The 52,225-nt window shown below is 73.4% G+C and carries 48 protein-coding genes and 1 pseudogene (1 of these 49 cut by a window edge); 27 read left to right on the top strand and 22 right to left on the bottom strand.

What is annotated here, in order from left to right; genetic code table 11:
* Positions 1-489: 489 nt before the first annotated feature.
* Complete coding sequence (thrS, locus tag CRP51_RS17165) at positions 490-1,755, top strand: threonine--tRNA ligase (RefSeq protein ID WP_097232115.1); 1,266 nt, start codon at positions 490-492, stop codon at positions 1,753-1,755.
* A 4-nt stretch (positions 1,756-1,759) separates the two neighbouring features.
* On the opposite strand, the gene CRP51_RS17160 is transcribed toward thrS, so the two are convergent.
* Both CRP51_RS17160 and CRP51_RS17155 read right to left on the bottom strand, forming a co-directional pair.
* Entirely contained in the window at positions 1,760-2,650 is an 891-nt protein-coding gene (locus CRP51_RS17160; protein WP_097232092.1) for a phosphotransferase, read from the bottom strand.
* Between the two features lie 33 nt (positions 2,651-2,683).
* A complete protein-coding gene (locus tag CRP51_RS17155; protein ID WP_097232091.1) occupies positions 2,684-2,983 on the bottom strand; it encodes a DUF2530 domain-containing protein in 300 nt (99 codons plus the stop codon).
* A gap of 200 nt (positions 2,984-3,183) precedes the next feature.
* On the opposite strand from CRP51_RS17155, the gene CRP51_RS17150 reads away from it, so the two are divergent.
* The 4 genes from CRP51_RS17150 (at position 3,184) to thpR (ending at position 7,066) form a co-directional block, all read left to right on the top strand.
* Positions 3,184-3,624, top strand: coding sequence for a MarR family winged helix-turn-helix transcriptional regulator (locus CRP51_RS17150; protein ID WP_097232114.1), 441 nt, complete (start codon positions 3,184-3,186; stop codon positions 3,622-3,624).
* A 109-nt stretch (positions 3,625-3,733) separates the two neighbouring features.
* The gene (locus CRP51_RS17145; protein WP_097232090.1) at positions 3,734-5,092 is read left to right on the top strand and encodes an MFS transporter; all 1,359 of its coding nucleotides are present in this window, start codon (positions 3,734-3,736) and stop codon (positions 5,090-5,092) included.
* Positions 5,093-5,214: 122 nt separating this feature from the next.
* Positions 5,215-6,171, top strand: coding sequence for a phosphotransferase family protein (locus tag CRP51_RS17140; RefSeq protein WP_212615933.1), 957 nt, complete (start codon positions 5,215-5,217; stop codon positions 6,169-6,171).
* A 319-nt stretch (positions 6,172-6,490) separates the two neighbouring features.
* Complete coding sequence (gene thpR / locus CRP51_RS17135; RefSeq protein ID WP_097232089.1) at positions 6,491-7,066, top strand: RNA 2',3'-cyclic phosphodiesterase; 576 nt, start codon at positions 6,491-6,493, stop codon at positions 7,064-7,066.
* Between the two features lie 237 nt (positions 7,067-7,303).
* On the opposite strand, the gene CRP51_RS17130 is transcribed toward thpR, so the two are convergent.
* Positions 7,304-8,302 (bottom strand): aldo/keto reductase, encoded by a 999-nt coding sequence (locus tag CRP51_RS17130; RefSeq protein WP_097232088.1) that lies wholly within the window; start codon positions 8,300-8,302, stop codon positions 7,304-7,306.
* 85 nt (positions 8,303-8,387) lie between these two features.
* Positions 8,388-8,747, bottom strand: a complete 360-nt coding sequence (locus tag CRP51_RS17125) for a MerR family transcriptional regulator (RefSeq protein ID WP_097232087.1) — start codon at positions 8,745-8,747, stop codon at positions 8,388-8,390.
* 60 nt (positions 8,748-8,807) lie between these two features.
* Here CRP51_RS17125 and CRP51_RS17120 point away from each other — a divergent pair, with 60 nt between their 5' ends.
* Positions 8,808-9,677, top strand: coding sequence for an imine reductase family protein (locus CRP51_RS17120; protein ID WP_097232086.1), 870 nt, complete (start codon positions 8,808-8,810; stop codon positions 9,675-9,677).
* A gap of 172 nt (positions 9,678-9,849) precedes the next feature.
* On the opposite strand, the gene CRP51_RS17115 is transcribed toward CRP51_RS17120, so the two are convergent.
* Both CRP51_RS17115 and CRP51_RS29180 read right to left on the bottom strand, forming a co-directional pair.
* Complete coding sequence (locus tag CRP51_RS17115; protein WP_097232085.1) at positions 9,850-10,359, bottom strand: hypothetical protein; 510 nt, start codon at positions 10,357-10,359, stop codon at positions 9,850-9,852.
* 262 nt (positions 10,360-10,621) lie between these two features.
* Positions 10,622-11,485: a hypothetical protein gene (locus CRP51_RS29180; protein ID WP_212615932.1), complete on the bottom strand. Its 864-nt coding sequence runs from the start codon at positions 11,483-11,485 to the stop codon at positions 10,622-10,624.
* Positions 11,486-11,624: 139 nt separating this feature from the next.
* On the opposite strand from CRP51_RS29180, the gene CRP51_RS17105 reads away from it, so the two are divergent.
* On the top strand, positions 11,625-12,686 hold the full coding sequence (locus tag CRP51_RS17105; protein ID WP_245880635.1) for a YncE family protein: 1,062 nt from the start codon (positions 11,625-11,627) through the stop codon (positions 12,684-12,686).
* 1 nt (position 12,687) lies between these two features.
* Here CRP51_RS17105 and CRP51_RS17100 read toward each other — a convergent pair whose 3' ends face one another.
* The gene (locus tag CRP51_RS17100) at positions 12,688-13,533 is read right to left on the bottom strand and encodes a TetR/AcrR family transcriptional regulator (protein WP_097232084.1); all 846 of its coding nucleotides are present in this window, start codon (positions 13,531-13,533) and stop codon (positions 12,688-12,690) included.
* Between the two features lie 153 nt (positions 13,534-13,686).
* On the opposite strand from CRP51_RS17100, the gene CRP51_RS17095 reads away from it, so the two are divergent.
* The 3 genes and pseudogenes from CRP51_RS17095 to CRP51_RS17085 all read left to right on the top strand — a co-directional run.
* A complete protein-coding gene (locus CRP51_RS17095; RefSeq protein WP_097232083.1) occupies positions 13,687-14,730 on the top strand; it encodes an ATP-binding cassette domain-containing protein in 1,044 nt (347 codons plus the stop codon).
* Positions 14,727-15,581: an ABC transporter permease gene (locus CRP51_RS17090; protein ID WP_097232082.1), complete on the top strand. Its 855-nt coding sequence runs from the start codon at positions 14,727-14,729 to the stop codon at positions 15,579-15,581. Before CRP51_RS17095 ends, CRP51_RS17090 begins: the two co-directional genes overlap by 4 nt.
* A gap of 78 nt (positions 15,582-15,659) precedes the next feature.
* Positions 15,660-15,977 (top strand): annotated as a pseudogene (locus tag CRP51_RS17085) (Uma2 family endonuclease); the annotation flags it as partial.
* 75 nt (positions 15,978-16,052) lie between these two features.
* On the opposite strand, the gene serC reads toward CRP51_RS17085, so the two are convergent.
* From serC to CRP51_RS17050, 7 genes are all read right to left on the bottom strand, one after another.
* Entirely contained in the window at positions 16,053-17,171 is a 1,119-nt protein-coding gene (serC, locus tag CRP51_RS17080; RefSeq protein ID WP_097232080.1) for a phosphoserine transaminase, read from the bottom strand.
* Positions 17,172-17,612: 441 nt separating this feature from the next.
* Complete coding sequence (locus tag CRP51_RS17075) at positions 17,613-18,878, bottom strand: cytochrome P450 family protein (protein WP_097232079.1); 1,266 nt, start codon at positions 18,876-18,878, stop codon at positions 17,613-17,615.
* Positions 18,875-20,152, bottom strand: coding sequence for a cytochrome P450 (locus tag CRP51_RS17070; RefSeq protein ID WP_245880634.1), 1,278 nt, complete (start codon positions 20,150-20,152; stop codon positions 18,875-18,877). The genes CRP51_RS17075 and CRP51_RS17070 overlap by 4 nt, the downstream gene beginning before the upstream one ends.
* The gene (locus tag CRP51_RS17065; RefSeq protein WP_097232078.1) at positions 20,149-20,760 is read right to left on the bottom strand and encodes a GTP-binding protein; all 612 of its coding nucleotides are present in this window, start codon (positions 20,758-20,760) and stop codon (positions 20,149-20,151) included. Before CRP51_RS17065 ends, CRP51_RS17070 begins: the two co-directional genes overlap by 4 nt.
* The gene (locus CRP51_RS17060; protein WP_097232077.1) at positions 20,741-21,097 is read right to left on the bottom strand and encodes a DUF742 domain-containing protein; all 357 of its coding nucleotides are present in this window, start codon (positions 21,095-21,097) and stop codon (positions 20,741-20,743) included. The genes CRP51_RS17065 and CRP51_RS17060 overlap by 20 nt, the downstream gene beginning before the upstream one ends.
* Positions 21,094-21,552 carry a roadblock/LC7 domain-containing protein gene (locus tag CRP51_RS17055; protein ID WP_097232076.1) on the bottom strand — a complete coding sequence of 153 codons (459 nt, stop codon included), beginning with the start codon at positions 21,550-21,552 and terminating at the stop codon, positions 21,094-21,096. The genes CRP51_RS17060 and CRP51_RS17055 overlap by 4 nt, the downstream gene beginning before the upstream one ends.
* Positions 21,549-23,078, bottom strand: a complete 1,530-nt coding sequence (locus tag CRP51_RS17050; RefSeq protein WP_097232075.1) for an ATP-binding protein — start codon at positions 23,076-23,078, stop codon at positions 21,549-21,551. Before CRP51_RS17050 ends, CRP51_RS17055 begins: the two co-directional genes overlap by 4 nt.
* Positions 23,079-23,232: 154 nt before the next feature.
* Between CRP51_RS17050 and CRP51_RS17045 the strand changes: the two genes are divergently transcribed.
* The 4 genes from CRP51_RS17045 to CRP51_RS17030 all read left to right on the top strand — a co-directional run bounded on the left by CRP51_RS17045 (position 23,233) and on the right by CRP51_RS17030 (position 30,004).
* On the top strand, positions 23,233-26,100 hold the full coding sequence (locus CRP51_RS17045) for an FAD-binding and (Fe-S)-binding domain-containing protein (protein WP_097232074.1): 2,868 nt from the start codon (positions 23,233-23,235) through the stop codon (positions 26,098-26,100).
* 453 nt (positions 26,101-26,553) lie between these two features.
* Entirely contained in the window at positions 26,554-27,813 is a 1,260-nt protein-coding gene (locus tag CRP51_RS17040; protein WP_097232073.1) for a glucarate dehydratase family protein, read from the top strand.
* An 81-nt stretch (positions 27,814-27,894) separates the two neighbouring features.
* On the top strand, positions 27,895-29,415 hold the full coding sequence (locus CRP51_RS17035) for a sodium:solute symporter family protein (protein WP_097232072.1): 1,521 nt from the start codon (positions 27,895-27,897) through the stop codon (positions 29,413-29,415).
* Between the two features lie 67 nt (positions 29,416-29,482).
* Complete coding sequence (locus tag CRP51_RS17030) at positions 29,483-30,004, top strand: GrpB family protein (RefSeq protein ID WP_097232071.1); 522 nt, start codon at positions 29,483-29,485, stop codon at positions 30,002-30,004.
* A 37-nt stretch (positions 30,005-30,041) separates the two neighbouring features.
* Here the strand turns inward: CRP51_RS17030 and CRP51_RS17025 are convergent, their stop codons facing one another.
* A complete protein-coding gene (locus CRP51_RS17025) occupies positions 30,042-30,962 on the bottom strand; it encodes a PhzF family phenazine biosynthesis protein (RefSeq protein ID WP_097232070.1) in 921 nt (306 codons plus the stop codon).
* Positions 30,963-31,091: 129 nt separating this feature from the next.
* On the opposite strand from CRP51_RS17025, the gene CRP51_RS17020 reads away from it, so the two are divergent.
* From CRP51_RS17020 to CRP51_RS17010, 3 genes are all read left to right on the top strand, one after another.
* A complete protein-coding gene (locus tag CRP51_RS17020; protein ID WP_245880633.1) occupies positions 31,092-31,484 on the top strand; it encodes a YciI family protein in 393 nt (130 codons plus the stop codon).
* Between the two features lie 305 nt (positions 31,485-31,789).
* Positions 31,790-32,413 (top strand): pyridoxamine 5'-phosphate oxidase, encoded by a 624-nt coding sequence (gene pdxH / locus CRP51_RS17015; RefSeq protein ID WP_097232109.1) that lies wholly within the window; start codon positions 31,790-31,792, stop codon positions 32,411-32,413.
* 471 nt (positions 32,414-32,884) lie between these two features.
* Positions 32,885-34,291: a PAS domain-containing protein gene (locus CRP51_RS17010; RefSeq protein WP_245880632.1), complete on the top strand. Its 1,407-nt coding sequence runs from the start codon at positions 32,885-32,887 to the stop codon at positions 34,289-34,291.
* A 23-nt stretch (positions 34,292-34,314) separates the two neighbouring features.
* Here CRP51_RS17010 and CRP51_RS17005 read toward each other — a convergent pair whose 3' ends face one another.
* Positions 34,315-35,070 (bottom strand): SIS domain-containing protein, encoded by a 756-nt coding sequence (locus CRP51_RS17005; RefSeq protein ID WP_097232069.1) that lies wholly within the window; start codon positions 35,068-35,070, stop codon positions 34,315-34,317.
* Positions 35,071-35,248: 178 nt separating this feature from the next.
* On the opposite strand from CRP51_RS17005, the gene CRP51_RS17000 reads away from it, so the two are divergent.
* The 3 genes from CRP51_RS17000 (at position 35,249) to CRP51_RS16990 (ending at position 37,903) form a co-directional block, all read left to right on the top strand.
* Positions 35,249-35,941: an iron-dependent transcriptional repressor DtxR gene (locus CRP51_RS17000; RefSeq protein WP_097232068.1), complete on the top strand. Its 693-nt coding sequence runs from the start codon at positions 35,249-35,251 to the stop codon at positions 35,939-35,941.
* A 223-nt stretch (positions 35,942-36,164) separates the two neighbouring features.
* Positions 36,165-37,010 carry an alpha/beta fold hydrolase gene (locus tag CRP51_RS16995; RefSeq protein ID WP_245880631.1) on the top strand — a complete coding sequence of 282 codons (846 nt, stop codon included), beginning with the start codon at positions 36,165-36,167 and terminating at the stop codon, positions 37,008-37,010.
* Positions 37,011-37,072: 62 nt separating this feature from the next.
* The gene (locus CRP51_RS16990; RefSeq protein WP_097232066.1) at positions 37,073-37,903 is read left to right on the top strand and encodes a hypothetical protein; all 831 of its coding nucleotides are present in this window, start codon (positions 37,073-37,075) and stop codon (positions 37,901-37,903) included.
* A gap of 119 nt (positions 37,904-38,022) precedes the next feature.
* On the opposite strand, the gene CRP51_RS16985 is transcribed toward CRP51_RS16990, so the two are convergent.
* Entirely contained in the window at positions 38,023-39,678 is a 1,656-nt protein-coding gene (locus CRP51_RS16985; protein WP_097232065.1) for a transporter, read from the bottom strand.
* A complete protein-coding gene (locus CRP51_RS16980) occupies positions 39,675-40,505 on the bottom strand; it encodes an ABC transporter ATP-binding protein (RefSeq protein ID WP_097232064.1) in 831 nt (276 codons plus the stop codon). The genes CRP51_RS16985 and CRP51_RS16980 overlap by 4 nt, the downstream gene beginning before the upstream one ends.
* 492 nt (positions 40,506-40,997) lie before the next feature.
* Here CRP51_RS16980 and CRP51_RS16975 point away from each other — a divergent pair, with 492 nt between their 5' ends.
* The 4 genes from CRP51_RS16975 (at position 40,998) to purU (ending at position 45,694) form a co-directional block, all read left to right on the top strand.
* Positions 40,998-42,419 carry an NsdA family TPR-like regulatory protein gene (locus tag CRP51_RS16975; RefSeq protein WP_097232063.1) on the top strand — a complete coding sequence of 474 codons (1,422 nt, stop codon included), beginning with the start codon at positions 40,998-41,000 and terminating at the stop codon, positions 42,417-42,419.
* A gap of 96 nt (positions 42,420-42,515) precedes the next feature.
* Positions 42,516-44,240: a hypothetical protein gene (locus CRP51_RS28895; RefSeq protein ID WP_097232062.1), complete on the top strand. Its 1,725-nt coding sequence runs from the start codon at positions 42,516-42,518 to the stop codon at positions 44,238-44,240.
* 74 nt (positions 44,241-44,314) lie between these two features.
* Entirely contained in the window at positions 44,315-44,761 is a 447-nt protein-coding gene (locus tag CRP51_RS16965; protein WP_245880630.1) for an SCO4402 family protein, read from the top strand.
* Between the two features lie 33 nt (positions 44,762-44,794).
* Positions 44,795-45,694 (top strand): formyltetrahydrofolate deformylase, encoded by a 900-nt coding sequence (gene purU, locus CRP51_RS16960; RefSeq protein ID WP_097232060.1) that lies wholly within the window; start codon positions 44,795-44,797, stop codon positions 45,692-45,694.
* Positions 45,695-45,735: 41 nt separating this feature from the next.
* Here purU and CRP51_RS16955 read toward each other — a convergent pair whose 3' ends face one another.
* Both CRP51_RS16955 and CRP51_RS16950 read right to left on the bottom strand, forming a co-directional pair.
* On the bottom strand, positions 45,736-46,962 hold the full coding sequence (locus CRP51_RS16955; protein ID WP_245880629.1) for an MDMPI N domain containing protein: 1,227 nt from the start codon (positions 46,960-46,962) through the stop codon (positions 45,736-45,738).
* Between the two features lie 131 nt (positions 46,963-47,093).
* Complete coding sequence (locus tag CRP51_RS16950; RefSeq protein ID WP_097232059.1) at positions 47,094-47,663, bottom strand: sigma-70 family RNA polymerase sigma factor; 570 nt, start codon at positions 47,661-47,663, stop codon at positions 47,094-47,096.
* A gap of 278 nt (positions 47,664-47,941) precedes the next feature.
* Between CRP51_RS16950 and CRP51_RS16945 the strand changes: the two genes are divergently transcribed.
* Positions 47,942-48,319 carry an STAS domain-containing protein gene (locus CRP51_RS16945; RefSeq protein WP_097232058.1) on the top strand — a complete coding sequence of 126 codons (378 nt, stop codon included), beginning with the start codon at positions 47,942-47,944 and terminating at the stop codon, positions 48,317-48,319.
* Between the two features lie 325 nt (positions 48,320-48,644).
* On the top strand, positions 48,645-49,136 hold the full coding sequence (locus tag CRP51_RS16940) for an ATP-binding protein (protein ID WP_212615931.1): 492 nt from the start codon (positions 48,645-48,647) through the stop codon (positions 49,134-49,136).
* A gap of 628 nt (positions 49,137-49,764) precedes the next feature.
* On the opposite strand, the gene CRP51_RS16935 is transcribed toward CRP51_RS16940, so the two are convergent.
* Both CRP51_RS16935 and CRP51_RS16930 read right to left on the bottom strand, forming a co-directional pair.
* Positions 49,765-50,934 (bottom strand): flavin-containing monooxygenase, encoded by a 1,170-nt coding sequence (locus tag CRP51_RS16935; protein WP_097232106.1) that lies wholly within the window; start codon positions 50,932-50,934, stop codon positions 49,765-49,767.
* A gap of 155 nt (positions 50,935-51,089) precedes the next feature.
* The gene (locus CRP51_RS16930; RefSeq protein ID WP_097232057.1) at positions 51,090-51,737 is read right to left on the bottom strand and encodes a TetR family transcriptional regulator; all 648 of its coding nucleotides are present in this window, start codon (positions 51,735-51,737) and stop codon (positions 51,090-51,092) included.
* Positions 51,738-52,106: 369 nt separating this feature from the next.
* On the opposite strand from CRP51_RS16930, the gene afsK reads away from it, so the two are divergent.
* Positions 52,107-52,225, top strand: the 5' end (the start) of a protein-coding gene (afsK, locus tag CRP51_RS16925; protein WP_097232056.1) for an outer membrane protein assembly factor BamB family protein. The gene runs 2,347 nt beyond the window's last position; 119 of the gene's 2,466 nt are visible here — the first part of the coding sequence; the start codon lies at positions 52,107-52,109; its stop codon lies off the right edge, out of view.

Genomic DNA, 52,225 nt, shown 5'->3' with positions numbered 1-52,225 from the left:
AGCGCCTCCCCGACATCGTCGGCGAACTCCTGGAGCTCCCGCGCCAACTCCCGCACCTCGTCGGGCTCACCTGGCGTCGGATCGGAATCCATGTCGACGGGCGACCAGTCGGACGGACGTGCCACGGGCTTCCCCTCCCACGGGCGTCGGGGGCACCTACCGAGAAAAGCTACTCAGAGTAATTCGATGGTGTCAATGAGTTGCTCTTCGTGGTCGCCTCGCAAGGGTGCGAATCGGCCAAACTCCGGTATGTCGTGAACAGGTCGGCCCTCCGCGGGGCCGTCCGCGGTCCGCCGCCCCGGAAAACCGGCGGCGCTCGGCCCCGCCACGCGCTACCGTGCGTGCCATGCAGCGTGCCGCGATGACGACGACGCCGGAGTGGGTCCCGGCGCGCTGACCGATGTTCGTCACCGAAGCCCCGGGCCAGTGGCCCGGGGCTTCGGCGCGTGGTCACCCCGCCCGTGGTTCCCGTCCTCCGAGGAGACCACCGTGAGTACCACCCCCGCCGTCAACGACCACCGCAGGCTCGGCCGTGAGCTGGAACTCTTCGACACCGATCCGCTGATCGGCGCCGGGCTGCCCTACTGGCTGCCGGACGGCGCGGCCGTGCGGCACGCCTTGGCCGAGTATCTGCACGCCGTCGAGCGCCGAGCCGGCTACCGGCACGTCGCCTCGCCGGTGCTGGGCAAGCGGGAGCTGTACGAGATCTCGGGCCACTGGGCGCACTACCGGGACGACATGTTCCCGCCGATGGACGTCGGCGACGAGCAGTTGGTGCTGCGGCCGAGCCTCTGCCCCCACCATGCGTTGATCTACCGTTCCCGCTCCCGCAGCTACCGGGAACTTCCCTTGCGTTTCGCGGAGTTGGGCGGGATGTACCGCTCGGAGCGGTCCGGGGTGCTGGGCGGGCTGAGCCGGGTGCGGGCGATCCAGCTCAACGACGCGCATGTGTTCTGCGCGTTGGAGCAGGTGGCCGGCGAGGTGCGCGACGCCCTGGAGCTGATCCGCCGGGCCCACCGGGCGCTGGGCGTCGCCCCGGCCCGCTACCGCCTCTCGCTCCCGGGGCCGGGCGGGAAGTACGTCGACAACCCCGAGCTGTGGCGCCGCTCCACCGCGCTGCTGCGGGAGGCGCTGGACGGGGCGGGGCTGCCGTACGAGGCGGAGGAGGACGAGGCGGCGTTCTACGGGCCCAAGATCGACGTCCAGGTGGTCGACGGCCTGGGGCGGGAGACCAGCCTCTCCACCGTGCAGGTCGACTTCCACCTGCCCGAACGCTTCGACCTGCGCTATGTCGGCGCCGACGGCGCGCGACACCGGCCGGTGATGGTGCATCGCAGCATCGTCGGAAGCGTGGAGCGCGCGGTGGCGCATCTGATCGAGGTGCACGCCGGCGCGTTTCCCGCGTGGCTCGCGCCGGTGCAGTTGGCCATCCTGCCGGTGACCGACGCGGAGCGACCGGCCGCCCAGGCGCTGGCCCGCCGGGTCCTCGACCTCGATCTGCGGGCGTGCGTGACCGACCCGGAGCGCGGCACCCTCGGCGCCCGCGTCCGGGAGGCGCGGCTGGTGCCCTACCAGCTGGTCATCGGCCCCGCGGAGGCGGCAGCAGGGCTGGTCGCCGTCCGTCTCCGCGACGGCCGTCGACTGCCCCCGCTCCCGGCGGAAGAGGTGCTGGAACGGGTGGCCGCGCTGGTGGGGGCGCACTCCACCGCGCTGTGGGAGCCGGCCTCGGACGCCGAGCGGAACGAGCCGGCGTGAGCCGTCAACCGGCGGAGGCCAGAAAACGCTCCGCCAGCCCCCGGGCCCGTCGCCGGACCCGCGCGACGGCCTCGGGGGTGTTGTACGCGGCGAACGGCGGCCACAGCCACACATAGGTCGCCAACTCTTCGGCGACCAGCGCCCGTTCCCAGGTCCTCACGTCCCCGGCGCGGTGCGCCAGATAGCCGTCGAGAAGCGTCCGGGGCACCACGGTGCCGCCCGGGGTGGCCCGGACGCTGAGAAACGCCAGGTCGGATACGGGGCGGCCCACTCCTGCCGTCTGCCAGTCGCAGAAGACGGGGGTGCCGTCGGCGAGCACCAGGTTCTCCGTGTGGCAGTCGCCGTGCCCGAAGACCGGGGCGGGCGCGGCCATCCGGCGGCGGAGGACGTCGACGGCGGCCAGCAGCGCGGGCAGCTCCGGCAGGGCCCGCGCCCAGAAGGTCTCGACGGCCGGCAGATCGGGGTCGGCCAACGCGGCGAGCAGCGGGTCGGGCCGCTGCCAGCCCTCGGCCGGCGGCACCATGGCGTGCAGCGCGGCCAACTCGCGGCCGAGCGTCGCCCAGTGCTCCGGCGTCCAGTCGGCGACGGGGCGCGGCTCGCCGGCGAAGCCGAGAAGCAACGCCACCCCGTCCGCGCCCTCCCACCCGTCGAGCAGCGGCGGCACCCGCACGGGGACGACGGGGGCGAGCTCCCGATAGAAACGCAGCTCACGCCGGGTGTCGACGAGTGTGGCCGCGCCCGCGGCCGCCGACACGACCTTCAGAAAGGCCGGAGCTCCACCGGACGTCCGCACCCGGCCGACCCACGCCCCGGAACGGGACTCCAGCGGGGCGCCCCCGCTCTCGGCCACCACGCCGAAGGCCCGCAGCGTCCGCGCCAGCAACCCCTCCGCCACCCCGCCCGTCCCTCCCGGCGCCGGGGGCGCCGGTCAGCCGTCCGCTGCGGCGGCGGATCCGCCCCCGGTCGCGGACTCGTTCTCGGCCGCGCGGCGGATGGCGGCGTCGCGGGAGCGGACGTACCAGAGGCCGATCAGCCCGAGCCCGGCGCCGGCGGCGCAGGTCCAGAGCCACCAGAGGCGGTCGTGGTCGTCGAACCAGCCGTAGAAGGGAAGCTGGACGACGAAGAGCGCGGCCCAGACGAGGGTGCCGACGAACACCGTGCGCACCGGGTCGCCCTCAAGCGGCTCGGGTGCCTCTCGTTTGCCGTCCGCCAGATCGCCCCAGCGCATCGCGCCAGCCTCCCCTGTCAGTGAACCGTCCGCCGGCTCAGCGTACCCCCGGGGCCTGGGGCACGCGGGAGTGCGCCGGGGCGCGGGCGAAGGCGCGGGGAGGGGTGCGGTTGCTCACTCCGGTGGGTCGCAGGAATGTACAGGGGCCTCCGATCGTCCTATATTTCGTTAGGCAAGCTAATGAGCGAACGGTGGTGTGGATGCCTCACGCGATGGACGGCCCGGAGGACGCCGAGGCGGTCAACACGTTGCGTGTCGGGGTGCTGAGGCTCTCCCGACGGCTGCGCCACCTCTCCGTCGACCGCACGCTCAGCCTCGCCGAGCTGTCCGCCCTCGGCACGCTCGCCCGCTGCGGCGCGATGACCCCGGGGGAGCTGGCCCGCAAGGAGCATGTGCAGCCCCCGTCGATGACCCGCATCCTGTCGTTGTTGCAGGAGCGCGGCCTGGTCGCCCTCCAGCCGCACCCGGAGGACCGCCGGCAGAAGCTGGTGGCCGCCACCGACGCCGCCGAGGAGATGCTCGCCGCCAGCCGGGAGCAGCGGAACGCCTGGCTGGCCGGGCTCGCCGACGAGCTGACCGAGGAGGAGTGGGAGGCGCTGCGCGCCGCCGCTCCCGTGCTCCACAAGCTCGCCCACTTGTAGCGCCCTCGCGCCACCACCCCGAACCCACACCACAGGCACGACCAGCAGGATCAGCACAGCCAGTAGGACCAGCACGACCAGCACGGAAACGTACTAAGGAGAGTCTCCCTTGAGTCCGGGACCCGGAGCAGGCTCCGCACCCGCATCCCTGACCGCAACCGACAAAGTGTCCACCTTCAGCTCCTTCCGGGTGCGCAACTACCGCATCCACTTCTTCGGCAACGCGATATCCAACATCGGCACCTGGATGCAGCGCATCGCCCAGGACTGGCTGGTCCACGAGCTGACCGGCTCCGCCGCCGCCGTCGGCATCACCCTCGCGCTGCAGTTCCTCCCGATGCTGCTCTTCGGCCTCTACGGCGGTGTCCTCGCCGACCGGGTCGACAAGCGCAAGCTGCTCATCGGCACCCAGGCCGCACTCGGTCTCACCGGCCTCACCCTGGCGGCTCTGACCTTCACCGACGTGGTGAACGTCTACCACGTCTACGTCCTGGCCTTTCTCGTCGGCCTGGTGACCGTGGTCGACAACCCGGCCCGCCAGACCTTCGTCTCCGACATGGTCGGCCCGCGCCTGCTGCGCAACGCGGTCTCCCTGAACTCGGCGAACTTCCAGTCGGCCCGGCTGATCGGCCCGGCGGTGGCCGGCGTCATGATCGCCGCCGTGGGCGGCGCGTGGGCGTTCCTCGCGAACGGACTCTCCTTCATCGCTCCGATCATCGGGCTGCTGATGATGCGCACCTCCGAGCTGAACCCCGCGGAGCGGGTGCCCCGCGGGCGGGGCCAGCTGCGGGACGGGCTGCGCTACGTGGGCGGACGGCCCGACCTGCTGTGGATGATCGTGCTGGTCGGCTTCATCGGGACCTTCGGCTACAACTTCGCGATCTGGCTGGTCGCCTTCACCGACCAGGTCTTCGCGTCGGGCCCCGGCACCTTCGGTCTGCTCAACTCGCTGATGGCGGGCGGCTCCGTGGTCGGCGCCCTGCTGGCGGCCCGGCGCGGCAGCAACCGGACGCGGTTCACCGTCGGGGCGGCGGCCGTCTTCTCCTCCCTGCTGGTGGTGGCCTCGGCGGCGCCGAACTTCGTGGTCTTCGCCGTGCTGATGCCGCTGATCGGGCTGGCCGGGATGACCTTCCAGGTGACCGCCAACTCGACCATCCAGATCTCCAGTGACCCGGCGATGCGGGGCCGGGTCATCAGCCTCTTCATGATGGTCTTCGTCGGCGGCACCCCCATCGGCGGGCCCCTGGTCGGCTGGCTGAGCGACGAGTTCGGCGCCCGGGTGGGGCTGATCAGCGGTGGCCTGGTCTGCCTCGCCGCGGCCGTCGGTGTGGCCCTGATCCTGGCCAGGATCGGCGGGCTGCGGCTGCGGATCAGCCTGCGGGCGGGCAGCCGAGGGCTCGCCCTGGTGCCGCGCGACCCGGAAGAGGTGACCGCCCCCGCGGGCGCGGCCATCCGTCCCGTAGCCTGACCGGCCGCCCCGACGACGCGGCACCGGACCGGGCCCGACCCACGGCCCGGGGCGGTGCCGCGCCGTCCACCCCGCCACTCCTCCCACCGAACGGGCCGCCGGCCCTGAGAGAGACGGACCCCGTGCACTCCCCGGAAGCCGCCGAACCCACGCCCGTCCCGGACCCGGTCGAGACGCTGACCGCGCTGGGGCACCGCCCTCTCGCCCTGCTCGGAGCGGGGATGGAGGGCACCGTCCACCGGCTGGCCGACGGGCTGGTCGGCAAGGTCTGGCACAGCGGGCGGGCCGCAGGGGACGCCCGGCGGCTCGCCGCCTTCCACGGCGAAGTCGCCGCCCAGCGGCTGCCGTTCGCCACGCCCGAGCCGGTGGCCGTCCAGGAGCACCGGGGCGTCGTGGTGACCGTGGAGCGCGAACTGACCGGCACGCCGCTGAGCGAGGCCGACTTCCTCGGCCCGGAGGCGGGGCACGCCGCCTTCGTCGAGGTGGTGGCCGCGCTCGGCGCGACCACGGCGGGCCCGGCCGCACGCGCCCTGCCCGCGCCCGGCGAGAGCGAGCCGCTCTGGGCGGGGCACGCGTCCTGGCCCGAGGCGCTGGCGGCCCTCGTCGAGCGCCGCGCGGAGGCCGGCCGTCCCGCGCTCACCCGCGCCCTCCCCGAACTGGACGCCGTGCTCGACGCGGTCCGCTCCCGGCTCCACGACCTGCCGACCCGGGAGGCGCCGGCCGTGGTGCACGGCGACATCTGCCCACCCAACATCCTGGTCGACCGGGACGGCACGGTCGTCGGGCTGCTGGACTGGGGCTTTCTGAGCACGGCCGGGGACAACGCCTTCGACGCCGCCACCGCCGCCGGCTTCTACGACATGTACGGGCCCGAGGCCCGCGCCCACGACGAGGCGCTGCTGGCCGCCATGACCGAACGCCTCGGGCACCCGAGGGAGACGCTGCTCACCTACCGGGCGGCCTACTCGCTGGTCACCGCCACGGCCTACTCCTCGTCCGGCGAGGACGGCCACTTCGCCTGGTGCGTGGAACTCCTCCACCGTCCCGAGGTGCGCCGGCTGCTCGGCCTCGGGCGCTAGGCGATCCGTCCGGCGTCCGGCGGCGCCCCGCCCCGGGCTCCGTCCGCACCCGCCGATCCCGGCGCGCACGCGGCGCGCGAGCCGCCCCGCCCACGCTCGGGCGCGCCCGACGCCCCGGACCCACGCGCCGACCAAACCGTTCCCCGACCGTCCCATCGGAATCCTCCCCCTCGGAAAGCCCTGCTCCCTCACCGCCGCGCACCACCCGCGACAGATTCAGCACACAGAGTAACGAAGCGCGGGGCGGAAAGTAACCCTGAGTGCCGGAAAAACTTCGCGCCGCCCGTGCGCCCCCCGCCCCGACCTAGCATGAGCGGCCATGAGGACCTTCTCCGCACTGCTTCCGCCGACCGACGCGCTCGACCAACTGGCCGATGCCATAGCTCCGTTGAGCGGGCACTCCGTCGACGAGGAGCGGCTGCGGTGGTCGGACCGGGCAAACTGGCACCTCACCCTCGCCTTCTACGGCGAGACCGAGGAGTACCGGCTCCCGGCGCTCGACGAGGGCCTGACGCGGGCGGCACGGGGCGTCGAACCGTTCACGTTGCGGCTGGTCGGCGCGGGCGCGTTCGGGCGGCGTCACCTGTGGGTCGGCGTCGGCGGAGCGTTGGAGCCGCTGCACCGGCTGGCCGCCGCGAGCGCCGTGGCGGGCCGCGCCGCCGGTACCCCGGGCGGGACGCCGCACGACGCCTACCGCCCCCATCTCACGGTCGCCTACGGCCGGGGCTCGGGCCGGGACCTCGACCGACCGCTGGCCGCCCTCGCGGCGTTCGAGGGACGGGAGTGGACGGCCTCCTCGCTGGTGCTGATGGGCGCGGAGGACCGCCCCGGCGAGGGCACCCGCTACCACGTCCGGGAGAGCTGGCGGCTGGGAGCGGCGAACGGACGTGCGTGAGCTCGGCGTACCGTGGGGCTGTGAACGCGAAGACCAGAGCACGCATCGTGAGTGCCGCCCTCGTCCTGATCCTCGCCGTGGTCGCCGTCGCCGCGGCCCTCGGCGGCTGACCCGGGGCGCCCCGGGCAGCCGAGACACCCCCGGTGCGACCCGCCCCGGGAGCGACGCGACCCGCCGCCCCGGGAACGCCGGGACGACGGGCCACGCGGCGAGCTCACCGGGCCGGGAAGCCGTCCGTCACCAGGCGAAGGACTCGGGTGAGGCGCCGGGCCCCGGGAAGATCCGGTCCAGCTCGGTGAGGATCTCCTCGCTCAGCTCCAGCTCCACCGCCCGCAGGGCCGAGTCCAGGTGCTCCCTGGTGCGCGGCCCGACGATCGGGCCGGTCACGCCCGGCCTGGTCAGCAGCCACGCCAGCGCCGCGTCACCCGGCTCGATGCCGTGCTTGGCCAGCAGGTCCTCGTACTCCTGGACCCGCGCGCGGAAGGCGCTGTCCGCCAGCGCCTCGGCCGCGCGCCCGCCGGAGCTGCGCGAGGCGCCGCCCTCCCGCTCCTTGCGGATGGCGCCGCCGAGCAGCCCGCCCTGGAGCGGGGACCACGGGATCACGCCCAGCCCGTAGGTCTCCGCCGACGGGATGACCTCCATCTCGGCGCTGCGCTCGGCCAGGTTGTAGAGGCACTGCTCGCTCACCAGGCCCAGCGAACCGCGCCGCGCCGCCGTCTCGTTGGCGCGCGCGATGTGCCAGCCGGCGAAGTTCGACGAGCCCGCGTACAGGATCTTCCCCTGCTGCACCAGCACGTCGATGGCCTGCCAGATCTCCTCCCACGGCGTGTTCCGGTCCACGTGGTGGAACTGGTACAGGTCGATGTGGTCGGTCTGGAGCCGCCGGAGGCTGGCGTCCACGGCCCGGCGGATGTTGAGCGCCGAGAGCTTGTCGTGGTTGGGCCAGGCGGGCTGCCCGTCGCCCGCCATGTTGCCGTAGACCTTGGTGGCCAGGACGACCTTGTCGCGCCGGTCGCCTCCCTTGGCGAACCAGGTCCCGAGGATCTCCTCGGTGCGCCCCTTGTTCTCGCCCCAGCCGTAGACGTTCGCGGTGTCGAAGAAGTTGACGCCCGCGTCCAGCGCGGCGTCCATGATCGAGTGGCTCGTCGCCTCGTCGGCGAGCGGACCGAAGTTCATCGTCCCCAGAACCAGTCGGCTGACCCTGAGCCCCGTGCGTCCCAGCTGTGTGTACTTCATGGACGCAAGCCAACGCCCTGGAGCGCGCTCGAAGCAAGGGGCCCTGCCGGACGGCGGGCCGGTGACGCCCGGGGCCCAGGACGGTTCACCCCGCCGGGCGCGCGCGGGCGATCAGCGTGTTCAGGTTGTCGCGGGTCGCGGCCAGTTCGCCGATCGCCTCCTCGATCCGGTCCCGGTGCGCGGCCAACGCGTCCACCAGTTCCGAGCACGTCGGCTGCAACAGCTCGTCCTCGTCGACCATGCACGGCAGTGCCTCGGCGATCTGCGCGGTGCTCAGCCCGGCGGCGAGCAGGAGGCGGATCCGGCGGACCGCCGCGACGTCCAGCTCGGTGTACACCCGATAGCCGCTCGGCAGCCGCTCCGGCCGCAGCAGTCCCTGCTCCTCGTAGTAACGCAGCCCGCGCTCGCTGACTCCGGTCCGCCGCGCCAGCTCTCCGATGCGCACGCCCGCCTCCCGGCCGTTGGCTTGACTCTGACGTCAACGTCAAGCTTTACGTTACCCGGCATGACATCCGGTACGACTTCCACGCCCACGCCCACGCCCACCCCCACCCCCGTCACCGTCCTCGGGCTCGGGCCGATGGGCCGCGCCCTGGCCACCGCCTTCGCCGCCGCCGGCCACCCCACCACCGTCTGGAACCGCACTCCCGGCAAGGGGGCCGGCCTCGACGCCACCGTCGCCGCGACCGCCGCCGAGGCGTCGGCGGCCAGTCCGCTGGTCGTCGTCTGCGTGATCAACCACGAGGCCGTCAGGTCGGTGCTCGACCCCGAGGCGCTGCGCGGGCGCACCCTGGTCAACCTCACCGGCGGCTCGCCCCGGCACGCGCGTGAGACGGCCCGCTGGGCCGAGGAGCACGGCGTCGGCTATCTCGACGGCGTGATCATGACGCCGGTCGGCGGCCCGGACGCGGTCGTGCTCTACAGCGGGTCGGCCGAGGTCCACGGGGCGCACGAGGCGACGCTGGCCGCGCTGGGCGGCACACCGACGCACGTCGGCGAGGACCCGGGCCGCGCGGCCGCGTTCAACATGTCGCTGCTCGACTTCTTCTGGACCTCGATGTTCGGCGTGGTCCACGCCTTCCGACTGGCCTCCGCCGAGGGCGTCGCGCCGGGGGAGCTCGGCGGGTACGCCAGGGCGATGAGCGGGCTGCTGCCCGGGATGATCGACGCGGTGGCCGCGCACGTGTCCGCCGGCCACTTCCCCGGCGACGAGTCGTCCCTCGACTCGGCTGCCTCGCTTCTGGACGACGTCCTCGCCACGGTCCGGGCCAACGGCCTGGACGACGCGATGCTCGCCGCCGGACGCGCCGCCGTGCGACGGGCCGTCGACGCCGGCCACGGCGCCGAGGGCTTCACCCGCCTCGCCGCGCCGTAGGCGTTCTCTTTCGGGGACACCGGCGAAAGAGGCCGGAAAAGCGAAAGCCGGCCATCACCTGCGTGACGACCGACCGTGGAACGCGCCCGGCGAACGTCTCGTCCGTCGGGGCGTGTTCCCGCTTGGTTGTGCCTTGTTCGACGCAAACCTGCCAACGGAGGTCAGCAGTGACTCACTTCTTCAGCTTGGTCGCCGCGATGGCGCCGGCGACGAGGGCACCGAGGGCGCCGATCACCACGAGGTAGATGCCGAAGCCGCTCGACACGTCGACCATCTCCAGAATGGCCTTGGCGTCCGCCTCGGAGACCCCGTCATCCTCGGCGGAGGCGAGCAGAACCCGCTCCGGGTCGAAGAGGTTGATCGCACCGAAGATCAGGGTGATCAGCGAGGGGGCCGCGGCGGCGGCGGTGAGCACCGGCTTCTTGGTGGCCATGCCGGCACCGAAGAGAGCGATCGTCGCGATCCCGAGAAGCAGGGTCCACAGGCCGTCGCCGCTGAGGCCGGCTTCGCTCTCGCTCTGACCGTTGGCCTCGATGGACGCCCAGGCCAGGAGCGAGCCGAGCGCCGCCAGCGCGCCGCCGACCAGGCCGGCGATGTGGATCTGCTGCGGAAGGGCCGGAACGGTCGGGACCGCCGGGGGAGGGGTGTAGGGGCCGGGCTGCTGCTGTCCGTATGCACTCATGCCGGCAGACGCTAGGAAGCGGGGCCTCTCCCCGCAACCTGCTTGTCCGATAGGCGGTTTATGCCGCCGTTTTCTTCGCGTAAATGCATCCATCCACCGAAGAATGTTTTCATTCGGAGGCGGCGTTCCGCTTCAACCCGAATGGGTCGCACGCACGTGGAACGACCGGCTGCCCCCTATGGTTCCCCCCTTGTCGGCTCGTTACTCCCTTCAGAAAAAGGCGAGTTGAGCCGTCCGCCCCCCGGCGGTGCCGTAACTTCCGTTATTTCTTACGCAGTTGGGTGGCCGACAGGATGCCGGCGACCAGGACGCACGCGGCGGCGGTGAGGGTCAGGTACAGCCCGGTGCCGGCCGTGAGGTCGATCTGCGAGGTGAACTGCTCCCACTGCTCGTCCGGGACCGACTGGCCCAGCTCGTCCTCGACGTCGGCGCGGGCGAGCCGCTCCAGGTTGAAGAAGTTGAGCAAGCCGATGGCGAGGATGAGCAGCCCCGGTATGGCGGCCGCCGCGTTCAGCACCGGCTTCTTGGCCGCGAGGGCCGCGCCGAACAGGGCGAGGGCGACGACGCCGAGGATCAACGTCCACATGCCGTCGCCCGCGGTGCCCCGCGCGCCCGAGTTGTCCGCGACCAGGTCGCCCTCGGCCGTGACCCAGGCCAGGAACGACCCGACGATCGCGAGGCCGGAGCCGACGAATCCGAGGATGTGCAGCTGACGCCCGAGCGCCGGGCCGGAGTTCGCCGGTGGTGGCGGCGGGCCGGGGGCGTTCCAGGCGGGCGGCTGGTGACCGGCGCCCGGCTGCTGCCCGTAGGGCTGTTGCTGTTGTTGCCCGGGGGGCTGGCCGTAGGCGGGCGGCTGCTGCTGCCCCTGGCCGGGGTAGCCGTACCCGGGCTGTTGCCCCGGCGCCTGCGGCTGTCCGTAGGCCGGAGGCTGCTGGCCGGGCGCCTGAGGCTGCCCCTGGGGCTGGCCGTAGGGCTGCCGCGGCTGCTGGCCGTAACCGGGTTGCTGTGGTGTGGGTGGGCCCGAGGGCTGTCCCTGGCCGGGGTATCCGTAGCCGGGCTGTTGGCCCTGGCCTGGCTGCCCCTGGCCGGGCTGCTGCCCGTAACCGGGCGGTCCGTATCCGCTCATGGACACCGAGACTAGAAAGCAGTCAAGCGTGACGCAATGGTCGGCGTCACCCGGTTCGCCCGGCGCGGCCCCCGGGGGCCCTCCGGAACGGGCGCACTGGCCCCGCGCGCCGCGCTCGGGGGATGGCACTCTTGGAGCCATGCCCACCTGGATCTCGCGCGTGCTGGTCGTTCCCTGCCTGGTGGCGGGGGTGTGGATCGCCGCGCTGCCGGCCACGGCGGCGGGGGAGACGGAACGGGGGCCGGCGCCGGAGGCGTTCACGCTCACCGACGAGCGGCTGACCGAGTCCAGTGGGCTGGCGGCGAGTTCGACTCATCCGGACGTCTACTGGACGCACAACGACAGCGACGACGCCGCGCGGATCTTCGCCGTGGACGGCACCACGGGCGAGACGGTGGCGACCATCGACCTGGCCGGGGTGACGGCGCGGGACGTCGAGGCGATCTCGCTGGGGCCCGACGGCGACCTCTATGTCGCCGACATCGGGGACAACTTCGACGGCGCGTGGGAGGAGGTGTGGATCTACCGGCTGCCCGAGCCGGCGGAGTTGGCCGACGCCACGGTGACGCCGACCGTCCACACCGTCCGGTACGCGGACGGGCCGCGCAACGCCGAGGCGCTGATGGTCCATCCGGAGACGGGAAGGGTCTACATCGCCAGCAAGAACGGGGACGGCGGGGGCGGTCTCTACGCCGGGCCCGAGGAATTGTCAGAGGCGGAGGCTAATGTCTTCGAGCGGGTGGCCGACATCGAGTTGGAGGTGACGGACGGGGCGTTCGCGCCGGACGGCAGCAGGCTGCTGCTGCGGGGCTACTTCGCGGCGCGGATGTACGCCTGGGGCGAGGACGGGCAGCCCCGGCGGTTGGAGCGGCGGGTGCGGGTCCCGCTTCAACGGCAGGGGGAGTCGCTGACCTTCGCGGGCGGCGGACGGTATGTGATGTTCGGTTCGGAGGGTCCCAACAGCCCGGTCGAGCCGGTGGAGTTGGAGGGGGAGCTGCTGCCGGAGAGCGTCGCGGCCGAGGACCGCGCGGGAGAGGAGGGGGAGTCGGGGACCGGTGAGGGGGAGGAGGCCGCCGACGGGAGCGGCGACGCGGAGAAGGACGACGAGGGCGGCATGAGCGCCAACGCGGTCGTCGTGCTGCTGGTGATCGGCGCGGTCGCGGTGCTGGCGTCGCGGCGCCTGCCGACGGGCGGGAAGTAGCTCACCCGCCGGTGCCGGCGCCGGGGGTGTCGTCGTCGACCGGCCCGCAGTCGGGGGGCTGCTCCGGCGCCGGCGGGCCGTCGGGGCGGGACGCCTGGCAGGCGGCGACGAAGGAGGCGATGCCGTCGAGCACCCGTTCCATCCCGAAGTCGAGCATCGACTCCTGCGACATGGAGAAGGCCTCCGCGCTCAGCCTCATCAGGTGCGGGAACGAGTGGCGCGTCATCGCCTCCTCGATCGCGGGTCCCTGCGCCTCCCAGAACTCGTCGTCCGTGATCCCGGTCTCCTCGTGGGCCTGCCGCAGCAGCACATAGTGGCGGGCGGTGCCCGTGACATAGGAGTCGACGGTGACGATGATCTGGATCTTCTCCGGGTCCGTGAGGCTCAGGCCGTCCAGCGTGGCGAGGCTGTACTCCAGGCCCAGCATGGAGTTGGGCCCCAGCACCGGCCGGGACTGGTTGACCTGGAGCAGCCAGGGGTGGTCCAGGTAGAGCCGGTAGGTCTCGCGCCCGATCCGCTCCAGGCGGGCGAGCCAGCTCTCGCCGGCCGTCTCCGCCTCGTCGTGGCTGCTCGGTGCCGAGACGTGGTCGAGCATCAGATACAGCAGCTCGGTCTTGGCGGGCACATAGCGGTACAGCGACATGGTGCCGACGCCCAGCTCGGCGGCGACCCTGCGCATCGAGAGCGCGGTGAGCCCCTCGCGGTCGGCCAGTCGGACGGCGGCGGAGACGATCGCGTCCAGCGACAGTCCGGGCTTCGGGCCGCGGCTGCGCTGGCCGCGCCCCCGCCACAGCAGCTCAAGGCTGCGGCTGATGGCCGCATGGCTCTGCTCGATCTCCGAAGTCATCGCGCACCATCCTAAAACCGCTCGACGAATCGAGTACAACGTACGCTACATTGGGTACGTCGTACTCAGTACGGCGTACCCAGTTATGGCGCTCGGAAGCGAGATCGGTCGTCGGTGTCCCGCAGCGGGCGCGCGGCGGGAGGGGAGAAGGGCATGGGGTCGTCCGACTACTCGGTCGTGGCGGAGGGGCTGCGCAAGCGCTACGGGGACAAGGTCGCCCTCGACGGGCTCGATCTGGCCGTCCGGCGCGGGACGGTGCTGGGCCTGCTCGGGCCCAACGGGGCCGGCAAGACCACCTCGGTGCGGATCCTGTCGACGCTGCTGCGCGCCGACGGGGGACGCGCGGAGGTGGCGGGGGTCGACGTGCGGGCGGAGCCGGCGCGGGTGCGCCGACGGATCGGCCTGACCGGTCAGAACGCCGCGGTGGACGAGATCCTCAGCGCCCGGCAGAACCTCCGGATGTTCGGCCGCCTCTACCACCTGGACCACGCCACCGCGTGGCGGCGGGCGGAGGAGCTGCTGGCGCAGTTCAGCCTGGCGGAGGCGGCCGACAAGCAGGTCAAGGGGTTCAGCGGGGGGATGCGCCGCCGGCTGGACCTGGCGGCCAGCATGATCCTGGCGCCGCAGGTGCTCTTCCTCGACGAGCCGACCACCGGGCTCGACCCGCGCGGGCGCAGCGAGGTGTGGGACGCGGTGCGCTCGTTGGCCGCCGGCGGCACCACGGTGCTGCTGACCACGCACTATCTGGACGAGGCCGACAAGCTGTCGGACCGGATCGCGGTCATCGACCAGGGCCGCAACATCACCGAGGACACCCCCGCCGGCCTCAAGCGCGCCGTCGGCGGCGACCGGCTCGAGGTGGTGCTGACCGACCCGGCCGACCTGGAGCGGACGGTCAAGACCATGGCCCGGGTGACCAAAGGCGTGGGCCCCGAGCGGGACGAGGAGTCGCTGCGGGTGCACACCCCGGTGGCCGACGGCGTGGCCGCGTTGACCGCCGTGGCGCGGGAGCTGGAGGAGCGCGCCGTCTCCGTCGAGGACATCGGGCTGCGGCGTCCCACGCTGGACGAGGTGTTCCTCCGTCTCACCGGCGGCGACGCCTCCCCGGTGCCCGGCCAGCAGGCGAACGACCCGAAGGAACGGCGGCCGGCCGACGCGTCGTCCGCCGCGGAGCCGAGTGAGGAGACCCACGCATGAGCAGCGGCACGGCACCCGAGCGGCCAGCCCCGCCCCTCGCCCTCGACGACACCGGGCAGGAACGCAGGCTCTACTGGGCCGTCACCGACTGTCTGACCATCGTCCGACGCGAGCTGACCCACCTCGCCAAGCAACCCTCCATGGTCGCCTGGCAGTTGGGCTTCCCGATCGTCTCGGTGCTGCTGTTCGTCTATGTCTTCGGCAGCGCCATGGACGTCGGCGAGGGCGCGGACTACAAGTCCTTCGCGATGCCCGGACTCTTCGCGATGACCATGGCGTTTGGCTTCATGAACACCGCGATGGCAGTCGTGATCGAGAAGGAACGGGGAATCACCGACAGGTTCCGTTCCATGCCCATGGCACCCTCGGCCGTGGTCACCGGGCGCGGCGTCTCCGACGTCGTGCAGGCGTCGTTCGACCTGCTGGTGATGGCGATCATCGCGCTGGTCATCGGCTGGCGCTCCGACGGCGGCCTCTGGGCGACGCTGGGCGCGTTCGGGCTGTTGCTGCTGCTGCGCTTCGCGCTGATCTGGATCGGCGTGTTCCTGGGGCTGATCACCCCGAACCAGGAGGCGGCGGGCAACCTCTTCGCCGTGGCCTTCCCCTTCGGGATGATCTCCAGCGTCTTCACGCCCCCCTCGATGATGCCCGACTGGCTGGGCGCCATCGCCATGTGGAACCCGGTCTCCTCCACGGCCAACGCGATCCGCGACCTCTTCGGCAACCCGATGCCCACCGGCGACAGCTGGATCGAGCAGAACGCGCTGCTGATGGCGATCGTCTGGCCGCTGGTCATCACGGCGGTCTTCGTCCCCCTCGCGGTCCGGCGCTACCAGGCGCTGGGTCGTTGAACTGAGGGGAAGAGGTGGCTGGCCATGACATCCGGAACCCTGCGTGGCGCCCAGATGCCGGTCGAGGACTTCGAGGAGCTGGCGCCCGTGGGGCACTTCGCCGGGCAGGGCGAGTGGGCCGATCCCGAGGGCGTGTCGATGGCGGTCGGGATCACCTCCTACGACCAGGACACCGACCGACGGGACCGGGTCGAGAAGCCGGCGGCCTACGCCGCCGTCGGTGTCCCGGTCTGTCTGCTCGTCGACCGGGACGACTCCACGGTCACCGTGCACGCCGCACCGGAGCGGGGTCGTTATCGCGAGACCCACACCTTCGACTTCGGGGAGCGGGTGTCGCTGCCGGAGCCGGTGCGCATCGATCTCGACACCGAGATCCTCAAGCGCTACGTCCGCTGACCGTCGCCGCCATGGCGGAGGCCCGGCACCCCACGCGGGGTGCCGGGCCTCGGCTGGAGACGGGGAGCGCTCGGGTCAGAGGCGCTCGACGACGTGGTCGACGCAGTGGGTCAGGGCCTCGACGTCGTCCGGGGTGACGGCCGGGTACATGGCGATCCGCAGCTGGTTGCGGCCGAGCTTGCGGTAGGGCTCGGTGTCCACCACGCCGTTCTCGCGCAGGACGGCGGCGATCCGGGCCGCGTCCACGCCGTCGGCGAAGTCGATCGTGCCGACGACCTGCGAACGCGCCGCCGGATCGGTGACGAACGGCGAGGCGAACTCGGACTTCTCCGCCCAGGAGTACAGCCGCGCCGAGGAGTCGGCGGTGCGGCCGACGGCCCAGTCCAGGCCGCCCTGGCCGTTGATCCACTCCAGCTGGTCGGCCAGCAGGAACAGGGTGGCGACGGCCGGGGTGTTGTACGTCTGGTCCTTGCGGGAGTTGTCGACGGCCGTGGGCAGCGACAGGAACTCCGGGATGTGCCGGCCGGAGGCCGCGATCCGCTCGACCCGCTCCAGCGCGGTCGGCGAGAACGCGGCGATCCACAGACCGCCGTCGGCGGCGAAGGACTTCTGCGGCGCGAAGTAGTAGACGTCGGTCTCGGTGATGTCCACCGGCAGCCCGCCGGCGCCCGACGTCGCGTCGACCAGCACCAGCGAGCCCTCGTCCGCGTCCGCGACCCGGTTGATCGGGGCGGCGACGCCGGTGGAGGTCTCGTTCTGGGTGAACGCGTAGGAGTCGACGCCGCGCTCGGCGCGCGGCTGGGCGAAGGTGCCGGGCTCGGCGGTGATCACCGTGGGCTCGTCCAGCCAGGGCGCCTTGCTGGCGGCCTTGGCGAACTTGGCCGAGAACTCGCCGAACGACAGGTGCTGCGACTTCGCCTCGATCAGGCCGTGGGTGGCGATGTCCCAGAACGCGGTCGAGCCGCCGTTGCCGAGCACCACCTCGTACCCCTCGGGGAGGGACAGCAGCGAGGACACTCCCTCACGCACCCGGCGCACCAGACTCTTCACCGGCGCCTTGCGATGAGAGGTGCCGAGCAGGGAGTCGCCGGTCGCCGCCAGGGCGTTCAGCGCCTCGACGCGCACCTTGGAGGGGCCCGATCCGAACCGGCCGTCGGCGGGCTTGATCTCAGCGGGAATCTCGATATCGGCCACGAGCCGGAGCGTAGTCCCTTCCGGGGGCCGCCGGCACCTCGTCCGGGGGATGAGACGGTGCCCCTGCCGGGGTGGGGGGTTGGTCGACAGCGGTGCCGGGTGGCTCGGGTGGGTGGTCGGCTGTACCGCCGTGGACGGTTGCTCGCGCAGTTCCCCGCGGTGATGCGCGGCCGCTTGGGGGTGGGGGTTGGTCGACAGCGGTGCCGGGTGGCTCGGGTGGGTGGTCGGCTGTACCGCCGTGGACGGTTGCTCGCGCAGTTCCCCGCGCCCCTGCGCGGCCGCTTGGGGGCGCGGGGAACTGCGCGGTGCATTCGTGGCGGGGGTCGGTCGACCGCGGTGCCGCACCGGCCAGGTGGGTTGTCGTTCCCCGGCCCGGTGCGTTCGTGGCGGGGGTCGGTCGACCGCGGTGCCGCACCGGCCAGGTGGGGTGCGGAAGAGGCCTCAGCGGCCGGGCGCCCCGTGCAGCAGAACCGGAAGCTCCGCGAGGTCGTTCTGGGTGACGTTCGGACGGCGCGTCAGCGCCTCGTCGGGGACGGCCGGGGCCAGGTCGGGGAAACGTTCGAAGAGCGCCGGCAGCGCGATCGCCGCCTCCAGGCGGGACAGCGGGGCCCCGGGGCAGACGTGCGGGCCGTGCCCGAAGGAGATGTGCCGTATCGGGGTGGGCCGCGTGATGTCGAACTGGCGGGCGGTCGGGCCGTGTTGCTTCTCGTCCCAGCCGATGGCCACATAGGAGGTGACCAGTCCCTCGCCCTTGGGGATCACCGTGTCGCCGACCTCGATGTCCTCGGTGGCGAAACGTATCAACACGTGAGAGGTCGGCGAGGAGTAGCGCAGGGTCTCCTCGATCACGTTCTCCCAGGGGACCTCGCCGTCGAGGACCAGCGCCTTCTGGTCGGGGTGGGCGAGCAGCCCGCGCACCGCGTTGTTCAGCAGCGCGACGGTGGTCTCGTGACCGGCCGCGATGGCCAGCTGGAGGGTGTTGGTGATCTCGTCGTCGGTCAGCCGCTCGCCGCCGTCGTCCGCGAGGATCAACGCGCTGGTCAGGTCGTCGCCCGGGTGGGCGCGCTTGGCCTCGACGGTCTTCTCGAAGAGGGCGCGCAGCTCGGCGAGCATCTTCGGGACGCGGGCCGGCGGCGTCTGGGTGTTGAAGAACTCGTCGAAGAGCGAGCGCAGCTCCGGCTGGTCGGCGGGGTCGATGCCCATCAGCTCGCAGATGACCGCCATCGGCAGCGGGTAGGAGAAGTGCGCCTTGAGGTCGACCGGTTCGCCGACCGGCTGGGCCGCGAGGTCGGCCAGCAGCCGCTCGGTGACGCGTTCGACGCCGGGCCGCAGCAGGTGCACCCGGCGGGGGGTCAGCGCCTGCGCGACCTTGGCGCGCAGGCGACGGTGTTCGGGGCCGTCCACCGTGAGCATGGAACGAGGCGGAGCGGCCAGCCCTATCAGCGGCCACTCCTCGGATATCTCGCCGCGCTGCCAGGCGCCCCAGGCGTTGACGTCCTTCACCAGCCGCGGGTCGTTCAGCAGCCGGCGGGCTTCCTCGTGTCGGGTGACCGCCAACGCGGTCACCCCGCCCGGGAGTTCGACGCGCGCTATGGGCCCCGCCGCCAGCAGCGCCTCCCCCTCACCTGCCAGGTCGCGGACCAACGGATCGAGCACGATCGTGTCTGCGCCGGGGGAATCGGCCGCGTGGTGGACGGGACAGGTCATCTCTGGCCTCCTAGTGCCGGTGTCGGCGTGAAGCGCACCGGCAGCGCCGTCATGCCCCGCAGCCAGGGTGAGGGCCGCCGGACGAGCGATGCCGGTGGAACGGACAGATCCATGTCGGGGAGCCGGTCGAGGATCACCTCGATTCCGGTCCTCGCGATGACTTCCGCAATCTCCACCGCCGGAAACGGGCAACGGTGCTCCCCGTGACTGAACGAGAAGAAAGCGTTATTGCCGCCCGTCATCCCGCCGGCCCCGCCGTGCTGGTGCACGCGCACCTGGGGGTCGTCGTTGGCGCCCTGGAAGCCGAGCACCATCAGGTCGCCCGCCTTGATGTGACGGTCGGCCAGCCTGGTGTCCCTGCTGGCCCAGCGACCGGCGATGATCTGGCTTGGCGCGTCCTCCCAGAGCACCTCGCGCATCGCCTCGGCGACACTGTTGCGCCCGCCGAAGAAGGAGGCGGCGAACCGGTCGTCGGTGAGCATCAGCCGCAGCGTGTTGCCCATCCAGTCGGCCGTCGGCTGGTGCCCCGAGGTGATGTTCACCATCAGGTCCCAGACGATCTCCTCGTCGGTGAGCCCCCGGGGCGTGGCCAACATGCGGCTGGTCACGTCGGCCCCCGGCCGCTCGCGCCGGGACGCGACCAGCTGCTCCATGGCGTTCACCATGTACTGCTGCCCGTCGATGGCCCTCTCCGTGCCGTCGACCAGGTCGTGCATCGCCTGGCTGAGCGCCGGGCCGTCCTCCTCGGGGAAGCCGAGGATCTGGGCGAGCACGAGGACCGGCAGCAGCTTGGCGTAGTCCTCGATCAGCTCGGCCTCGCCCTGCCCGCAGATCCGGTCCACCAGGGCGTCGGCGTGGCGCTCGACGATGCGGCGCAGCTCGATCTGGTCGACGGCCTCCAACGCGTCGTTGGTGACCGAGACCCGCCGGGTGTGCGCCTCGCCCGTGGTGTAGAGGATCGACGGCTGCTTGCCGACCATGGGCAGCAGCGGCCAGTCGTCGGGGATGTTGTCCCACTGGTTCCACAGTGCCGAGTCACGGCTGAACAGCTCGGAGTCGCTGAGGAGTTGGTGCAGCTCCCGGTAGCCGATGACCAGCCAGGCCGGGATGTCGCCGGCCAGCACGATCGGCACCACGGGCCCGTGCTTCTGCCGCATCTCCCGGTACAGCTCGTGCGGGTCGGTGTGGAAGCGCTCGCCGCTGAGCGGCACGGCGTCCGGGGCGAACCCGCGCGTGCCGACGGGGGAGGACGAGGGGGACGCGGGGGTGGTCACGGAGCGCTCTCCTGGGCGGTGGACAGGGCGTGCAGGTGCTCGACGAGCGTGATCAGCACGTTCTTGCTGGACGGGCGGGAGCGGGCGTCGCAGTCGATCATCGGGACGTCCTCGGAGAGGTCCAGCGCCTCCCGCACCTGTTCGGCGCTGTGCTGGGGGCCGCCGAAGTCGTTGCGGGCCACGATGAACGGTGTGCCGTGGTGTTCCAGGCGGTCGATGGCGTACCAGGAGTCGGCCAGCCGCCGGGTGTCCACCAGGACCACGGCGCCCAGGGTCCCGGTGAAGAGCCGGTCCCAGAGAAACCAGAAACGTTCCTGTCCGGGGGCGCCGAAGAGGTAGAGCACGGTGCGCTCGTTGAGCGTTATCCGCCCGAAGTCGAACGCCACCGTGGTGGAGGTCTTCCCCTGGATGGCGGAGACGTCGTCGACCTGTTCGCCGGCCCGCGTCATCACCTCCTCGGTGTTGAGCGGCCGAATGTCGCTCACGGAACGCACCATGGTGGTCTTGCCCACGCCGAAGCCGCCGACGACCACGATCTTCAGACCGTTGTCGGCTGACCTTCCGAGTGGGGTGCGGTGGGCCGGGCGGTCAGAGGTTGCGGAGTCCAACGAGCACCTGCTCAAGGAGATTCGAGTCGGGTAGGTGTGCGGCCGAACCGGCCGTCTGGGGGTGCCGGGCCGTGATCAGGCCCGAGTCGAGCAGGTCGCTGAGGAGGATGCGCACCACGGTGACCGGGAGCTTCAGCTCGGCCGAGACCTCCACCACCGCCGTCGGGTACTGGCACAGCCGCAGGATGCGGGTGTGCTCCGACTGCATCCCCGGCGTCGCGTCCGACTCGCTCACCACGAGGGTGACCAGGTCGAACGCGTCCGACGAGGCCCGGCTGCGACCCCGGGTCACGGTGTACAGGCGGTCGGGGTCGTCGTCGCGCCCCGGGCGGGTCACGAGGTCCCGCCCCCGCCGCCCTGGCCGCGCGGCGCGGCGCTGAGGTACTCGCCGAGCTGCTCGACCAGCTCGTTCATGTTGTGCCCGATCACGCCGACGTCGGCGTGCTGGTCGGCGACGATCGCCAGGTGGGCGCCGTCGCCGGCCTCCACGATGAAGAGGATGCCGCCGTAGAACTCGGTCATCGACTGGCGCACGCCGCCCGAGCCGTCGCCGAACTCGATGGAGGCGCCGTGCGAGAGGCTCTGGATGCCGGCGGCGATCGCCGCGAGCTGGTCGGCCTGGTCCTCGGAGAGCTCGGGCGTCCGGCAGAGCTTCAGGCCGTCGCGGGAGAGCACCAGCGCGTGCCGGGCGCCCGGGGTGCGGTCAAGCAGCCGCTCCAGCAGCCAGTTGAGCCGCTCGTCCGCCGTCGCTGTCGGGGAGGGATGCCGGGTCCCGGCGGATGATGTGGTCATGGGGTGTGTTCCTCCGGGTGGGACTTTTCTCGGGGGGAGAGTTCGGTCTGGTCGCCGGTGGCGCGGTCCCGTCCCTGGAGGGCCTGACGGAACGCGCCGAACCTGGCGGCGGACTCGGCCGGCGAGTGCGCGGGGGCGGAGGCGGCGCGGTCCTGCCGGGCGCGCTCCTGCCTGTTGGCGTTGGCCAGGGTGCGGCCCCTGCGGCGCTTGGGCAGCCCGCTCTCGCCGAACTGGGGCAGCTCGTCGGTGCCCGTGGACTCCGCGGGGGAGTGCTCGCGCGTGGCCGGCGGGCGGTCGTCGGCGACCGGCGCCGGCGGGACGGGGCGTTCGGCCTCGGGCGCCGGGGTCGGCGAGGGGAGGGGAGCGGCGGCCTTGGCGGGGGCTGCCGGGACGGTCTTCGCGGGGGTGGCGCGGCCCGGCGACTCCTCGGGGGAGCGGGGGCGGCTGATCAGCTCCTGCGGGATCACCATCAGCACGCCCGTGCCGCCCCTGGCGGACGGGCGGAAGGAGACCTTGAGCCCGTGCTTGCGGGCCAGCCGGCCGACGACGGCCAGGCCGAGCCGGGTGCCGGAGAGCGCGCTGAGGTCCAGCTCCCTGGCGGAGACGGCGCGTTCGGCGCGGCGCAGCGCCACGTCGCTCATCACCAGGCCGCTGTCCTCGACGGTGATGACGACGCCGGTCTGCACCTCCTCGACGTAGACGTGCACCTCGGCCGTCGGCGGGGAGAAGTTGGCCGCGTTGTCCAGCAGCTCGGCGAGCGCGTGCATCACGCCCTCGGCGGCGTGGCCGGCGACCGCGACGTTGACCGTGGAGTGCGAACGCACCCGCTGGTAGCCGCCGATGCGGCCCATGGCGCCGCGGATGATGGACTCCATCACGATCGGCTTGGACCAGCGCCGGCCGGAGCGGGCGCCGGTGATCACCGCGATGCTGTCGGCGAGGCGGCCGGCCTGCGCGGTGCGGTGGTCGAGCAGCAGCAGGTCGCCGAGGACGTCCTCGTCGCCGTGCCGGTGCTCCATCTCCCGCAGCTCGGCCAACATGCCGATGGTCAGCGCCTGGAGCCGGGCGGCGGCGCCGGCGCCGGCGGCCAGGGCGGCGGCCTTGCCCGCCTCGGCCCGGCCGACCTCCTCGGCGAGGGTGCGCAGCACCTTGGCCTCGGCGTTGTTGTCCGGGCGGGCGGCGCCCAGCGCCGTGTCGGTCGACGCGCCGCCCCGCAGGCGGCCCACCAGCGCGGGCACCTCCTGGTCGGCGAAGTCGTCGAGGCGGTGCCGCCGTTCGGCCAGCTCGGCGGTGAGGCGTCGGGTTTCGGCCCGGCCGTGCACGGCCCACGGCACCGCGACACAGAGCGCGACCGCGGCGGCTCCGGCGCCCCACGCGAGGGGCAGCCGCACGGAGTCCTCCGCGAGCGAGACGGCGACGGTCCAGGTCAGACCCGTGACGGCCAGGGTGATCAGCAGGGCGAGCAACATCTGACGCTTCGCCGGGCGCTGCGGCCTCGGGCGTTCCGGCCGGGTGTGCGCTGTCATGAAACGGGACCTCGGGGGGACGTCAGGGGGCGTTAATTGGCCAACACTATAGGGTGAGTTGAGACCCCCCACGGTCTCATGCTTTCCGGAATTGCGGGTGCTTTCCGCGTGCTCCGACGCCCTGACCACGCGAAAAGGGTGCAGGCTGGGAGTTATGGAACGGCTGAGGCGAACGACGGTCGATCAGGGAAACGGGAAGTACCCGGCGCCGACTGCGGATGACCCGGGCGCGGGGGAGTTGGCCGCCGCGCTGCGCGCCCGGGTGCGCGGTGAGGTCGAATTCGACGCGGCGGGCCGGGCGCTGACGACGATGGACGCGTCCAACTACCGCCGGGTGCCGCTCGGCGTGGTGGCGCCGAGGGACGCGGAGGACGTGGCCGCGGCCCTCGCGGTGGCCGCCGAGCACGGGGTGCCGGTGGTGGCCAGGGGCGGCGGCACCAGCATCGCGGGGCAGGCCACTGGGCTTGGCGTGGTGCTGGACTTCACCCGCCACATGAACCGGGTGCGCTCCGTCGACCCGGAGGCCGGGACCGCCGTGGTGGAGCCGGGCGTGGTCTGCGACGCGCTGCGTTCCGAGGCGTCCGTGCACGGTCTGACGTTCGGTCCCGATCCCTCCACGCACAGCCGCTGCACGCTGGGCGGGATGATCGGCAACAACTCCTGCGGCTCGCACTCGGTGGCGTGGGGCACGACCGCCGACAACACGCGGCGGGTCACGGTGCTGACCTACCGGGGCGAGGAGGCGGTGCTCCGCCGGGGCGGCGAGGGCGTTCCCGAGCGGCTGCGGACCGGCGTCGAGTCGCTGGTGACGGCGGAACTGGCCAGACTGCGCACGGGCTTCCCCGACCTGCCGCGGCGGATCTCCGGGTACGCGCTGGACGAGTTGCTGCCGGAGCGCGGGCGGGACTGGGCGCGGGCGTTCACCGGCTCGGAGGGCACCCTCGGGGTGCTGACCGAGGCGGAGGTGGCGCTGGTCGCGCCGCCGGCGGCGCGGGCGCTCGCGGTGCTGGGCTATCCGCAGGAGAGCGCGGCGGCGGAGGCGGCGGCGGGGCTGTTGGCGCACGGGCCGCTGACGGTGGAGGGGATGGCGGCCGACCTGGTGGGCGGCGCGGCGGCGGCCTCGCTGCCGCGTGGCGGTGCCTGGCTCTTCGTCGAGGTCGGCGGCGCCGACCCGGGCGAGGCGCGGGCCGCCGCGGAGGCGGTCTGCCGGGCGTCGGCCGGCGAGTCGACGGGGAGCGCGGTGCTCACCGACCCGGCGGAGCAGCGCGCGCTGTGGCGGATCAGGGAGGACGCCTCCGGCACCGCGACCCGGCTGCCGGACGGCGGCGAGGCGTGGCCCGGGTGGGAGGACTGCGCGGTGCCGCCGGCCCGACTGGGCGCCTATCTGCGGGAGTTCCGGGGGCTGCTGCGCGACCACGGGCTGCGGGGGCTGCCGTACGGGCACTTCGGCGACGGCTGCATCCATGTCCGGATCGACTTCGACCTGTTGAGCGAGCGCGGTGTGGCCCGGTTCCGGGAGTTCAGCGTCGAGCTGGCCGACCTGGTGGTGGCGCACGGCGGTTCGCTCTCCGGCGAGCACGGCGACGGGCTGGCGCGCTCGGAGCTGCTGACCCGGATGTACGGGCCCGAACTGGTGGGCGTCTTCGACCGGTTCAAGGACCTGTGGGACCCGGACGGCGGGCTGAACCCGGGCGTGGTGGCCAGGCCGGCGCCGCTGGACGCCGACCTGCGGTTCCTCGGGATGCCGAGCCGGCCGCCGGTCGCGTTCTCCTACCCGGGCGACGGCGGCGACTTCTCGGCGGCGGTGCGGCGCTGCGTCGGCGTCGCCAAGTGCCGGGACCCGGGGCCCGGCGCGGGGGTGATGTGCCCTTCCTTCCGGGCGACGGGGCAGGAGGAGCACTCGACCAGGGGGCGCGCCAGGCTGCTGCACGAGATGCTGCTGGGCGAGGTGGTCACGGACGGGTGGCGTTCGACCGAGGTGCGGGACGCGCTGGACCTGTGTCTGTCGTGCAAGGGGTGCCGCAGCGACTGCCCGGTGGGCGTCGACATGGCCACCTACAAGGCCGAGTTCCTGAACCATCACTATGCGGGCAGGCCACGTCCCGCTTCGCACTATGCGATGGGGCGGCTGCCGACCTGGCTGCGGCTGACGGCGGCGCTGCGGCTGGCGGGTCCCGCCAACGTGGCGGGCCGGATCGGGCCGTTGGCGGCGGTGGCCAAGCGGCTGGGCGGGATCGCGCCGGAGCGGGCCATCCCGCCGCTGGCGCAGGAGCCGTTCACCCGCTGGTGGGCGCGGCAGGGGCGGGCGCCGGGCGCCGACCTGGTGCTCTTCCCCGACAGCTTCACCAACTACCTGTCGCCTGAGGCGGGTCGGGCGGCGGTCCGGGTCTTCGACGACGCGGGGCTCGGGACGCGGCTTCCGTCGGGAGCGGTCTGCTGCGGTCTGACGGAGGTCTCCACCGGGCAGTTGGACCGGGCGCGCGCGGCGGGGCGAAGGACCCTGGACCGGCTGGAGGGGGACATCGAGGCCGGTCGGACGGTGACGGTGCTGGAGCCGCCGTGTGCCGCCGCGCTCCGCACCGACCTGCCGGAGCTGCTGCCGGACGACCCGCGCGCCGCCCGACTGGCCGCCTCGGTGCGGACGTTCGCCGAGACGCTGACGGAGCTGGCGCCCGACTGGCGCCCGCCGGTGATCGACCGGCCGGTGGCCGGGCAGACCCACTGCCACCAGCACGCGGTGCTGGGCGACGCGGCGGACCGCGCGCTGCGCGCGGCGGCGGGGCTGCGCGGCGGGCTCTCCTCGGGGTGCTGCGGTCTCGCGGGGAACTTCGGCTTCGAGAAGGGGCACTACGAGGTCTCCGTGGCGTGCGCGGAGGATCAGTTGCTGCCCTCGGTGCGCACGGCGCCGGATGACGCGGTGCTGGTGGCCGACGGCTACTCCTGCCGGCTGCAACTCGACCAGTTGGCCGGGGCCGGCGCGCGGCACTTCGCCGAGGTGTTGGCGGAACACCTGGAAGAATAGGGGTGTTCGGTATCCCGTTCGACGTTCGACGTTCGGTACTCGGCGTTCGGCGTTCGGCGGGTTTTCTTGAATTATGAATTTCTTTCTTCGGGGTGGTGGCCGGACCGGCCGCCACCCCGAAGGCGTTCACGCCGCCCTGTCGATGAGCGACGGCGTTCTTTCCCGTGGCCTTTCCGTCGCTTTTCTCAGCCTCCGCGAGGCGCGTAGAGGTGCGGTCGAGGCATCGCCCGGGTGTTCCGCGGCGCGGCCGAAACCGTGCGCCGCGTCCGCCCCTCCGGACCGGCCGTCAACCTCGCTGCGGAGCCCATCCGTTCATCCTGCTGAACGATCGCCGCCTCCGCCCGGGTCCGCCGTCGGGCCTGTGCGGACCCTTGACGCTCCCCTGGGGCACTTCTACAGTTGCCGCGTCTGTTCACCAGAATGGCCCATATTCAAATATGTGAATGGTCGGCTATGCGCATACGCGAGATCCACCTGACCCCCGTCGCCTTCCGCGACCCGCCCCTGCTCAACGCGAGCGGCATCCACGAGCCCTGGGCGCTGCGCACCATCGTCGAGGTGGTGACCGACGACGGCCTGAGCGGACTCGGCGAGACCTACGGCGACCGTTCCCACCTGGAGCGCCTGCGCGCCGCCGCCCCCGCGTTGATCGGCGTCGAGGTCCACGCGCACCACGCGCAGTACGCCGCCGTCGCCGCGACCGTCGGCGGCGACGTCTTCGTCGACCAGCACGGGCTGACCGGCGCCGGCAGCAACCAGAAGACGGTGGACGCGGTCTTCTCCCCGTTCGAGGTCGCCTGCCTGGACATCAGGGGCAAGGCCGCCGGGCTGCGCGTCGCCGACCTGCTCGGCGGGCCCGTGCGGGAGGCCGTCCCCTACAGCGCCTACCTCTTCTACAAGTGGGCCGGCCACCCGGGCGAGGACGAGGACCGCTTCGGCGCCGCGCTCGACCCGGAGGGCATCGCCGCCCAGGCGCGGCTCTTCGTCGAGGAGTACGGCTTCGGCTCGATCAAGCTCAAGGGCGGTGTCCTGCCGCCGGACGAGGAGATCGAGGCGGTCCACGCGCTCCGCGAGGCGTTCCCCGACCTGCCCCTGCGCATCGACCCCAACGCGGCCTGGACCCCCGAGACCTCGATCCGCGTCGGCCGCGCCCTGGAGGGCGTGCTGGAGTACCTGGAGGACCCGGCGCCGGAGATCGAGGGCATGGCGCGGGTCGCACCCGAGGTCCCGATGAAGCTGGCCACCAACATGTGCGTGGTCACCCACGCCCATCTGCCGCCCGCCCTCGCCCGGGGCGCCATCGGGGTGCTGCTCACCGACCACCACTACTGGGGCGGGCTGCTGCGCTCCACCCAGGTCGCCGCGCTCTGCGAGACCTTCGGCCTCGAACTCTCCATGCACTCCAACACCCATCTGGGCATCAGCCTGGCGGCCATGACGCACCTGGCCGCCGCCGTGCCCAACCTGAACCACGCGTGCGACACCCACACCCCCTGGCAGCAGGGCCAGGACGTGGTGGTCCCCGGTGCGCTGCGGTTCGTCGAGGGCGCGGTGCCGCTTCCCCAGGCACCCGGCCTCGGCGTCGAACTCGACCGGGACGCGCTGGGCGCGCTCCACGAGAACTACCTCCGTTGTGGCGTCGAACGGCGGGACGACACCGCGTACATGCGGCGGTTCGACCCGACGTTCCAACCGAAGCGCGCGCACTGGTGAGTCGGGCCCGGCCCGGCGCGCTGGCGGCGGGCAGGACCCGCGCACAGCCCCGTTCCCCGCCCCCTCCGTTTAGGAGCCGCGATGTCCGCACTCGACTGGATCGTGGTCGCCGGCTACTTCCTCGTGGTGGTCGCCATCGGCTGGTGGTCCAAGAAACGCGTCCACGACGTGGCCGACTTCTTCACCGCCCGTGGCCGAATACCCTGGTGGCTCTCCGGCATCTCGCACCACATGTCGGGCTACAGCGCGGTGATGTTCGTCGCCTTCGCCGCGGTCGCCTACAACGACGGGATCACCGTCTACTTCTGGTGGCCGCTGACCATCGGCCTCGGCGTGGGCATCGGCGCCTTCCTCTTCGCCGCCCGCTGGAACCGGCTGCGCGCCAAACACGACGTCAAGTCCCCGCTGGAGTACCTGGCCCGCCGCTACAACCTGCCCACCCAACAGGTGCTCGCCTACAGCGGCGCCGCGCTGAAGGTCGTGGACATCGCCGCCAAGTGGGTCGCGATCTCCGTGCTGTTGAAGGGCTTCGCCGACATCCCCCTGGAGGTCGGCATCATCTTCACCGGGGTCGCGACCATGGCCTACATGACGGTGGGCGGCCTCTGGGCCGACGTGCTCACCGACATGGGGCAGTTCGTGATCCAGGCGGTCGCCGGCTTCGCGATGCTGTTCGCGGTGATGATCGAACTCGGCGCCGACTTCCCCGTCACCATGTGGGGCGACCTGCCGGACGGCCACGGCGACCCGGTCAGCGGCTCCGTGACGACCTGGCTGATCATCGCGTTCCTGTTCGTGAAGACCTTCGAGTACAACGGCGGCATGTGGAACCTGGCGCAGCGCTACATGGCGGCGCCCTCCGGCTCGGCGGCCAAGCGCTCCGCGCTGCTCTCCAGCGCGCTGTGGCTGGTCTGGCCGCTGATCCTCTTCCTGCCGATGGTCGCGGCGCCGCTGATCGTGCCGGGGCTGACGGCCGGCGAGGAGTCCTATGTCGCGCTCTCCAAGGAACTGCTGCCCGCCGGCCTGATCGGGCTGATGCTGGCCGGCTTCTTCTCCCACACGATGGCGATGGTGGCCTCCGACTCCAACGTGATCACCGCCGTGATCACCCGGGACATCGCGCCCGTGCTGGTCCCGAAGGTCCGCCGCCTCACCGAGCGCGCGCAGCTGACCTTCGCCCGGGTCACCACGGTGCTCTTCGTCAGCCTCAGCATGACGATCGCGATCACCACCAGGGGAGAGGGCTTCGTGCTCGACACCGTGGTGCAACTCGTCGCCGCCACCATGGGGCCGATCTCCATCCCGCTGATGCTGGGACTGCTGCCCTGGTTCCGCAGGATCGGGCCGACGGCGGCGATCGTCTCCTGGGCGGGCGGCCTGCTGGTCTGGTACGTGGTGCGCTACCAGATCGACGGCTCGACCGAGGCCGCGATCGTCGGGCTGCCGCTGCTCACCTCGCTCGTGCTCTACCTCGGCATCGGCTTCCTGAAGCCGGAGAGCACGCCCGAGAGCGAGGAGCTGGTGATGTCCCTCAACACCGACCCGGACGGGACCGACACCGACGACGGCCGCCCCGGCCGCGACCAGGTCACCACCGGCTGAACCCGCGCGCCCCGGCCCCCGAAAAGACCGCGCGGGGGGCCGGGGCCGCTGGCTAGGCTGGCGGCTCATGACCATCGAGATCGTCGACTACGACCCGTCCTGGCCCGAGCGGGCCGAACGGGAGATCGTCCGGATCCGCACGCTGCTGCCCGGAGTGCTCAACGCCGTCGAACACTTCGGCAGCACCTCCGTACCCGGACTGGCGGCCAAGCCCGTCATCGACCTGATGGCGTCCGTCGACGCCCTGGCGCTCGTCAGCGCGCGCGACGCCGAACTGGCCGCCGCCGGCCTGCGGTTCGTCGACGCGGGAATGCCGGAGCGCCTCTTCTACCAGGACGTCGACCGCGGCCTGAACTTCCACGTGGTGACGGCGGACAGCTGGGAGAACCGCAAGGAGCGCCTCTTCCGCGACCACCTGCGCGCCCACCCGGAGGACGCCGCGGCCTACGCCGAGGTCAAGCGACGGCTCGCCGCCACCACGGACGACGTCGCCCGCTACACCCGGGGCAAGACCGAACTGATCCAACGCGTCATGGACGAAGCCCGCGCCGCCCGCGGCCTTCCCCCGGTCCCGGTCTGGGAGGAGTAGCCGCCGGCCGTCCGGCGGCGGTGCGCGCCGACGCCGTTCAACGGGCGGGGCCGGGGGTGATGGTGCCGCGCGCGGTCAGCACGGTGTGGCCGCCGACCGAGACCTCGCTCAGCCGACCGGCCCGCCACCGCGCCGACGCCTCGATCACACTGGGGCGGCCCATCGCGACACCCTGGTCGACCGTGAGCCGCACCTCGCCCTCCGCCGCGGCCGGCGCGTGCCCCGGCCGCGCGACCAGCCCCGCGACCAGCCCGGCCGCGGCGGACCCCGTCGCGGGGTCCTCGGGGACACCCGACGCCGGCAGGAAGCACCTGGCGTTCACCCGGCCGCCGTCCGCCAACTCGCCGCCGCACACGTAGAGGTCCTCCGCCCAGCCACCGGCGGGGCCGGCCGCCCAGGCCGCCGTGTCCGGCCGCGCCCGGTCCACCGCGCCGGCGTCCGCCAGCCGCACGTAGCAGAACCGCAGCCCGATCCCGCCGTACCAGCGGTCCACCACCGCCTCCTCCGGCAGCGAGAGCGCCGCCGCCACGGCCGCCCTCGACGGGGGCGCCTGGGACGTCGACAGATAGGGCGCGTCCAGCGTCAGCCGGGCGAACGAGCCGCTCACCTCGACCCCCACCACGCCGACGCCCTCCTCGAACAGCACCCGCCCGCCCGTCGCCGCCGGGTCGAGCATCCCCTCCCCGACCAGCACCGCCGCCGCCCCGACCGTCGGGTGGCCGGCGAACGGCAGCTCCTCCTCGGGGGTGAAGACGCGCAGTCTGGCGCTGTGCGCGGGGTCCTCGGGCGGCAGCACGAAGACGGTCTCGGAGAAGTGGAACTCCCGTGCCAGACCCCGGAGCTGGGCGTCGGTCAGCCCCTGCGCGTCGGGCAGCACCGCCAGCTGGTTGCCGCCGAACGGACGGTCGGTGAAGACATCGGCGATCAGGAACGGGCGGCCGTCCGCGAGGGGCATCATCCCCCCACTCTAGGAACAGCCCGGCCGGGGCCGCGGAGAAAAAAGTCCGGGCAATCCGCCGGACGGCGATGAGTTTCCCCGCGCACCCCGGTCCCCCCTCACAACAGACCGCCAGACAGGGAGTATCCGATGCGTTACATGATCCAGGTCTTCGCCGCCACCGCCACCTACGAGAAGGACATGGCGGCCTACGGCCCCGAGGGCTTCCAGGCGTTGAGCGCCTTCATGGAGGCGCTCAACAAGGACCTCCAGGAGCGCGGGGAGTGGGTCGAGGCGCAGGGCCTCGAAGGCCCCGGCTCGGTCACCACCGTGCGGGCCACCGACGGCGGCGCGCCCGAGGTCACCCAGGGGCAGCACGCCCCGACGAAGGACATCCTCGCCGGCTACTGGGTGGTCGACGTCGCCAGCCACGAGCGCGCGGTGGAGATCGCCCACCACATCTCCACCTGCCCCGGCCCCGACGGCTCCCCGAGCAACGACCCGGTCGAGCTGCACGTCGTCGCCGCCGAGCCGCCGGCCTGACCGGCGCGCCCCGGGAACCTGGGCACCGGCGACCGAAGGGGGGCCGCCGGTGCCCGGCCTCTTTCTGGCGGCTTAACCACGCGTGTCCTGCCGGCAGGAGGCATGGGAACGAATTCCCGCCGGGGAGGCCAGTGTCAGTCCGATGCTGCAAGATATGGGCCGTGTCCCACGCCGAGAACTCCGACCGTCCCCGTACCTCCCGCCGCACCCGCCCCGGACGCGGCGCCCGCCCCGCCGCGCCCGGCGCGCTCACCGAGGTCGGGCGCCCTCCCGCCGCACCCGAGCCCGTCCCCGACCCGGCGGAGATGCGGGTGCGCTACCGGGAGGCCGGGCTCGGCGAGGCGGATCTGGCGGAGGGGCCGCTCGACCAGTTCAGGCGCTGGTTCGACGACGCGGTCGCCGGCGGCCTCGAGGAGCCCAACGCGATGGTGGTGGCCACGGCCGACGCGACGGGCGCGCCCAGCCAGCGCACGGTCCTGTTGAAGGGCTTCGACGAGCGCGGCTTCGTCTTCTTCAGCAACTACGCCTCCCGCAAGGGACGCGAGATCGAGGCCAACCCACGGGTCTCGCTGCTCTTTCCCTGGCACCCCCTGGCCCGCCAGGTGATCGTGACCGGCTCCGTGACCCGCACCGGGCGCGACGAGACGGCCGCGTACTTCCGCACGCGGCCGCACGGCTCGCAGTTGGGCGCCTGGGCGAGCGAGCAGTCGGCGCCGGTCGCCTCGCGGGAGGTGCTGGACGGCATGTACGCGGAGCTGGCGGCGCGGTATCCGGAGGGCGAGGACGTGCCGGCCCCGCCCAACTGGGGCGGCTACCGGGTCGCCCCCGAGACGGTCGAGTTCTGGCAGGGGCGGGCCAACCGGCTCCACGACCGGCTGCGCTATGTCCTGGCGGAGACCGGCTGGTCCGTCGAACGCCTCTGCCCCTGACGGGGGCGGGGGCCGGCCGGCCCGGGGGCCGGGGAGGGGCGTTGCCCGTCCCGGAAACGCAGCGATCCGCGAGCCTTTGGTCCCCGGGGCCCTGGGGCCTCGGGGAGCCGGCCGGACTTACCGGCGGCTCGCGGATCGGGTGACTGCTTGGGATTGGCCGGCGGCGCCGGCTTCGCCACGTGTCGTGTGAACCAGCGACCTAGGCCGCAGTCACCTCACGCGTCCGGTTGTCATACATCTGCCGAACCACCTCCCTTCTCGTGTGCCTCCGACCGTAGGCGAACCCCCCGCGCTCCGCCAAGCGAATTAACGGCGCGGGCGCGGGCGCGGCCGGGGGGCTCGGACGCGGGCGCGGATCTCGGTGCGGCAACGAGATTGGTGCAAACCCTATGTGACCGACGTCACCGTGGAGTTGAATGGTCCCGTGCGCACGCGACCGGTGCCCACTCTCCTGTGCTGGGGGTAGAACAGGTGACCACACACTCCGAGGCCGTCCACTCCGAGATCCCGCACGCGGGGAACGACACCTCTTCCTTCCTCGTCTCCGACCGAGGTCTGCTGGCCTCGCTGCTGGACGGGATGGAGGCGGCGTTCTTCGCCCTCGACACGACCGGAACCGTCACGCACTGGAACCAGCGCGCGACCCGCCTGCTCGGCTGGACCGCCGAGCAGGCGGTCGGCCGCGCCGGGCTCGGCGGCTGGCTGGTCCGCGAGGCGGACGCCGCCGAGGTGCGGCGGCAGCTGCTTGAGGTGGCGCGTGCCGCCCCCGAGCGGCAGGGCGGCGGCGCGGGCCGGCGGACCAGGGAGTTCCCGTTCCTGCACGCGGACGGCGCGCGGACGCTGATGCGGGCGACCGTGACGCCGGTCCGCGACGAAGAGGGCCGGCCGCAGGGCGTCTACTGCGCCTTCGGCGAGGCGCTCGCCCAGCTCGACCTGGAGCGCCACCTCGCGCTGAGCGACGCGCTGCTGGGCGACGCCCCGTTCGGGGCGCTGCTCGCCGACCCCGACCTGCGCACCGTCGCGGTCAACGGCCGGGCGGCGCACGCGCTCGGCGTCTCGCCCGTCGACATGCTGGGGGAGCCGCTGGCCGAGTTCGTCGGCGCGGGACTCGACGAGTTGGAGAGCGCCCTCGAACACACGCTGGCCGGCCAGCCGCCGAGGGAGCCGGTCGAGCTGTGGCTCACCCTGCGCGAGGGGGAGAACGAGGGCGGCGGCCCGCTCGGCGAGGGGCCGCCCGAGCGGCGGCGTTGCCTGGTGAGCGGCTTCGTCCCGCTGGGCTCGCCGGTGGTCGGCGACCCGGTGCCGCTGGGAGTCGCGTGGATCTTCCAGGACGCCACCCACGCCAAGCGGGCCGGCCAGGGCGCGGCGCGGCAGCGGTTCCGCGACAGCCAGCTCAGCCGCGCCTCGCGGGCCGCCGCCGAGTGCCCCGACCCGATGGACGCGGCGGTGCTGCACCTGCACTACGCGCTCCCGGGCTTCGCCGAGCACGCACTGCTCGACACGGCGGGCGAGGCCGGCGGCCTGGTCAGGATCGCCGAGAGCCCGGGGAGCCTCGCCGGCCGCAGCACGGCGCGCGGCCTCGCCGTGCGCTACCGCGCCGGGCACCCCGCGCTCCAGGCCGTCGACTGCGGGGTGCCGGTCCGCGCGACCGGCGGGGTGTCCCGTTCGTCGTGGGCGCGTGACCACCGCTGGCCGGTCGACGCCGAACACGCGCTGTGCGTGCCGCTGCGCAGCCGGGGACGGGTGTTGGGCGCGCTCACCTTTCTGCGCGGCGGCGGGCGCCGCGCCTTCGACCGGCTGGACGCCGGCTACGGCGAGGAGGTCGCGCTGCGCGTCGCGGCGGCCCTCGACCTGGCGCGGGTGCTCGGCACCCGCTGACGCGGCCTCGGCCTCCGCGCGGCCTACCGGCGCCAGAGGATCTGGTCGCGGTGCTCGTGGAAGACGCGCTCGTTCCACTCGCCGCCGCCGTCGACGTTGGCCGAGCGCAGCAGCGGCGGCTCGACGCCGCGCTCGGCGAGCCGGCCGGCGGCCTCGGCGAAGACCGCCTGGAGCAGCGCGCAGGTCACCACGGTGGAGGCGGGGGCGAACGGCGCCCCGACGCCCTCGCTGGTGAGCGTCGCGTCGCCGATCGGGATCGCGCTGTCCAGCACCACGTCGCAGTGGTCCTTGAGGAAGGTGCCCGAGGCGTGGCGCGACTCGGTGCCGGTGGCGTAGCCGACGGAGGTGACGCCGATGACGCGCAGGCCGCTGTCCCGCGCGTGCTGGGCCAGTTCGACGGGGAGGGTGTTGCGGCCGGAGAGCGAGATGACGATCAGCAGGTCGCCGGGGGCGGCCGGGCTGTTGTCGAGGGTGGCCGGCGCGAGGCCGCTGACCCGCTCCAACGCGCTGCCCAGGGTGGCCGGCGAGACGTCGACCCCGGTGGTCCCGGGGATGGCCAGAAGATTGACCAGGGCGAGGCCGCCTGCCCGGTAGACTAGGTCCTGGGCGGGTAGTGCCGAGTGCCCAGCGCCACTGGCGAACACCTTGCCGCCGCCGCTCACCGTGTCGGCGATCAGCGTGGCGGCCTCGGCGATGTGCCCGGCCTCCTGGTCTCTGACCCGGCACAGCAGCTCGATCGCGGCATCGAAGAACTGGTGGGCGAGAGTTTCTTCGCGCATCTGCGGGCGTCCCTTGCTGCTGGCCGGTGGCGGCGTTCCGGGTCTTGGTAGGGCACACCGTAATGGTCCAGACCAGTTCGGTGTCAATATGCACGCTGGGCCACCTGCGGCCGGTCTCTTGTCAGTGCAGTGCGTCAGAATGGGCGACAGGGCCACCGCACGAATTCGAGGGGCACTTATGTCCGGACTGATCGACACCACCGAGATGTACCTCCGCACCGTTCTGGAGCTGGAGGAAGAGGGCGTGGTCCCGATGCGTGCCCGCATCGCAGAGCGGCTCGAACAGAGCGGCCCGACGGTGAGCCAGACGGTGGCGAGGATGGAGCGGGACGGCCTGCTCACCGTCGCCGGCGACCGGCACCTGGAGCTGACGGAGCAGGGGCGTCGGCTGGCGGAGCGGGTGATGCGCAAGCACAGGCTGGCCGAGTGTCTGCTGGTCGACGTGATCGGCCTGGAGTGGGAGCACGTGCACGCGGAGGCCTGCCGCTGGGAGCACGTGATGAGCGACGCCGTGGAGCGGCGGGTGCTGGAGCTGTTGAACCACCCGACGGAGTCCCCCTATGGGAACCCGATCCCCGGGCTTGAGGAGCTGGGGGAGAAGGGCGCGGCCGACCCGTTCCTCGCCGAGGGCGTCGTGGCGCTCTCCGATCTGGACGTGGACGGCGGGAAGACGGTGATCGTCCGCAGGATCGGCGAGCCGGTGCAGACGGACGCGCAGGTGATGCACACGCTGCGTCGGGCGGGTGTGCAGCCCGGCTCCTCCGTCAGCGTCACGGCGGCGTCGGGCGGCGCGGTCCAGGTCGGCAGCGGCGGCGAGTCGGCCGAGCTGGAGCAGCAGGTCGCGATGCACGTCTTCGTCGACAAGGGGTAGCCAGAGGGCGTTACCCCGTCGCCTGTTCCCCGCGCCCCCTCACCGCTCATCGGCGGTGAGGGGGTGCGGGGTTTCGTGTGCGCGGTGGCCCCCGCCGCCGAACGTCATGCGGCAAGCGGTGTGTCCCTCCTTGGAGGGAACTGCCTTCCCATACCCCCATGTTCGAATATCTGTTCGGTATCCTGGGGGGAGCGACGGGGAGACGGGAAGGAGGGGCAGGCCGGTGGGGCGAGCGATCGAGGTGTCGGGGTTCGGCGAACTCCCGTTGGTGGCACGGGAGTTCGGGCGCGGACCGGCCGGCAGGCCGGGGGCCATGCTGCTGCACGGGCTGATGGGGCACGCGGGGCACTGGGAGGAGACCGGCCGCTGGCTCTCCTCGCGGTTCCGGACCGTCGCCCTGGACCAGCGGGGACACGGCCGCAGCGCCAAGCCCCCGGGTGGTCCGTTCGACGGGGCGGCCTTCGTCGGTGACGCGGAGGCGGCGATCGAGCGGCTCGGGCTGGGCCCCGTGCTGCTCGTGGGGCACGGGATGGGCGCGCTCACCGCCTGGCGGCTGGCCGCCCGTCGGCCGGACCTGGTGCGGGCGCTGGTGATCTGCGAGATGCGTGCCTCGGCCATCGGCGCCGAGGCCCAGCGCCGTTGGCGACGCTGGCTCGGCTCCTGGCCGCTGCCCTTCGCCTCGCCCGAGGAGGTGCGCGCCTGGTTCGGTGAGCGGGACCCGACGCTCAAGGCGCCGCTGCCGTCGCGTGGTTGGTTCTTCGGCGAGGTCATGGCGTGGCGCCCGGACGGCTGGCGGCCGGTCTTCAGCCGGGACCAGATACTCGCGGCCCGGGAGGGCTTCGCGCTGGACGCGCACTGGGAGGAGCTGGCCGAGGTCTCCTGCCCCACGCTGGTGGTGCGCGGCGTGGACGGCGAGTTGGGGCGGGCCGAGGCTCAGGAGATGGTGCGCGCGCTGCCGTTCGGCCGCTACGCGGACATCCCGGGCGCCGGGCATCTCCCGCAAAAGGAGCGGCCGACCGCATGGCGGGAGACACTCCGGCATTTCGTCGAGGGCGCGTTGATAGCGTGACCCCGGGGACCGACGCCCGTCGGGCCCGTTTCACGAGGCACTATCTCTCACCGGGGGGCCCGATGAGTTTCATAGCCAGACGCACACGCGCGGCGGCGGTCGCCGCCGCCACCGCGGCGGTCGTCACCTTGGCCGGCTGTTCCAGCGACAGCGACGACGAGGAGAACACGCCGACCGACAACGAGAGCTCGGCCGAGAAGGGCGGGAGCGAGGGCTCCGAGGGCGACGAGGAGGGTTCGGACAGCGACGCCTTCGGCGGCGCCTCGCCCGACGACGTCGCCGACCAGGCGTTCGACGCCCTGATGGGCGCCGAGTCGCTCCGCCTGGCCGGCGACATCGACCAGGCCGGCGAGCAGATGAGCCTCGACCTGCACCTCAGCAGCGCCGGCGACTGCGCCGGTTCGATCTCCATGAGCTCGCAGGGCTCGTTCGAGATCATCAAGCTGGAGAACGAGGCGTGGCTGCGCCCGGACACCCAGTTCTGGGAGACCGCGGCCGGCATCGACGACCCGGCGATCCTGGGCCAGCTGGACGGCTTCTTCCTCTACGGCCCGGCCGACGAGCCGCCGATGGACTCCTCCGTCGAGTCGTGCAACCTCGACACCTTCCTGGAAGGGATGGGCCAGGGCGGCTCCGCCTCCGGGATGACCATGGGCGAGGCCACCGAGATCGACGGCGTTCCCGGCGTCACGCTGCACGAGGGCGAGGACGCCAGCCTGGTGGTCGCCACCGAGGGCGAGCCCTTCCCGCTGCGCTTCGAGAACAGCGACCCGGCCACCGGCGCCGGCGTCATCGACTTCAGCGCGTTCAACGAGCCGGTGCCCAGCGACCGGCCGGCCGACGCCGAGGTCATCACCATCGAGGACCTGCAGTCCGGCGCGTTCATGAGCTGACCCTCGGGTCGTCCCGACGCCCGGACGGTCCAGAACGGGCCGCCGGCGTCGACCGCTCGACACGGCAGGGGCGCCGGCGGCGATCGCCGCCGGCGCCCCGCACGCGTTCCGGACCCGGGTCAGCCCTTGCTGACCGCGGCGAGGATCTCCGGCAGGGCGTCGGCCGTGCGGCGCGCGGCCAGTCTCAGCGCGCCCCAGCACAGCGCCGCTCCCCACACCGCGCCCACGGGCACCACGAGCCAGCCGGCCGGCTCGCCGTGGAGGAACAGCGCCAGCGCCCCGACCGGCGCGACGAGCACCGCCCCGACCAGCGTGCCGCCCAGGAGCGAGCCCCAGGCGAGCCCGGACTGCCCCGGCGCGACGTTCTTCATCGCGCCCTCCTGCGGGATCGAGTACGGCAGCCACGCCGAGGTCATCGCCCCCACCGCGAGCAGCGCGCCCAGCATCGCCAGCGTCAGCCCGAGGCCCGTCGGCAGCGACTCCCAGTCGTCGAAGAGCGCCGCCGTGCCCAGCACCACCGCCACCATCAGCGGCAACCCGAGCAGGCAGATCACCAGCATCCTGGCCCGCAGCTCGACGAAGGCGTCACGCGGGGAGCCGATGGTCGCCGCCACCAGCCAGAAGCCGCTGTAGTCGCCGCCGAACTGGTTGTACATCAACAGCCCCAGCATCCCGGCCGCCCAGCACGCCGTGTACACGCTGCCGCCGTCCTGGACGGTCAGCACCAGCGGCAGCAGCATCGCCATGCCGAGCGAGGTGGCCCAGCCCATCTTGGCCTTGGGGTCGCGCCAGGCGTAGCGCAGCACCCGCAGCATCACCGTCCCGGTACGACCGGTGGGCAGCAGCCCCGCGAGGCCGCCCTCGTGCCGGCCGCGGTCCGGCCCGGCGCCCGCCGGCGGCTGGAGACTGGAGGCGTCCGGCGCCGTGAGCAGCGTCGTCAGGGTCCGCCGCCACCACCACAGCAGCAGCGCCAGGCCGCCCGCGGTGGTCGCCAGCGCCAGCACGGCCCCGAACGCGGACCCCTCGTCCGCGAGCCGCACCGCCCGCACCGCGCTGGCCGGCGGCAGCCACCCCAGCACGTCGGCCAGCGGACGCATCGGCGCCAGACCGCCGTCCTCGTCGGCCATCCGGCTCAGCGCGAGGTTCAGCCCCTGGAGACCGAAGGCCACCAACAGACCGCTGAGCACGGCGAGATCGCGCCCCCTGCGGCTGGTCAGCAGCCGGGCGTTGGCCGTGGCCAGCGCCCGGGTGAGGGTGACGCAGAAGACCAGGACCAGCGGCGCCGCCACCACCGCGACCAGCGCCGCCGCCACCCCGTGCGCCGCCACCAGCACCGCGCCGACCACCAGCAGCAGCGTGAACAGCGGCCCGCTGCCGACCAGCCCGCTGGCCAACTGCGCCACCAGCAGCGGCGACGGGCGCAGCGGCAGCATCGCCAGCCTGCCCGGGTCCAGCGTCTCGTCCACCCCGACGAACAACGGCAGAAACGCCCAGCCCAGCGCGAGCATCGCCACCAGCACCACGCCGGTGTCGGGCCCGTACTCGTCGCCCCGCAGCGCCACCAGCCCCAGCAGGCCGAGCGCGCCGACGAGCGCGGCCAGCACGGTCGAGCCGACGAAGGCCGCGGACCTGCCCGTCGACTGCCGCGTCCCGTTGCGCAGCAGCGACAGCTTGAGACGGACGAAGACCGCGGTGGTCGCGGCGACGGACGGCCCGGTGATCCGCCCGGTCGGTGGTGCCGGCGCGGGCGCGGGCGGCAGCCCGGTCGCGCTCATCTCGCGCCGCCCAGCCAGTCGAGCCGGGCGCCGTCGGGGTTGCCCCGCGCGCCGACCAGTTCGAGGAACGCGTGGTGCAGCGACTCGGCCTCCCCGCGCACCTCCGCGGTCGGCCCGTGCGCCCTGATCCGCCCGGCGGCCAGCACGGCGACCCAGTCGCAGAGCGACTCCACCAGCTCCATCACATGGCTGGAGAAGACGACCGTGGCGCCCGAGTCGGTGTAGCGCTCCAGCACGCCCCTGATGGCCTGCGCCGAGACCGGGTCCACGCCCTCGAACGGCTCGTCGAGGAAGAGCACCTCGGGGTTGTGCAGCAGCGCGGCCGCCAGGCCGATCTTCTTGCGCATCCCGGTCGAGTAGTCCACGACGAGCTTGTGCTGCGCCCCCGACAGGTCCAGAACGTCGAGCAACTGCTCGGTGCGGGACTCCAGTTCGTCCGGGTCCAGGTCCCGCATCCGGCCCATGTAGGTGAGCAGTTCGCGGCCCGAGAGCCGCTCGAAGAGCCGCAGCCCCTCGGGCAGCACCCCGATCCTGGCCTTCACGTCCACCGGGTCGCGCCAGACGTCGCGGCCCACCACCTCGACCGTGCCGGAGTCCGGCCGCAGCAGGCCGGTGACCATCGACAGGGTGGTGGTCTTGCCGGCGCCGTTGGGGCCGACCAGGCCGACGAAGCGGCCGGTCGGCAGGTCCAGGTCGATGCCGGAGACGGCGACCTGCTCCCCGAAGGTCTTCCACAGCCCCCGCACCCGCACCGCCGGCGGGCGCTCCCCCTCGGGCTCCGGCTCTCCCGGTATGGGAGGGATGCCCGTTCCCCTGTTCTCAGCCATGGTCGACACGGTAGCGACCCGTCTTCGCCCGCAACGACCCGCGTCGTCCCCCTTGTCGAGCGCGGGGCCCCGGGGCGGGGCGGACGGGAGTGAGAGCCGTTGACTTAGGCGCGGGGCTCGCGCACGCGCTTCCGTACCGGCGCGTATGGCGTGTGGCGTGGTCAGGGGGCATGGTCGCGCGCCGCCGTTCCCCGGTCCCCGCGCGCCCCCGCGCATCCGGGCGCCCCCGCCGCCGCCGGCGGCGAGCCGCGCCCGCCCTCCGGGCAACGGCGCTGGTGGAGCGCCGGCCCCTTGCGCCGGGCCCGCCGGCCGCCGCCGGGAGCCGGCGGCGGCCGGGGTCCGCGGGTGCCACGGGCTCCGGTGCGTGCGCCGGGTCCCATGGTCGGGGCGCATGGGTGCATCCACCGGGGCATACGGGATGGACCCGGCATCCCTCGGGCATGGTTCTGCCCGGGATCGACCCGGCGAGCCGATCGGCCAAGGGAGACACGGATGTCCGCCAGACCACTGATCGCCCGACAGCCCAACGAACGCCTGCTGGCGCTCATACGCGAGGCCAACTGCTCCAACGCCGGGCTGGCGCGCCGGGTGAACATGTGCGCCGCGGAGCGCTCGCTCGACTTCCGCTACGACAAGACCTCCGTGGCGCGCTGGATCCGAGGTCAGCAGCCGCGCGGCAGGGCGCCCGAGCTGATCGCCGAGGCGCTCGGCCGCAAGCTGGGCCGCCCGGTGACCGTCGACGAGATCGGGATGGGCACCACCCGGCAGCTGACCTCCTCGGTCGGGCTGCACTTCGCCGCCGGACTCGGGGACTCGCTGGAGCAGGCGGCCGAGCTGTGGCGCTCCGACGTCCAGCGGACGGAGGGCGAGCGCGGCACCCACCCCTACGCGCCGGGGGGCGCCCAGGTGGCCCCCGCCGCGCTGGTCGAGCCCAGCAGGGACTGGCTGATCACCCCGCCGGACGGGGAGGTCGAACGGTCCGGCGCCGGCCCCCGCGTGGGCGAGGCCGACGTCTCCGCCGTGGTGGACACCACCGCCTCGCTGGTCGACCTGGACCGCCGCTGGGGCTCGGGGCAGGTCAGGCCGCTGGTGGTGCACTATCTCAACGGCGTGGTGGCCGGCCTGCTCGCCGGCTCCTACAGCGAGGCCGTCGGCCGCGCGCTCTTCGCCGCCGCCGCCCGGCTGACCGAGCTGGCCGGGTACATGGCGGTGGACAGCGGACTGCCGGGGCTCGCGCAGCGGTACTACATCCAGGCGCTCCGGCTGTCGCAGGCTTCGGGGGACCGGGGGTTCGGCGGGTATGTGCTGGCGGCGGGAATGAGCCATCTCGCGGCCGAGCTGGGCAACCCACGCGAGGTGATCCAACTGGCGCGCGCCGCGCAGGAGGGCACCAGGGGGCGGGTGCCGTCGCGCGCCGAGGCGCTGTTCCTGTCGGCGGAGGCGCGCGGTCACGCCCAGCTCGGCGACCGCGAGTCCTGCCGCCGCGCCGCGTCCGAGGCGCTGGCCGCGCAGGAACGTGCCGGCGAGGCCGGTTCCGACGCCGACGAGCCGGCCTGGGTGCGGCACTTCGACGCCGCCTACCTCGCGGACGAGCTGGCGCACTGCCACCGCGACCTCGGCCAGGGCCGGGCCGCGCAGCGCAGGGCCGCCGACGCGGTCGCCGGGCACCCGGAGAGCCGCACCCGCCGCCGCGCGATAGGCATGGTGCTGATGGCCACCGGCCAACTCCAGGAGGGTGATCTCGAACACGCCTGCCACACGGCGGGCCGTGCCGGCGAACTGCTCGCGGGGCTGCGTTCGGGGCGTGGAGCCGAGTACTTCGCGGACTTCAGGGGCCGTCTGGAGCCGCATCGGGAGCACCGCCTGGTGCGGGAGTTCACCAGCCGCTGGTCGCCGGTGCCGACTCCGGCCTGACGCGCCGGACTTGACGACCGGCGGGCGGCGCAGCAGTCTGCGGGGAGCCGGTACCGTGGCCCGGCTAGCTGCGTTGAGCCGAATGAGGAGCCCCGGGTGACGAGCCACAACGGACGGGACGACGAGCCGCGCGAGGGCGTGGTCCTGCCCCCTGGTTCCGGCGGTGTGACGGGTGAGGCCCACCGCGACCCGACCCCCGCCGCGCCGCCCGCCGGTCAGGCGTGGGGCCAGCACTGGGGCCCAGGTCAGGGGGCCGCGACGCCGGACGCCCCCGGGACGTTCGGCGGCGCGGCCGGCGCCTACGGAGCGCCCGGCGGCTGGGGGGACGCGCCCCCGCCGCCCGCCTCCGCGCCCCCCGTTCCCCCGCACCAACCGGCGCGGCCCCCGCACCATCCGCCGCCTCCGCAGCGGCCGCCGGGGGCGGCCCAGCAGCCCCCGCAGGCGCCTCCCCTGCCGGCGGCGCCCCAGCCGCCGCAGCTGCCGCCGGTCGGGTCCCACGCGATGGCGACCCAGGCCACCCCCGTCGTCCCCGGCCGGCCGCCCGCGCCGGACGAGGGTGCCACCGAGCTGATCGCGCCGATCGAGACCACCACCCAGCTGCGCGCCGTCACGCCCCCCGAGGGCCGGCGCCCCGGCGGGCGCCACGGCCGTCCCGCCCCGCAGGGCCCGCCGGCGGCCCCGCCCCACCAGCCCGCGCGGCCGCCCGCGGCCGACGAGGGCGCGACCGAGCTGATCCCGCTGGTCACCGACCGCTTCCCGGACGAGAACGGCTTCCCCGAGAAGAACGGGGACCGCTTTCCCAACGAGGCGGCGACCGAGCTGATCGCCCCCGTCACCGACGACACCCCGCCGCCCGGCGCCGCGCAGGAGGCCGCCACCCAGCTGATACCGCCGGTGCCGGCGGACGGTGGCGGCGACCCCGAGTCGACGACCAGGCTGCGGGCCGTCCCGCCCCGGCAGCCGGGCAGGCACCGTTCACCGGCGCAGCCGCCCCCGCCGGGCGCCGGCGGCGTCGAGGCGACGCAGACCCTGCCGCCCGTCGGCGGCGGGGACTTCGACCAGCTCTTCCGGTCCGCCGCCGACCGCCCGCCGCCCCCGCCCGAGCGGGGCTGGGGCGACGGCGCCGGCCACGGCGGCCCGCCGCCGCCCGCGTCCGGGCGGCGGCGCAGCCCCGCGCTGCTGGTCGGCGCGGTGATCGCCGGCTGCGCCGTGGTGGGGCTGCTGGCGGGGTACCTGCTCAGCGGCGGGGACGACGACGAGGGCGACGGCTCGGGCGACGGCGTCTCGCCGGAGGCCCAGGTCGAGGAGCCGGACGGCGCGGACGACTCCGCCGGCGGCGCGGAGGAGGACGGGGCCGACCCGGCGCGCGCCCAGGCGGAGGCGCTCTCCGAGCTGCTCGCCGACAGCAACGACAGCCGGGACGCGGTGATCGAGTCGGTCGCCGCCATCCGCTCCTGCGAGCGGCTGGACGCCGCCGCCGACGACCTGCGGGCCGCGGCCGACCAGCGCACCGGGATGGTGGACCGGCTCAACGAGCTGACCCTGGACGAACTCCCGGACAACGGTGACCTGATCGCCGCGTTGACCGAGGCGTGGCAGGCGTCGGCCGAGGCCGACGAGCACTACGCGGCCTGGGCGGACGAGGCCCGCGCCAACCGCGGCGAGGTGTGCAGGGGCGGCCAGGCGCGGCACACCGAGCGGGCCGGCCAGGGCGATGCGGCCAGCGGTCGCGCCACCGAGGCGAAGGAACGGGCCGCCGGCCTGTGGAACCCGCTGGCCGGCCAGTACGCGCTTCCCGAGAGGGCGGCCACCCAGCTGTGACGACGAGCCCCGTAGCATCGGTCGGCGTGCAAGCTTCGGATAAGTCTTCCCGTCGGCCCCGCGGTTCCACCACCATGGCGGGTATGCCGCTCAACGACATGCCATGGTGGCGCTGGCGGGCCAACGTTCGCTCGGCGCTGCACATGCTCTCCGATCCCGTCTTCCACCAGAACTGCTGGCTCGCCGGGGTGCCCGGCTACGGTGACGTGACCGACGCCGTCTACCGGCTGGTCGAGGACACCTGGCTGGACAACTGGTCGGCCGAGAAGTACGTCGGCGCCGTCTTCCGCGACGCCGAGGAGGCCGCGCTGGTGGACACCGCCGTCCTCCGGGTGCTGCGCATCATGCACCAGGTCGGCGCGGACGCCCCGGTCGCCGACTACCTTCACCACGCCGGCTGGCCGGACGCGGTGGCGGCGGCGCGCGAGGCGCACGTGCGGCTGGCGGTCGGCGACGGGGACGACCCGGACGCGCCCCCGCGCTCCCTCGACGAGCTGGCCGCGGCGTCCCGCGCCGTCTGACGGCGCCCCCCGGCGTGTGTCAGGCTGACCACCATGACCCTCACCACCGACGACCGGGGCCCGGAGCCCGCCGAGGGGCCCGGTCGCCAGCAGTACGTGCTGACCCTCTCCTGCCCGGACAAGCCGGGCATCGTGCACGCCGTCTCCAGCTTCCTGTTCATGACCGGCTGCAACATCGAGGACAGCCAGCAGTTCGGCGACCACGACACGCGCCTGTTCTTCATGCGGGTGCACTTCTCGGGGCAGCCGCCGGTGACGTTGGAGAAGCTGCGCGCCAGCTTCGCCGCCGTCGGTGACACCTTCCAGATGGACTGGCAGCTCCACCGCGCCGACGGCCGGATGCGCGTGGTGCTGATGGTCAGCAAGTTCGGTCACTGCCTCAACGACCTGCTCTTCCGCACCTCGATCGGCGCCCTGCCGATCGAGGTCGCGGGCGTCGTCTCCAACCACCCGAACTTCGCCGAGCTGGCCGCCTCCTACGACGTGCCGTTCCACCACATCCCGGTCACCGCCGACAACAAGCCGGAGGCCGAGGCCGCGCTGCTGGAGATCGTGGAGCGCGAACAGGTCGAACTCGTCGTGCTCGCCCGCTACATGCAGGTCATCTCCGACGACCTCTGCAAGCGGCTCTCCGGCCGGCTGATCAACATCCACCACTCGTTCCTGCCGAGCTTCAAGGGCGCCAAGCCTTACCACCAGGCGCACGCCAGGGGCGTGAAGCTGATCGGCGCGACCGCGCACTACGTGACGGCGGAGCTGGACGAGGGGCCGATCATCGAGCAGGAGGTGGAGCGCGTCGGCCACGGGCTGACCCCCAGCGAACTGGTCGCCGTCGGCCGCGACGTGGAGTGCCGCGCGCTGGCCCGCGCGGTCCAGTGGCACAGCGAGCACCGGGTGCTGCTCAACGGGCGCCGCACGGTCGTCTTCGACTGACCGCGAAGGGCGCCCGACCGCGCACAGCCGGGGCGGCCCGTTCACATCCGGGACAGCCCCGCCGCGGCCGCCAGCACGTCGTGGATGATGTCCGGATCGCCCTCGGCCCCCGAGGCCGCCTCGTCGGGGGCGATCCGGCCGGCCGCCAACTGGCAGAAGACCACGTCGTCCAGGGCGACATGGGCCACCGCCCCGCGCGCCGCCGTGCGGCTGATGGCGGCCACCGGCGAGTCCAGCGGGATGAACCAGTCGCCGCCGCCCGCGCCCTCCACCTCCAGGTGCAGCGTGCGCCCCGGCGAACCGGCCGTGGTCAGCCGGGCCGCCGACCTGGCCAGCCCGGCTCTTCTGCGGCCGGCGACGCTGCCGGGAAGTCTGCGCGCCGTCAGGTCGACCAGCAGCCGCAGATGGGGCGGCAGCGGCGGCTCGTACGGGTACTCGACGGCGTGGGCGATGTCCCCGGCGTGCGTGTAGCAGGCGAACGCCCGCTCCAGATACAGATCGGAGAGCGACCACGCGCCGCCCACGGCCGGCAGCCGCCCCGGGTCGCCGAGCGCGCCCGGCACCCGCCGTTCGCCCATCCGTCCGCCCGTGCGCGAGGCCGCCCAGACCAGCGCCCTGGTCTGGGAACGCCACGGCTCCCGGGACGCGGTGCCGTCCCCCGCGGCCTCCGGGCCACCGCGGCCGGCGAGGGACCACGCCGCCAGCGTGCGGGCGGCCGGGTCGTCCGGCTCGGCGAGCCCCGGCAGCCCGGCCAACGGGTCGGGCAGCCCCATCAGCCCCGCCAACAGCCCGTCCAGTGCCCGCAGATGATCCAGCACGCCGCCGACCGTGGTGGTCTGCCCGCGCTCCACGTCGTCCTCGAACCAGCGCAGCCGCACCTCGGTCAGCCACTCCTCGTCGGCCATGTCCTGGAGCAACGCGTCCAGTCTCGCCGCCTCCGCGTCCAGCGGCGCCGCCCACGACGGCACCGGGAGCCGCGCCGGCCGCCTGGCCAGACAGCCCTCCAGCACCTCGGCCCGCAGCTCGGGGGCCAGGTCCAGGCCCCCGCGCGGCTCCAGCAGCATCGCCGCGTCCGACAGCCGGGCCGCCTCGTCCGCGCAGGCCGCGCAGTCGGCGAGATGCCGCTCCACCAGCGCCGACTCCTCGACGGAGCAGGCCACCAGGGCCCAGGCGCCCAGCAGCGCCGTCACCTGTTCGTGGGTCGGGGACGTCGGCCCGCTCCCCCGGTGCTCCGCGTCCCGCCGGTGGTCCTCGGGGTTCCCCGCCACTTCGGCCTCTCCTCGGCGCGGTCTCGGGACCCGCGCGGCCTCGCTCCCGGGCGCCTCCGCCTCCCAGGGCTCGTCGGAAGCGCCGGGCGCGCCGGCGCCGTTCGGTGACCGCCCACCGGGCCGAGGGGCGCTCACCGTGTCTCCCGCTCCCTCGCGTGCGCCGGTTGCTCGGGCGCCTCCGCGCTCTCGGCCCCGTACCGGGCGGCCGACGACAGCAGTTGGAGCCCCAGCCGCAGCCGACGCCTGGCCTCGTTCTCGTTGATGCCGAGCCGCTCGGCCATCTGTCGGTAGTCCTGCCGTTGGAAGCGGGTCAGTTCCAGCGCCTCGCGCAGCGGGGCGGGCATCGCCGTCACGATGTAGTCGGCCCTGGCGGCCGTGGCCGCCGCGCGCACCTGCGCGTGGGTCTCCGGCCCGGCGGCGCGCTGGCGGAGCCTGCTCACCGCGAGCTGGTGCGCCTGCCCGGCGATCCAGGCGCGCATCGTGGACTGGCGGGGGTCGAAGCGGTCCGGGGACTCCCAGATGGTGGCGAAGACCTCGCGGGTCACCTGGCCGGTCGCGGTCTCGTCGTCGAGCACCCGCTGGGCTATGCCGTAGGCGAGTGAGGCGAAACGGTCGTACAGCTCGGCCAGGGCCGCGGCCTCGCCCCGGCGCAGCCGCTCCCGCATGTTCCGGTCCCAGTGTGGCGGCGTCTCGTGCGCCATTCGGCCCCCATTTCGTCCGCCCGCCGACAACCTCAGGCACCTCGCCGACGTCAAATGTAGTGTGCGGTGCTGTCCCGGCGCTCCCCCGCGCGAGGAGCCCTGTGGGGCGCGGCCCGGGAGCGCCCACGAATCCGCCGCCCGCACCCGGCGTACGGTGGCCGGATGACCGGAGCGGCGACGGCCGGACACGGATGGTGACGCGTGCCCGTCGGGAAAGTGGGCAGGTCGCGTAGAAGGAGTGCGATGGGGACAGGTCGGCGAGCAGGGAAGGACGCGTGATGACGGCTCTCACGGTGCGGGCGGAGCAGCGGGGGGAGTGGACCGTGCTGCGCGTCGTCGGTGAGCTCGACCTGGCGACATCGCCTACCGTGCGACAGCGCGTTCACGACGCGGTGGCCGACGGCAGACGGCGGGTGGTGCTCGACCTCTCCGAGGTGCTCTTCTGCGACTCCAGCGGCGTCGGTGTCCTCGTCGGCGCCCGCCGGCTGATGCGGTCCTGCGCGGGGGAGTTGCGGCTGATCCTGCCGGCCAGGGGCGCCGAGGACGGCTCCCACGTCAACCGGGTGCTCGCCGCGCTCGGCGTGCGCCGGCTCTTCGACTGCCACCCCGACCTGGCCTCCGCCGTCGGCGGGACCGACGCGCAGCTCAGCGCGTGACGCTGCCGCTGGGCTTTCGGGGAGGCCGGTGGCGGGTTACCGGTGGTGGGTGGTGGGTGGCGCGGGTTTGCTTTGTGGGTTCGGGATCGTGCTCTCGCGTTCGTGCTTTCGAAATCGTGCTCTTGAAATCACCCTGATGAGCCTTGCCTTACTCCTGTTCGAGCGAACGTTTCAGGGCTCGCACAGTCACCCCGCGGCTTACTCCTTTGCGCCGGATTATTCCGGAAGCGCTTGTTGTCCGACTCGCCCGTCAATCATGCTGTCCTGAGCTGGGGTTGTGCCTCGGTGTGAGGTGTTTTGTCCGGCGGTTCGGATGGTGTGAACGGTGCAGGAGCTGGAAAGACAGTTGGAGGTGGCCCCCGAGTCCTCGGAGGTGGCCCGCGCGCGCCGCTGGGCGCGGGCGCAGATCGGTCGTGGACGGCCCTGCCCGGCCTGTCCCGACGCGACCCCGGGAGACACGGTGGTGTTGTTGGTTTCCGAGCTGGTGACCAACGCGGTGGTGCACACCGGCCGTCCGGCACTGCTGCGGTTGGCGGTGCGGAGCCCGGAGGCGTCCAGAGCGGAACGGGGATGCGCCGGCGCGCCGGTGCGGCTCGAAGTGGTGGACGGCAGCGCCGTCGCGCCGCTGCCACGGCAGGCGACTCACTGCGACACCGGCGGACGCGGCCTTGAGCTGATCGAGATCCTCGCCGCGCGCTGGGGATGGCAGCGGGAGGGCGACGGCAAGCGCGTCTGGTGCGAGTTGGACTGCTCGCCCTCGCGTCAACCCCCCGACGGCGCCCCGTGGACGGGGCGCAGGGTTCCAGCCAGGTATTGACGTCCCGTATTGGCTTGATGACCCTTTGAAGGGTTCCGTTCGGCCGTGGAGGCCGGCTCGAACGGACGCGGGTGGAGCGCCGCGAGGGGACGCCGAGGCCGGCCGGAGGCCGGAGCCCTCGGCGAGTGCGGACCACCCGACGGGCCCCCTCCTCCTGGCGGGGAGGGGGTTTGTCGACTGCGGAGTTTCGTGGCTTGGGTGGGTGGTCGTCCTTGCCTTGGTGGGTGGTTGCTCGCGCAGTTCCTCGCGCCCCTGTTCCGCCGGTGGGCGGCTTGGGGGGCGCGGTGCGTTTGTGGCGGGGGTTTGTCGACTGCGGAGTTTCGTGGCTTGGGTGGGTGGTCGTCCTTGCCTTGGTGGGTGGTTGCTCGCGCAGTTCCTCGCGCCCCTGTTCCGCCGGTGGGCGGCTTGGGGGCGCGGTGCGTTTGTGGAGGGGGTTTGTCGACTGCGGAGTTTCGTGGCTTGGGTGGGTGGTCGTCCTTGCCTTGGTGGGTGGTTGCTCGCGCAGTTCCTCGCGCCCCTGTTCCGCCGGTGGGCGGCTTGGGGGCGCGGTGCGTTTGTGGCGGGGGTTGGCCGACCGGGTGCGTGACCGGTCCGGGTGGGGTGTCGGCCGGGACGCCCCCGGCAGGGGTCAGCGTCGGGGCGAGGTCACGTGGTCGGCCACGGCGGCCGCTATCTTCGGGGCGTCGTGGCCGAGTTCGCGGAGGGTGCCGCTGATCGGGTTCGTGTAGCCGATGAAGTGCAGCCCCGGCGCGGCCGGGTGGGACTGCTTGCCGTGCACCAGCGGCCGGCCGGAGCCGTCCAGCAGCCCCAGGTGCCCGACCAGCGGTTCGAGCCCGCGCCGGTAGCCCGTGGCCGCGATCACCACGTCGGGGCGCAGCTCGGAACCGTCGGCGAGCAGCGCCCGTTCGCCCTCGAAGGCGGTCAGCGCGGCGACCGGTCGCACCCGGCCCCGCTTCACCGCGCGCACCAGGCCGCGGTCGAGCACGGGAATGGCGCCCTGCCGCACGCGCGTGTAGAGGCCGGCCTCGGGGCGCGGCAGGCCGTGGGGGGCCAGGTCGGGCAGGGTGCGGGCCAGCAGGCGGGCCCCGCGGTCCACCAGGCCGACGGGAAGCCGGCGGCAGAGGATGGCGCTGGCCTGGGAGGGCCAGCCGAGGGTGGCGCGGCGCATGATGTGCGGCGGGGTGCGGACCGCGAGCCAGACGTTGCCCGCGCCGGAGGCGGCGAGTTCGGCGGCTATCTCGGCGCCGGTGTTGCCCGTGCCGACGACCAGCACGTCCCGGTCGCGGTAGGGCTCGGGCGCGCGGTAGGAGCGGGCGTGGATCAGCTCGCCCGCGAAGCCGCCGGCGCCCGGCCAGTCGGGCACGTGCGGCGTGTGGTTGAACCCGGTGGCCACCACCACGGCGGAGGCGCGCAGTCGGCGTCCGCCGGTCGCGGTGAGCGACCAGTCGCCGGTCTCCGCCGCCCGTTCTATTCGGAACACCTCGACGCCCGCGGCGAGATCGAGCCGGTGGTGGCGGGCGTACTCCTCCAGGTAGGCCACGAAGTCGTCCCGCGCCACCCAGCGGCCCGCCGACCTGGGGAGGGGCAGTCCGGGCAGTGACGACCAGCGGCGGGTGGTGTGCAGCCGCAGACGGTCATAGTGGCCGCGCCAACTGGCGCCCACGTCCGGGGACTTCTCGACGACCACGGCGCGAACGCCGCGTCGGGCCAGGGCGGCCGCGGTGGCGAGCCCTCCCGGGCCTGCCCCGATGACATGCACGGGGGCGGTGGACTCCGAGGGTGCGGGCGGGTTCGGCATGGTCAGGAGCATACGCAGCCGGCCCGTTCACCAGCAGAGGGCCTGGGCGCCGGAACACGCCTGATCGTTGGTCGGCCGGCTTCGCGCGCCGGCGCGCGGAGAGGGGCGGGACGCGCCGTCCCGGAGACAGGGGCCGGGCGGCGCCGCCCGTTCCCTCACTTGGTCGGCTTGCGACCCGTGACTCCGAGATGCACCAACAGGGAGAGTGCCGGCTTCAGTTCCGACTGCTTGGCGCCCAACGACTGGAGGCTCTTGGACTGCGCGGAGACCGCGCCCAGCATCGTGACCAGCGAGCCGGCCAACGCGGCGGGCGATGCCGGGGGCTTGGCCCGGCCGCGTCCCAACTGGCTCTCGGCCGCCTCGGTCAACGGCTTGACCAGCGCGCCCTGCACCCGGGTCCTGATCCGGACGAAACGCCGGTCGCCCTCGGCGGCGCCGAGTTCGATCACCCGGAGGATGGCGTCGTGTTTGCGCCAGAAGGCGAGCACCCCGTCGACGAGCTTGTCCGCCGTCGCGGCGCCCGCCTTGCCGGTCCACGAGCGCCCCGTGACCAGCTCGGAGAGCGCGGCGGACTCCCGCACCGTCTCCTCGGCCAGTTCGAGCACTGCGGCCTCGACATCTGGGAAATACTGGTAGAAAGTGGCCGGCGAGGTGCCCGCTTTGCGTGCTACGTCGATCACTTTGACGTCTCGGTACGGGGAGCCGGAGAGCATTTTCGCCAGGCAGTCGAGGAGCTTCTGCCGCGTCGCCTGACCGCGTCGGCCGGCGACCCGGCCGTCAACGGTCGTTACCTTTCCTGTCATGCCAGTCAGCTTATCGACGCGTGAACTCGGCGCGATTTGATCGCATCCGAATGGGGAATCCCCCGGGAGCCTCCGGCGCACGCGGCCGTCCGGAAGCCCCGGGTGGGGCTTCGGGACGCGGGCCGTACCACACCCGGGCCGTCCCCGTGTGCGACCCGCCACATCCGGCCCGCGGCGACGGCCCGTCGGGTCCCCCGTGCCCCCGGGGTGTTCGCCGTCGAGGGCGGTCGGGATCACCCGCGCCCCGCGTTCGTCTCTGTCAGTGTCGGGGGGAAGAATCGTCTCGGAAGGCCGCCCCTGTCCCATGGCAATGAGATGCTGCGAGGGGGGCGGGACACGCAAGCGCCCAGACGGGGAGGTGGCAAGCACATGGTGGGGCAGCTGACGCAGCACGATCCCCGGCGGATCGGGCCGTTCGAGGTGCTCGGACGGCTGGGCGCCGGCGGCATGGGACTGGTGTACCTGGCCCGTTCGGCCTCGGGCCGGCG

It is taken from the genome of Streptomyces zhaozhouensis, from assembly GCF_900230195.1.
Taxonomy (GTDB): domain Bacteria; phylum Actinomycetota; class Actinomycetes; order Streptomycetales; family Streptomycetaceae; genus Streptomyces; species Streptomyces zhaozhouensis.
The sequence above is the reverse complement of the archived record's forward strand: the minus strand, read 5'-3'. Positions and strand labels throughout refer to the sequence as shown.

Excerpts from the sequence above, each read along its gene's own strand:
- CRP51_RS17155 (WP_097232091.1), bottom strand. The coding sequence starts at position 2,983 with ATGCGCTGGGGCGATCTGGCGGACGGCAAACGAGAGGCACCCGAGCCG.
- CRP51_RS17150 (WP_097232114.1), top strand. The coding sequence starts at position 3,184 with ATGCCTCACGCGATGGACGGCCCGGAGGACGCCGAGGCGGTCAACACG.
- thpR (WP_097232089.1), top strand. The coding sequence starts at position 6,491 with ATGAGGACCTTCTCCGCACTGCTTCCGCCGACCGACGCGCTCGACCAA.
- CRP51_RS17130 (WP_097232088.1), bottom strand. The coding sequence starts at position 8,302 with ATGAAGTACACACAGCTGGGACGCACGGGGCTCAGGGTCAGCCGACTG.
- CRP51_RS17120 (WP_097232086.1), top strand. The coding sequence starts at position 8,808 with ATGACATCCGGTACGACTTCCACGCCCACGCCCACGCCCACCCCCACC.
- CRP51_RS17115 (WP_097232085.1), bottom strand. The coding sequence starts at position 10,359 with ATGAGTGCATACGGACAGCAGCAGCCCGGCCCCTACACCCCTCCCCCG.
- CRP51_RS29180 (WP_212615932.1), bottom strand. The coding sequence starts at position 11,485 with ATGAGCGGATACGGACCGCCCGGTTACGGGCAGCAGCCCGGCCAGGGG.
- CRP51_RS17105 (WP_245880635.1), top strand. The coding sequence starts at position 11,625 with ATGCCCACCTGGATCTCGCGCGTGCTGGTCGTTCCCTGCCTGGTGGCG.
- CRP51_RS17100 (WP_097232084.1), bottom strand. The coding sequence starts at position 13,533 with ATGACTTCGGAGATCGAGCAGAGCCATGCGGCCATCAGCCGCAGCCTT.
- CRP51_RS17095 (WP_097232083.1), top strand. The coding sequence starts at position 13,687 with ATGGGGTCGTCCGACTACTCGGTCGTGGCGGAGGGGCTGCGCAAGCGC.
- CRP51_RS17090 (WP_097232082.1), top strand. The coding sequence starts at position 14,727 with ATGAGCAGCGGCACGGCACCCGAGCGGCCAGCCCCGCCCCTCGCCCTC.
- CRP51_RS17075 (WP_097232079.1), bottom strand. The coding sequence starts at position 18,878 with ATGACCTGTCCCGTCCACCACGCGGCCGATTCCCCCGGCGCAGACACG.
- CRP51_RS17055 (WP_097232076.1), bottom strand. The coding sequence starts at position 21,552 with ATGACCACATCATCCGCCGGGACCCGGCATCCCTCCCCGACAGCGACG.
- CRP51_RS17050 (WP_097232075.1), bottom strand. The coding sequence starts at position 23,078 with ATGACAGCGCACACCCGGCCGGAACGCCCGAGGCCGCAGCGCCCGGCG.
- CRP51_RS17045 (WP_097232074.1), top strand. The coding sequence starts at position 23,233 with ATGGAACGGCTGAGGCGAACGACGGTCGATCAGGGAAACGGGAAGTAC.
- CRP51_RS17040 (WP_097232073.1), top strand. The coding sequence starts at position 26,554 with ATGCGCATACGCGAGATCCACCTGACCCCCGTCGCCTTCCGCGACCCG.
- CRP51_RS17035 (WP_097232072.1), top strand. The coding sequence starts at position 27,895 with ATGTCCGCACTCGACTGGATCGTGGTCGCCGGCTACTTCCTCGTGGTG.
- CRP51_RS17030 (WP_097232071.1), top strand. The coding sequence starts at position 29,483 with ATGACCATCGAGATCGTCGACTACGACCCGTCCTGGCCCGAGCGGGCC.
- CRP51_RS17025 (WP_097232070.1), bottom strand. The coding sequence starts at position 30,962 with ATGATGCCCCTCGCGGACGGCCGCCCGTTCCTGATCGCCGATGTCTTC.
- CRP51_RS17020 (WP_245880633.1), top strand. The coding sequence starts at position 31,092 with ATGCGTTACATGATCCAGGTCTTCGCCGCCACCGCCACCTACGAGAAG.
- pdxH (WP_097232109.1), top strand. The coding sequence starts at position 31,790 with ATGCGGGTGCGCTACCGGGAGGCCGGGCTCGGCGAGGCGGATCTGGCG.
- CRP51_RS17005 (WP_097232069.1), bottom strand. The coding sequence starts at position 35,070 with ATGCGCGAAGAAACTCTCGCCCACCAGTTCTTCGATGCCGCGATCGAG.
- CRP51_RS17000 (WP_097232068.1), top strand. The coding sequence starts at position 35,249 with ATGTCCGGACTGATCGACACCACCGAGATGTACCTCCGCACCGTTCTG.
- CRP51_RS16990 (WP_097232066.1), top strand. The coding sequence starts at position 37,073 with ATGAGTTTCATAGCCAGACGCACACGCGCGGCGGCGGTCGCCGCCGCC.
- CRP51_RS16985 (WP_097232065.1), bottom strand. The coding sequence starts at position 39,678 with ATGAGCGCGACCGGGCTGCCGCCCGCGCCCGCGCCGGCACCACCGACC.
- CRP51_RS16980 (WP_097232064.1), bottom strand. The coding sequence starts at position 40,505 with ATGGCTGAGAACAGGGGAACGGGCATCCCTCCCATACCGGGAGAGCCG.
- CRP51_RS16975 (WP_097232063.1), top strand. The coding sequence starts at position 40,998 with ATGTCCGCCAGACCACTGATCGCCCGACAGCCCAACGAACGCCTGCTG.
- CRP51_RS16965 (WP_245880630.1), top strand. The coding sequence starts at position 44,315 with ATGGCGGGTATGCCGCTCAACGACATGCCATGGTGGCGCTGGCGGGCC.
- purU (WP_097232060.1), top strand. The coding sequence starts at position 44,795 with ATGACCCTCACCACCGACGACCGGGGCCCGGAGCCCGCCGAGGGGCCC.
- CRP51_RS16950 (WP_097232059.1), bottom strand. The coding sequence starts at position 47,663 with ATGGCGCACGAGACGCCGCCACACTGGGACCGGAACATGCGGGAGCGG.
- CRP51_RS16945 (WP_097232058.1), top strand. The coding sequence starts at position 47,942 with ATGACGGCTCTCACGGTGCGGGCGGAGCAGCGGGGGGAGTGGACCGTG.
- CRP51_RS16935 (WP_097232106.1), bottom strand. The coding sequence starts at position 50,934 with ATGCCGAACCCGCCCGCACCCTCGGAGTCCACCGCCCCCGTGCATGTC.
- CRP51_RS16930 (WP_097232057.1), bottom strand. The coding sequence starts at position 51,737 with ATGACAGGAAAGGTAACGACCGTTGACGGCCGGGTCGCCGGCCGACGC.